This window comes from Asticcacaulis sp. AC460 (assembly GCF_000495795.1).
Classification (GTDB): Bacteria; Pseudomonadota; Alphaproteobacteria; order Caulobacterales; family Caulobacteraceae; genus Asticcacaulis.
In genome coordinates this window covers 57,672-107,379 of record NZ_AWGD01000023.1, presented here as the reverse complement: position 1 = coordinate 107,379, position 49,708 = coordinate 57,672, and the positions used below count along the sequence as shown (strand labels likewise).

Genomic DNA, 49,708 nt, shown 5'->3' with positions numbered 1-49,708 from the left:
TCGCGCAGCCGCGGTAACTCCGAAGGCTACGTCCAGTCCGACTTCGGTCAGGACGACGCGGGTATCACCCAGGACTTCGACCAGCCCGGATTTGTCGACTACGCGTCCGGCCTCCTGCCGAACGACCGTACGCACAAGTTCAAGCTGTGGGGCTACTATCAGTTCAATGAAAAGTTCTCGATGGGTACCCAAATCCAGGTATCCTCGCCGCGTTCGCTGAGCTGCTTCGGCTACCACCCGACCGATCCGTACGCCAACGCTTACGGCGCCGCCTCGCACTACTGCAACGACGGCGAACCGGCTCCGCGCGGCAAGGGCAACAAGACCGACTGGATCAAGCAAGTCGACATCTCGGCCCGTTACCGCATCGACACGCCGGTTGGTCAAACCACCCTGCGCGCTGACATCTTCAACCTGTTCAACGGTCACGGCGTCCAGAAGCGCAGCGAAATCGGTGAACTCAGCGCCGCCGGTGACTACAACTACAACTACGGTCACACCACTCAGTATCAAACCCCGCGCTTCGTGCGCCTGGGTGCGGACTGGGAATTCTAAACCAACCGGGAAACCGGTGAAGATGGCGGCGAAAGGGAAACCTTTCGCCGCTTTTTCTTTTTTGCCAGTATGTTACTGGTGAGACTGAAAATCGTGACACCCTGGGAAAGACTTTATGACCACTGCTTCCGCGCCGGATAATCGCGTGCTTCAGGCCATTGACCGTTTGAAAACTTTCGACCGGAGAGGCGCCGTCGCCTTGCTCAGGGAAGAATTCGCCAACGGCAGCCCGACCGGTGATCGCTGGCGCAGTATCGCGCGACTGAGCTTCACCATCGGCGAACTGAGTCTGTCGCATGAAGCTGCCCGCCGTTATGCCATGTCGCCCCCCCAGAGCCTAGATCGCACCATAAGCTACTTCCGTGAACTCATTCGTGACGGGCACGAGGAGACCGCGCTGAAGCAAATCGACGCCCTTCCGGTAAAGCTCAGGGAACACTCGTCCATCCTGCATCTTCTGGGCACCATCGCGACCCAGACCGGCGACTTCCGGCAGGCGGAAAGCCACTTTCGCCGCGCCTTGGCACAGACACCGCTGGCCCCGCAAAGCTGGTTTGCGCTGAGCGTCATCAAGACATTTTCCGCCGGAGATCCCGATATCAGCCTTATGGAAGCGCTGAAGCCGGACATGAAACAGGCTGAGCCCAAGTTGTACGCCCAGTTCGTCTACGCGCTGGCCAAGGCCTACGACGATACGGGCGATCGGGTGAAGGCTTACCAGCTTTATCAGGAAGGCGCAGAACCCATGCGTGCGGAGGAGGCGTTCGACCTCCAGGCCTGGAACAGGACGACGGATCAGTTGATCCGTGACTACCAGCCAGAGAAGTTCAAACTGCTCACGCCATCGGGGTGTGACAGCGAGCGCGTGACCTTTGTCAATGGCGCGCCGCGTTCCGGCACGACGCTGGTTGAGCAGATATTGGCAAGCCACTCGCAATTTCACGATGGTGCTGAACTGAATCTGTTGCGGGCGGCGCTGATCCCTGCCGGCGATTTCAGCCTCCTCGGCGCCTTGAACTACCAGTTGAGAAACCCGGATGACACCGACCCTTGGGGTGAGATAGGGCGCGACTACCTGGCCATGATCACGGAACGGTTCGGAAGCACCGGCCGCATCATCGACAAAACGCTCAATCACTCGCGCCTGATGGGCTTGCTTCTCCACACCTTGCCCAATGCCCGCGTCATATGGCTGCGGCGTAATCCGGCGGACTGCGCCTTATCGTGTTTCCGGACCTATTTTACCGCCTCGATTCCCTGGTCCTGGTCGGTTAGCGATATTGCCGCCTACATGAAATCGGAGGACAGGTTGCACACCCACTGGGCTTCGCTGTTCCCGGATCGGATTCTCACCGTTCCTTACGAAGAGCTGACGGCGGATCCGCGATCCTGGATCCCGCGTATACTTGCGCATGTCGGCGTGGATGCGGAACCGCAGGTTTTCGAACCGCACAAAAGCGAACGCTCCGTCATGACGGCCAGTGTTGCCCAGGTCAGAAATCCGATTTCAACGTCGCGCGTCGGCGCCTCCCAGGCCTACGCGCAGTTCCTGGAAGCCTTCCAGCGCGCCTATCAGACGGCATAAAAAAAGCCCGGTGTCGGAACACCGGGCTTTTTGTCTCTGACATCCTATAACCGGCTATTATTGCGCCGGCGCGGTCTCGTATGGCTGGGGCGCCATGACATTGGCGCCCTGTTCGCGCAGGCGCTGGTCGGCGACGCGGTCAATGACGGCTTCGGCCTTGGGGTCGCTCATCGCCCAGCCCAGGAAGGACAGGGTCTTCAGGCCGGTCAGGCTCATCTGGACGCTGTTGCTGACGCCACCGAACATCGACGTCTTGCCGGGGTAGGGGACCAGCCGCACCGGCGCCGAGGCATCGATCTTGGCCAGCGACTTGGCGGTATCGACGGCGGCGTAGAAACCACCGGCCTTGTCGACCAGACGATGCTCGACGGCCTGCGCGCCGGTCCAAACCCGGCCCCTGGCCAGTTCGCGCACCTTGTCTTCCGGCAGGTTACGGCCGGCGGCGACATGGGTGATGAAGCTGTTATAGATCTGGTCGATCCAGCTCGACAGGGCGGCGCGCTGAGTCGGGCTGAAGCCCTTGGCTTCGCTGAAGGCCTCGGTGTAGTCGCCGCCGACATGGATGTCCTTGACGTCTATGCCGAAGCGGCTCAGCGCGTCGCCGATGGCGAACTTGCCGCCGAAGACGCCGATCGAGCCGGTCAGGGTCGACGGATTGGCGACGATGGCCGAAGCGCCCGAGGCGATCCAGTAGCCGCCCGACGCAGCGTAATCACCCATGGACACCACCACCGGCTTGCCGGCTTCCTTGGCGTCCTTCATGGCTTCGGCGATCTGGGCCGACGCGGTATCCGATCCGCCCGGAGACGAAACGCGGAAGACGATCGCCTTGACCTTGGGATCCTTGATGGCGGCATAGAACGAGTCGGCAATGTCGTCCGACATCATCGTCTTCTGGCTGCCGAAACCACCACCGCTGCCCTTGCCGGTCATGATGGCGCCTTCGCCGTCGATCACGGCGATGACCTCGCCCTTGGTTTCGGGCGTCAGCGTACGGGCATAGTCATCCAGGGATACGATCTTGGCGTCGGTGCCCCGCTTCAGCGCGGCCTGCTCGGCGTCATGGACCTGACCCAGGTTTGTGATGAGGCCCAGCTCCAGCGCCTTCTCGGCGCCATAGGGCCCCGCTTCCAGCGTCGTCTGCAAGACAGTCTTGTCGAGGCGCCGGTCGGCGGCGATATTGCCGATCATCGACTGATAGATGCTGCCCATCCACGACAGGGCGGCTTCGCGGTGTTCCGGCGTAAAGTCGTTATAGAGATAGGGGTTGACCGCGTTCTTGAACTCGGCGCGCTGTTCGTACTGGGCGGTGACGCCGTACTTGTCGAAGGCGTCCTTGAAGAACATTTCCGAGGTCGAGATGCCGGTCACCTGGAAGGACGACCGCGGTTGCATCCACAATTCGCTGGCCGACGAGCCCAGCATGTAGGACGAAATCACCATGCCGCTGGGATACAGGCCCTGGCTGTGGGCGATCACCGGCTTGGAGGCGCGGCGGACATAGATGACCGCTTCGCGAATCTCTTCGGCGGCGGCGGGTGACATGCCGCCTTCGGGCAGGCGGATAAAGACAGCCTTGACCTTGGGATCATCGGCGGCGCGGTGCAGCGTGTTGACGACTTCCATGGTCGACAAGGTGCGCCCGGTCAGAAAATCGAACGGTCCTCCGGCCGCCTGATCGGTCATCTTCTGGCGCAGGTCCAGGGAAATGACGACATCGCCGCGCGTCTGGGGCGTCGCCGACGAGGCCAGCATGGTGATGAACAGAATCGGCAACCCGACCAGGACGATAATCATCCCGGCGATCACGGCCGACAAGGTAATCAGAAACTGCTTCATCTAAGACCCATCATCCCTCTGGACATCCCGGCCTCCAGCATAAACCTTAACGGCCGGAGGTCAAATGAAGAGGATGTTATAGTTAACGATTTGGCCAGGCTTGTGACGGCCTTGCACCATAGGGGGGCAAGATCGCACGGAATGGCTAAAATTTCGTGCGGCCGGGGTATTTTCCAGCCGCCGGTACCGTGTCGTGGGCGTATTTCGGATCGCCATGACAATGCGGGCAGGCAACGCCCTCGACATAGTCCGGGCTGACCTGGTCGTCGGGCGTAAGGGCATGGTCGCAATGCTTGCACAAAACGGCGGTTTTCGACGGCTGCAGGTCGTGATCGACAGCGATTCGCTCATCGAACACGAAGCACTCGCCCTGCCACAGCGACTGCTCGCGCGGCACATCCTCCAGATATTGCAGTATGCCGCCCTGCAGGTGGTAGACATCTTCGATGCCGTTATCGATCAGCCACGAGGTATATTTCTCGCAGCGGATGCCGCCGGTGCAAAAGGTCGCCACCCGCTTGCCCTGCAAGGCGTCCAGGTTATCGCGCGTCCATTGCGGAATGTGCTTGAAATTGGGGATTTTGGGGTCGATCGCGCCGGCAAAGGTGCCGAGATTGACCTCATAATCGTTGCGCGTATCGATGATGACGACGTCCTCGCCGCGGATCAGGTCGTTCCAGTCCTGCGGCGCGACATACTGGCCGAACCGCTTCATCGAAACCGGCTCGCCCAGCGAAATGGTCTCTTTCTTCAGCCGCACTCGCGCCTTGCCGAACGGCTGGAACTGCGCCTGCGATTCCTTCCACCGCACGGTCCCCCCGACGACATCGGCCTGCAGGTAGGCCATGAAGCTGTCGATAGCCTCGCGCGTTCCGGCAATCGTTGAATTGACGCCTTCGGAGGTGATCAGGATCGAGCCCTTGATCCCCAGTTCCAGAAGCCGGTCCAGCAGCGACTGGCGCAGGCTTTCGAACTGCGGGAAATCGAAGAAATGATAGAAGGCCGCGATGACAAACGGCGGCGGGGCAGGGCGCTCGAACATGGCCGCCACCTAGCACAAATCTACAGGTGCTGCCAGTCGCGGATGAAGGCCGCCTGGCCATGCCGCACGCCGGCCTCATCGACCACATTCCACAACACGGTATTGCGGATTTCAAACCGCCGTCCGGTGCTGGAGACGCGGACACCGGAATAGGTATCGACCCAGCCCTTGGCCAGGGCGGCCTGCAACAAGGCATTGCGATCGGATTGGATATCCGGGTTGGCTTCTGCGCTCAATCTTGACGGCAGGCGGGTGAAATCGGCCCAATCCATCTCCCATAGCTCCAGCGTCCGGGCATTGGCATAACGGAAGATCGGGTCAGTCTGCGTTCCATGCGACACAATGGCCTGGGGCGCATGCCACATGGCCCGGCTCAGGTCCTCGCCTGTGGCGATCGGCTGGCTGGTGTATTTGTGAAAGCTGAACGCCATCAACTGGTTGTAGGCCTGAACCTCAGGCGATTCATAGGGCAGCATGTCCGTCTTTCACGAAGGGCAACAGATGGGCCGGCGTAATCGATCCGGCGCCGCTTTGGAAGATCATATGCGGCAGATCCAGATTGACGAAAAAGACGCCGGTGCCGTCGGTTCCGGGCAGCAGAACGATCAGGGGAGGGGACATGCGCTGGTTATAACCGCTGGAAAAACTTTGGGGAAAAAATGCGCGACGGGGATTGCAAGTCGCAAAAGGTTGGGCTATCTCACCGCCTCTCGCGGGCGCAAGCCCTTGAGCCGGCTTTTTGCTGGGGAATGGTGTAATGGTAACACTGCGGTTTTTGGTACCGTCATTCTAGGTTCGAGTCCTAGTTCCCCAGCCAAATTTCGCCTTTGGCGAAATTTGTCGCCCGAAGCTCCCACCGGGAGCAAAGAGCGACCTCCCTCTCAGAAAACACTGAAGACGTCAGCAGTATAAATGACTTTTCCCTCCCGTTGAACGCGGAGCGGGTCGGCCTGCGCCGTGACGATAAGCGACAGCTCGTAAGACGGTGGGGATGGGGCCCGCAAGCGCTTCGCGGCTTAGAACCTTATTCAGTAAGCTTTATCACGCCGACTTCAGCGCCTGGATAAAGCGGTCACCGCGGTCCTTCAGGCTGTGAGCGACCTCGTCGATCTGGCGCGACGTCTTTTCGATGCTTTGCCCGGCCGAATGGGTCGAAGCGGTCAGCCCCGCCAAATGCTGCGACGCTTCGGCGGCGGTCTGGGCCTCGGAAGAGGCGCGGCGGACAACGTGCGACATTTCAGACGTCGTTCGGGCCTGCTCGTCCACCCGGCCGGAAACCGTCTGGGCGATATCGTGCAGTTGCTGAACGGCATGGATGATGTCGTGCAGGGTTTCGGCCGACCGGTCGGAGACGCGGCGGATATCGTCGACTCGTTGCGAGATGGTGGCGGTCGAATGCGAGGTTTGGGCGGCCAAAGCTTTGACTTCGGACGCCACGACGGCAAAGCCCTTGCCTGAATCGCCGGCCCGCGCCGCCTCGATGGTCGCGTTCAAAGCCAGAACATTGGTCTGAACGGCCAGGTCGTTGATCAGGGCGACGACCTCGGAGATCTGGTCGGCCGCCAGGGCCAGTTCGGTGACGATGGTCTCGGCGCTGCGGCCGGAATCATAGGCCCGGCGCGCCATCTCGGTTGACGCCTGCATGCGGCCGGTGATGTCTGAGATGGCGGTGTTGAGGATGTCGGCGGCCGACGACACCTGGTCGACATTGCCCGACACCACCTGGCTGGCCTCGGAACAGGCCTGGGTCTGGCGGTTCGTCTGGGCGGCACAGTCATTGAGGTGGCTGGAATCGCGGCCCAGCGTGCCGCTGGCCTCGGTCAGGTCGCGGATCGAGGTCTCGAAATCGGCGCTGAACTGCTGGCACAGGGCATCCAGCATCCGGGCCTTCTCCTGCGTCTTGCTGGCATTGGACTCGACGCTGGCGCGTTCGGCCTGGGCGCGATCGGCCAAAAGGTCGCTGAAGGCCTTGATCGAGCGGGCCATGTCGCCCAACTCGCCCTTGGCCTTGAGATTGACGTGGCTGAGATCGGCCTGGCCTCGCGCCAGTTCTGACAAAACATTGACCATGCTCTTCAACGGCCGCGAAATGACCAGGCGAACGCCGGCGATGGTCAGCCCGCACAGGACCAGGGCGATCACGATGGTCGCCCCCATCAGCGTGGCCGCACCGGAGGTTTCGCGCTGGGCCTGGGCGCGTTCGCGGGCGGAGTAGGCATCGATGGCCTCCGACACCGTCTCCATGGTGCCGATCAGTTCGTAATAGGCGGCATTGAACTCGCCCATATGTGGCATAGTATTTCAGATACTTACTGCTTTCGTACACGTCTGGCGACCCTCCATGCACAACTGAGCCTCTAAGTCCTAAAAGCAGCCTAATGCGCTTCTCGTCATAAATGTGCCCCACAATCGGCTCTACACCATCTATAATGGCTTGCGATGCTTTCTGATCGTCACCAAAGATGGCGTCTATCGCTTGAAACAATACACTGAATCGGTCTGCCGGCGGCAAAAACCAGGCCCGATAAAAATACTCCAGAGCCTTTATCTGTTTTCTGCTTTCACGTTCTTCAGCCGTAATTTTTTCGGCAAGAATCTGAAGCCAACGTTTATCGTCATTGGTGATAGGAATTTCAGTACCAATCGGTGGCGTACTTCCTCCACCTGAATGATACATCACTCCTTTTTCAAAGGTCACATGCCCCTCAACCACTTCACGCATCGTATGATCGAACCGTTCACCCGGATGGGGGAGTAAAGCGACAGCACCTAAAATTGCATTTTTCATTTTAACGGATATGGAATTACGAACAGAGTTAACGCCAAGCCAAGCGATCGGCTTTTCCTTTTGAACGCGCGAAATTAAATGAGAAGGCAAATGACTGTCGTTGAAGTTCTTCTGGGGTTCAATTTTGGGCTGAATCGCAGTCACCAGCCCATCTGGGGATGAAAAAAAGAAAGTTTCACATTGAAATTCTGATTCGACTCTAATGGTTGAAAGTGGAAAGGCGGCAAAAAAAGCTGCCGGGTTTAGCATGGAAGATATCGCGAACGCTTGAGCCAACCTTAACTTAGCACTGTCTGGCACTGTTGAAAAAGGCAAGCCTTTGTAAAAATTTTCCTCGTAGTTGCTTAATGGACCATAGTTGGCGGCAACGAACTTGAGGATTAAACTTTCTAGTTCGGCCAAAGGAATTTTTGTAAGGTAAGACGGACCAAATGATCGTAGGTATTTCGACGCCTCAAATGTTTCACGCTTTCTCAAAATTACGTTGTTCATTCCTGTCATTTGAGAACCATAGTCTTTTTCTTTTCCGGGTTCCCTAATGGAAAATGATCCAGCTAAAATTAGATTGATAGCATGGAGCGGATCGAATTTTGACATTGCCGACTTGTCTCCCAATATTATTGGCGTCCCTACACTACAGTTAGACCCAATCGCTGGGCCGGAGAAATTCGCTATTGCTTCTGACTGATGCTGACCGGATCCACAATTCAGATTCGTTTATCCAATATACTGTCCGTCTGGCACGATCTCGGGAACAGGAGCAATATTCCCGTCCGTTTGCAGGCCCGCCCAGTTGGATAGACTTAACCCGCCCAACCTTCACCTTCAGGCATATCCACCGGCGGCAGCAAATCCCGCGTCATGAACACCACATCCAGCCAGCGGCCAAACTTGAAGCCGGCGCGGGGCAGGGTGCCCGTCACCGTAAACCCGCAGGCGCGGTGAACCCCGATCGAGGCGCCGTTCTCGCCGTCACCGATGACGGCGATCATGGTGTACAGCCCCCGCGCAATACATAGCTCGATCAACCGGTTGAGCAGGGCCTTGCCCAGGCCCCGGCCAACCGCCACGGGCGCCAGATAGATGCTGTCTTCGATACCATACCGATAGCCCGGCCGTGTCCGGAACGGCGAGGCATAGGCATAACCCAGGATCCGGCCGTCTTCCTCGGCGAGGATGTAGGGCAATCCCATGCCTTTGAAGCTCCGGAACGACGCCAGCATCTCGTCCTGCGATGGCGGCTCCAGCGCAAACGTCCCCGTCCCATGCAACACATTGTGCGCATAGATGTCGGTGATGGCGCCGAAATCCGCCTCCGTTGCGTCGCGGATCATGCTTTCAGCCAGCCCTTGTCATGGGCCCAGATTGCGAAGGCATAATCAAACGCGATCTCCTTCAGGAAATCAAACCGTCCCGAAGCCCCGCCGTGACCGGCCTCCATATTGATCTTCAACAGCATCGGCGCGCCCGAAGTCGACTTTTCACGCAGCTTGGCGATCCACTTCATCGGCTCCCAATAGGTCACCCGCGGATCGCTCAACCCGCCCGTTGCCAATACCGGCGGATAGGGCTTGGCGTCGATATTGTCGTATGGCGAATACGACAGAATATAGTCATACGCCTGCTTGTCCTCCAGCGGATTGCCCCATTCCGGCCATTCCGGCGGGGTCAACGGCAACGACGTGTCGCTCATGGTGTTCAACACATCAACGAAGGGCACGGCGCCGATCACTCCGGCCCACAGGTCCGGCCGCATATTGGCGATGGCCCCCATCAGCATGCCGCCGGCCGACCCGCCATAGGCGACGACCTTGCCGCGCGTGCCGTAACCGGCATCGCACAGGCTTTCGCAGGCGGCGATAAAGTCGGTGAAGGTGTTCTTCTTCTTGTACTTGCGGCCGTCCAGGAACCAGCCATAGCCCTTTTCGGTGCCGCCGCGGATATGGGCGATCGCGTAGATCCAGCCGCGATTGACTAGGCTGAGCGAGCGGATCGAGAAGGTCGGATCCATCGGAATGCCATAGGAACCATAACCGTACAACAACAGCGGCGCCGATCCGTCCAGCTTGGTGCCGGCCTTCATCAGCACGGTCACCGGCACCTTTTCGCCGTCCGGCGCGGTCGCATACAGACGCCGCGCGGTATAGTCGGCCGGGTTGTGACCCGACGGAATGGTCTGGGTCTTCAACAGGACCTTCTCGCGCGTCTCCATATTGTAACCGAAGGTCTGGCTGGGCGTGGTCGGCGAGGTATAGCCGTAGCGGATGATGTCGGTGTCGTATTCGAACCCGATGCCGCCCCCCAGCGAATAGGCCTCCTCGTCGACCGAGATGGCGTGCTCGCTCAGGTCCGACTTGCGGGTGATCACGATGCGCGTATTGGCGTTTTCGCGCTCGGTGCGGATCATGTGGCGCTTGGTCACCTCGGCGCCGGTGACATAGACGCCCGGACGATGCGGCACGAACTCGACCCAGCTCGACCGCGTCGGCACGGCGGCCGTCGAACGCATCACCTTGAAGTCGATGGCGTCATCGGCATTGGTGTAGATGATGAAACGATCGTCCCAGTGATCGATATCGTATTTCAAACCGACGGTGCGCGGCTCGACGACCACGGGCAGGGCGGTGGGATCGCCAGACGGGATGATCCACGATTCGCTGGTCTCATGGTCGCCGGCGCCAATGACCACAAAGGCTTCGGAACTGACCATGCTGATATTGATGAAGAAGCCGTCGTCCTTTTCCTCGTAGATCAGCACATCCTCGCCGCCACGCGCCGGCCGGCGGAACACCTTGGCGGGACGGGAATTCTCATCGCGCCAGATCCAGTAGATATATTGCGAATCCTTGGAAAAGACGAAGCTGCCGTCGCTGGACGGGATGTTGCCCGGCAGGATTTCCCCCGTCTTCAGGTCGCGGACATGGATGGTGTAATATTCGGAGCCCTGGATATCCTCGCCCCAGGCGTACAACGCATGGTCCGGGCTGTGCTGGGCGCCGGACGTCTCGTAATAGTCGTGACCTTTTGCCCGCTCGTCCTCGTTCAGCAGGATATATTCCACGGCCTTGGTGGTCTCGATCGACGGCACGCCTTCCAGGAAAGCCGTGGTCGACCTCGGCCGGCGCGCCAGGATCGGGTGCTGGCCGCCCTTCTCATAGCGCGAATAATATTCCCACGGCCCGTCCGGCGACGGCACCGAGGCGTCGTCCTCCTTGATACGGCCCTTCATTTCCTCGAAAATGGTCGTCTGCAGGTCCTGGGTCGAGGCCAGCATGGCAGCGGAATAAGCGTTTTCCTCCGTCAGGGCGGCCTTGACGTCGGCCTTGATCAGGCTGGGGTCGCGCAGCACGGCCTGCCAGTTATCGTCCTTCATCCAGTGATAATCGTCGCTGCGTTTATAGCCCAACTGCTCGATTTCGAACGGCTTTTTGGCGGGGTGCGGCGCGGTGGGAAGAGCGGTCTTGGCTTGGGGAGTCACAGGGGCTGCGGCTTTCTGGCTGGCGGGGTCAGGTGTGGCGGCAAAGCCAAACCCGGCGACAAAACTGGTCGCCACGGAGGTGAAAATGACGCTTCGACGATTCAAAAGGCTTTTCATTAGGCCCATCACCTGACACATTAAGGTTAGTCGTAAGACGCGGCAAGGATTGACCCATTCCATATAAGCCGTCAAACAGCTTGTTGGGTCTGTAACGAAATTCCGCGGGGGAGAACGCGCCTCGATGTTTGTTGACCTTACGGTAGACCTGATCGAGGCCACTGTGCAGCTCGATCAGCCGATCAACGAAGCCAAACGCATGGTCGGTACGGGTTTCCTGGTGGAAGTCCCCCAACCCGGCGGCGCTGCGCCCCAGGTGGTCCTGGTCACCGCCGCCCACGTCTTCGAAAAGATGCCGGCGCCCGACGTCCGCGTCGGCTGGCGCTACCTCAACGCCCAGGGCACCTGGGTGTATGAACCGTCGACCATCAAGATCCGCACGGCCAATGGCCCGGCCTGGTACCAGCATCCGACCCAGGACATCGCCGTCATCCCGGTCCAGGCGCCGGCCACTTTCAAGGACCAGGCCATCCCCCAAGCCATGCTGGGCGACGAGACGACCTTCGTCACCGAAAAGGTCAAGGCCGGCGAGGAGATGATGACCTTGGGCTATCCCCATGGGCTGTCGGCCAATGTGGCGGGTTTCCCGATCCTGCGCGCTGGCAAGGTGGCGTCGTATCCGCTGTCGCCGTCGACCGCCTATCCGACCTTCCTGATCGACCTGACGGCGGTGCCGGGCAATTCCGGCGGTCCGGTTTTCATGACCACGGAAGGCCCCAAGGGAAAAACCTTCGTCGCCGGCGTGCTGATCAAGCAGGTCGAGGACGACAATCAACGTCTGGAACTGGGCGTGGTGGCCGATGCGATCTTCGTGCGTGAGACGATCGACATCATGCAAAGGGGACAGGCGACCGGCGCCTTGTCTCAGCCGCGTCTGACTCCGGGCCTGCCGGCGCCGGTCCAGACGCCGGGCGGTCCGACCACGGATACCAAGGACATGACGGACCGCAAGACCGACCCGGCCGGCCAGGCCGCCAAGCCGTCGGGCGCGACGAACTGAGCGTCTACCTGACCGCCACCACACCCGGTATCTGCGTCACCGCAGCGATAAACTCTTCGGCGTCGCCATTGAGCTGGGATTGGCTGGCCGGGAACAGGCCCTTACCCTTGTAGAAGGCCGCCGACACCGGCGCGCCGGCGCCGTAGCGCGTAATATTGACCTCGCGGTCCTCGTCGCGCAGCAGGATGACCAGATTCTCCGCCGAGCCCTGCGAATTGGCGATGCCCAGCTTTTCGGCGACGGCGAACTTGCGCACCTTTTCCGCAAACTCCGCCTCGGCCTGAGGCGCAACCGTCAACTTGACCGTCCGCACCGGCATGATGGTTTCCCGCCGCGGGTTGTTCAAGGTCACATAGACCACGCCACAGGCGGCGATAGCGGCTACCGCGATCAGGGTCTTCTTGAATCGGAACTTCATGCCGCCTCCTAGTCGAAGGAGAGACTTAGTCCTTCAAGTGGTGCAAATCCAGCCTTGATCGCGGCCAGATGCGCCGAGGCATGCGGCAGGACATGGGCGAAATAGACCTGCATCAGCTTGACCCGGTCCGCCAGCCACGCGGCATCACCCTCAGCCGTCTTTGCCGCCACGGCGCCCTTCAACAACAACCATCCGCCGACGACATCGCCCGAAAGTTGCAAATAGGTGGTCGCACCCGCCGCGACATCCAGAGGCGCCGCGCTCTTTTGCGCCAGCAGATGCTCGGTCGCCGCCATGAAGACGTCAACCGCGTCGACCAGCGTCCGAAACTCCGCTTCAAAACCGACACATCCAGTTTTTGCGAAGTGTACTATATCACCGGCCAGCTCCATCGCCGCCGTCCCGTCGGAGCCCAGTTTGCGCCCGACCAAGTCCGCCGCCTGAATCCCGTTGGTACCCTCATAGATCGGCGCGATCCGTGCGTCGCGGTAATATTGTGCCGCACCCGTCTCCTCGATAAAGCCCATGCCGCCGTGGACCTGAACCCCCAGTGACGCCACCTCGACCCCGACATCGGTCGACCACGCCTTGGCGATGGGTACCAGAAAATCCTCACGCCGCTTGGCTCTCAGACGTTCATTCTCGTCCTCTGCCACCTTCCCCTGGTCGATCGCCACCGCCGTCAGGAAGCAAATCGCCCGTGCCGCCTCGGTCTTGGCCTTCATTTTCGCCAGCATCAGCCGGACATCGGGATGGTCGTAGATGGCGGCGCCGTCCTGGCCGGTGATCAAAGACTTGCCCTGCCTGCGTTCCTTGGCGTAACTCACCGCCCGCTGCCAGGCCGCTTCTGCTACGCCAACACCTTGAAATCCAACGGCTAATCGCGCTGCGTTCATCATAGTGAACATGGCGGCCAGCCCACCATGCGGCGGCCCGATCAGTTCGCCCTGGGCGCCTTCGAAGGCCATGACGCAGGTCGGGGAGCCGTGGATCCCCAGCTTATGCTCCAACCCGACGCACTTGACGCTGTTGCGCGCGCCGGGCTGTCCGTCGCCGTCGACCAGGAATTTCGGGCATAAAAACAACGAGATACCGCGCGTCCCCTTCGGCGCGTCAGGCAGTCGCGCCAGCACTAGGTGAACGATATTGGCGGCGCCGTCATGCTCGCCCCAGGTGATGAAAATCTTCTGGCCGGTCAGGGCATAGGTGCCGTCGCCATTGGGCTCGGCCCGGGTGGTCAGCGCCGCCAGATCCGATCCCGCCTGGGGTTCGGTCAGGTTCATGGTGCCGGCCCACTCACCCGCGATAAGCTTCGGAAGATAAAGGTCTTTTTGCCCCTGTGTGCCATGGGCGTGGATGGCCTCGATGGCGCCCTGGCTCAGGGTCGGCAGCAACGTAAAGGCCATGTTGGCGCCGTTGAACATGTCGAAACAGGCCTGTTCCAGCGTCTTGGGCATGCCCTGTCCGCCATAGGCGGGATCGGCCGCCACGCCGTACCATCCGCCTTCCGCATAGGCGGAAATCGCCGCCAGGAAGCCCGGCGCCACCTCCACCCGGTCACCGTTCAGCTTCGAGCCGTTCAGATCTCCGCTACGGTTCAAAGGCGCCAGAACCTCGCCGGCCAACTGCGCCGCCGCGTCCAGCACGGCATCGCGTAGATCCGCATCGACATCGGGATAGGCCGCCGTGCCGTACAGCTTCGGCTGATCGACGATATGGTCGAGACAGAAGGCAATATCCTTGACGGCCGGGCGGTAGGTCATATGCGTTTCCCTTTTCGCAAAAGCCTAAACCGCGCCGCCGATCGTGGCAAGAATAATTTACGTGAACGTCAACTTGTGGAACTGAAATTGTTGTGATTACAGATGTTTCCAGATGACGCGCGGACCGCCTGTGCTATATGACTCACCTCCCAAAACCGCCGGAGACCTGGCCCATGTCCGACTCCCCGCTGACACCCGCGTCCTACAATGCCTACAGCCGCTGGCTGCACTGGATTATGGCCTTCCTGATCCTGTTCATGATCTTCCTGGGCTGGAGCCTGGAGGTCGAGGACACCCTGCGCCGGACGCGCTTCGACCTGCACAAGTCTGTCGGCATGCTGATCCTGCTCCTCAGCTTTGTGCGCATCGGCGTCCGCCTGGCCTACAAGGCGCCGCCGGAGCCGCCCATGCCGCCATGGCAGGCCCTGGCAGCCAAGGCTTTGCACATCGGGTTCTACGTTGTGATGATCGGCATGCCCCTGTCGGGCTGGCTGCTGGTCTCGACCAATATCCGGCCGATACCCTTCTTCGGTCTTTTCGACTGGCCGCATCTGCCGGTGCCGCAGACCAAGGCGCTGCATGAGTTTTTCGAGGAAGGCCACCACCTCATCGCCAAGCTGATCATCTATGGCATGGTGCCGCTGCACGTCCTGGCGGCGCTGAAGCATCAGTTCGTCGACAAGGATGAGGTCATCCAGCATATGGTGCCGGGCCTGACGCCCAAGCCGATCCTCAACTGGCGCTGGATCGTGCCGGTGGGCGTCATCGTCGCCGCCGTCATCCTGGGACGGTTCGCCTTGCTGGGCAAACCCGTCGAGAAGCAAGCGGCGCCGGTGCCTGCCGCCTCTGCGCTGCCGGCGGAATCCTCCGCCGTCGCTTCAGAAGCCTCCTCTTCTGAAGCCGTATCTTCAGCGGAAAAGGTCCCGACCTGGACGGTCGACAAGGCCAGCAGCTCGATCCGGTTTTCGACCAGCTTCGAGGGTGACGCCATCAACGGCAGCTTCGGCAGCTACACGGCGCGCATCGACTTCGATCCGGAGCAACTGGATGCCTCGCGCGTCAAGGTGACGATCGACCTGGCTTCGGCGACCACGGGCAACAGCGACTACGACGGCACCATGAAGGGGCCGGAATTCTTCAACGTTCCGGCATCGCCCAAGGCTGAGTTCGAAGCGAAATCCTTTACGCGCAAAGACACCACGCACTTCGTTGCCCACGGCACCCTGAAACTGCACGGCGTATCGAAGAAGCTGGACCTGCCCTTCACTCTGGCCATCAAAAACGGCGTCGCCGACATGGCGGCAACTGTTGATGTCGACCGGACCGCCTATGGCGTCGGCACCGGCGAATATGCCAGCACCGACCTGGTCCCCGCCAAGGTTCCCGTGACCGTCAAGCTAAAAGCCCGCGCCGGATGAGTGTTGAGGCCGCCATTGTGGCGTTGCGTAACGCAGACCTGATCCACCTGCCGACCGAAACGGTTTACGGCCTGGGGGCACGCGCCGACGATCCGGCCGCCGTAGTCAAGGTCTTCGAAGCCAAGGGGCGCCCGCGCTTTAACCCTTTGATCGTCCATGTCGGTTCGGTCGAAGCCGCCGCCTCTATCGGCGTGATGGATAACCGGGCCCACGCCCTGGCCGCTGCCTTCTGGCCCGGCCCTCTGACCCTGGTCGTGCCGGTCCGCGACACGTCTGCCGCCTGCGACCTGGCGCGGGCAGGGCTCGACAGTGTCGCCCTGCGCCTGCCGGCCCATCCCCTGGCGCTGCAGGTCTTGCGCGGCTTCGGTAGAGGCGTGGTGGCGCCGTCGGCCAACCGCTCCGGCCGGCCCAGTCCGACGACCCAGGCTGATGCGTTCGAAGAAACCGGCGCTTCGGTGGCCGTATCGCTGGACGGTGGTCCATGCCCGGTCGGTGTGGAATCCACGGTTGTCAGCCTGCTGGGCGAAGCGCGCTACCTGCGTGCCGGCGCTGTCACCCGCGCCCAGATCGAAGCCGTGATCGGCCCGCTGGCTGCGGACGAAGCCGAAGGCCACCGCTCACCGGGCCGCCTGAGCCTGCACTATGCGCCCGACGCGCCGGTGCACATCAATGTTGAAACGCCGCCTAAGGGGGCGGCCTATCTCGCTTTCGGTGCGACGGACTATTCTGGCCCGGTTATCCAGCTAAGCGTCACGCGCGACCTGGCCGAAGCCGCCGCCAACCTGTTCCGCAGCTTGCGCGAAGCCGACCGCCTTGAGCCGGCCTGCATCGCCATTGCGCCAATCCCCGAAGACGGCATAGGCGAAGCCATCAACGACCGCATCCGCCGCGCCGCCGGATTTATCGGCTAGGCCTCTTCCTTCTGCCGTGCATTGACGGCTTCCGGCTGGGGCCGGGTGAACACCCAATCGTCGCCGTTCGTCAGATCCGACCGGAACGCATAACCCGCCACCGTGAAATCCTTCAAACCTTCCAGTCGATCGATCCGCTGGTCGATCATGTACCGCGCCATCAGGCCGCGCGCCTTCTTGGCGAAGAAGGAAACAATCTTCGCCTCATTGCCCTTGATCTCGAGAAACCGCGGGCTGATCACCTTGGCTTTCAAGGCCTTGGTCAAGGCGGCGCGGGAATATTCCGTGCTGGCGAGATTGACGACCGGATCGCCGTCCAGTTCGGCTTTCAGCGATTTGGCAATGGTATCGCCCCAGAATGCGTACAGCGAATTGGCCCGGCCGGTCTTCAGTTGCGATCCCATCTCCAGCCGGTACGGTCGGATCAGGTCCAGCGGTTTCAAAACCCCATACAGCCCAGACAGGATACGCAGATGGTCCTGCGCAAAGGCGATACCGTCCGCGCCCAGGGTGCGCGCTTCCAGTCCGACATAGACGTCGCCATCGAACATGAACACCGCGCTCATCGCCTCCTGGTCTTCAAAGCCCTGAAAACGCTGGTAATTCAACTCACTCAGCGCCTTGGAGATATCCATCAGTTCGCCGATGGCCTTGGGCTTCAGCCGCTTCAGACTCTTCAGCAGCTTGGCGGTCGCCTCGGGAAAGCGCGGTTCGGTGCCGGCAGGCGCCCCTTCGTGCGGCGTGGTGTCGAGCGATTTGGCGGGAGAAATCAGGGTCAGCATGGGGAGGCCTTCGGCGCGCGGGATTCGGTCCCGCCCATGATAGGAAGCCTTGCCCGGTAACGCAATCATACCCTTTCCGGATTGTTAAGTTGTTCAATGGTCTGAGTTTTTCGCGTAACGGGCGTAATTTTGACGGCGCGTGTTTACCTTGGCCTAACAGGTGCGTGATAGGGTCATCGGTAACGAACGACACCGCCGGAGGATATGACGTATGTCATTAGGTACGGTCTTAGTGCTCGAAGATAGCCGCGTTCAGGCCCAACTGATCTCGAAGATGCTGACCGCCCTGGGCTGGTCGGCCGTAATGGCGTTCGACCACAAAACCGTCTACCAACTCCTGCGCAACAGCAATGTCGACCTGCTGCTGCTCGATGTCTATATCGAAGGCGGAAACACCCTTCTGCACCTTCCGGAAATCCGCGATCTGGCCCACGATATCCCCGTCGCCATCATGACGGCAGGCGGGGCAGGGGGCCAGGCGCTGAATGCCACCCTGAACGCCGCTCGCCGTGCCCAGGCCGACTTTGTCTTGCCCAAGCCCTTCACCCCGGCCGACCTGCGCGTCATCCTGGACGAAGCCTATCAGATGCGCCGCTCGCCGACCCCGCCGAAACATATCCTGGTCGTCGACGACTGTCGGGTGGTTCGCAAACTGACCACCTCGGCCCTGGCCGAGAAGGGCTATCGCATCAGCGAGGCCCGATCGATGGAAGAGGCGTTCGAGCGCATCGACATCGCCCATGTCGACGTCGTCATCACCGACATCTTCATGCCCGGCATGGGCGGGATCGAAGGCATCGGGATCATCAAGGCGACCTGGCCGGAAGTCTCGATCATCGCCATGTCGGCCGGTGTCGAGCAGAAGGTCGCCAATACCCAGGCCCTGTCGGCCGCCCAGCACATGGGCGCCCATGCCTTGTTGCCCAAGCCGTTCACCGCATCGGACCTGTGTTTCCTGGTCGACGCCGTTTTGACCGAACGCAGCCTTGCCGCCTGAAATCGGTTGCATTTGTGCATTTTGACATAAGTGTCAATAATAACAAGGTTTTACACGCGTTTTCAGCTTCTTAATGGTTTTGTTCGAAACTCATTAAAAGATAAGGGCCCAACAAGGGCTGAACATCGGTCTGAGGCCGGGAGGGGTTCCGGTCAAAGACAAGGGAGGCGCGTATGAATTTGGGCAGCGTGCTTATCCTGGATCAGAACCGGGAGCAGGCGCAGCGTATCTCGACGATGCTGGGCGCACAGAAGTGGACGTCGGTCCTCAGCTTCGATCAGCGCATGGCGATGAGACAGTTGAAGGCCAACCGTTTCCATCTGCTGTTATTCGACGCCTATACCGACGGCATTACGAAGCCCCAGGCCCTGGAGTGTCTGCGCTCGGAATCGCACGACGCGCCGCTTGCCCTGATGTCCGACCATGTGTCGAAGGGCCAGTTGATGAAGTCCGCGGCCGACGCGGCGCACATGGCCGGCGCCGATTTCGTCCTGCCCAAGCCGTTCAACCAGGACAAGCTCAAGACCCTGCTGGCTGACACCAACTCCTACCACCGCAAGCGGATGAAGGAACACCACATTCTGGTGGTCGAGGACGATCCTGAACTGCGCAGCGATGTCTGTCGCGTCCTGAAACAGGTCGGTTATAAGGTGTCGTGGGCGGCCAATATGGAGGACGCCTTCTTCGACCATAATCTCGGCATGGTCGATGTCGTGCTGACCGCGGTGCTGATCGCCGGCATTGGCGGGATCGAGGGCACAGCCCAGATCAAACGCGACTGGGAACATGTCCGCGTCGTTGCGGCTTCCGAAGGGGTCGACGACAAGATTACGGCGGTTCACGTCCTGGCGGCGGCCAAGGCCGCCGGCGCCGATGCACTTCTGCCCAAGCCCTATACGATGCGCGACATGCTGCTGGGCGTGGCCAGCGTCATTCGCGCCAAGGACGCGCCGGAAGAGGTCACGACCGCCGCCCAGGACGCCATCGACGCCATCTTCGCGCGCTAAGCTTTAAAACAGCACGTGCGGGTTCATGATCCGCTTGGGGTCCAGCGAGGCGCGCACCGCCTGCATCGCCGCTACGGCGACCGGATCCTTGTACAGCAAAGCTTCGCCGGTCTTCATCCGGCCCAAGCCGTGTTCGGCTGAGATCGAACCTTCATACTGGTGGACCAGGTCATGGACCACTTTGGAACCGGCATCGCGTAGACCGTTGAACTCGGCCGCATCCATGCCTTCCGGCGCGATGACATTGAAGTGGACATTACCGTCGCCGACATGGCCGAAGGCCACCAGTCGTGCGCCCGGCAGAAAGGCCTGCACCGCTGCGTCGCCCTCGACCATATACTCGGCCATGCGCGACAGCGGCACCGAGATATCGTGCTTCCACGCCGGACCTTCGGCTTTTTCCGCCGCCGAATGGTCCTCGCGCAGCCGCCAGAACTCGGCCGCCTGGGTCTCGTTCTGGGCGATGACCCCGTCCAGGATCAGCTCTTCCTCGAAGGCCGCGCCTAGAACCCGCTCCATGCTGGCGGCGGCGCCATCGGGATCGCCCGACGCCACCTCGATCAGGGCGTACCACGGATATTCGGCTTCCAACGGCTCGCGCGTGTCCGGAATATGCTTCAGCACCAGCGACAGGCCGTAGCGCCCCATCAACTCGAAGGCCTCGACCTGGCCGCCGGTTTCCTGCTTGGCGCGGACCAGCAGATCAATGGCTTTTTGGGCGCTCTCGAAGGCCACAATCGCCGTCGCGCGTGAATTCATGATCGGGAACAGCTTCAGCGACGCGGCGGTGATGATGCCCAATGTCCCTTCGGCGCCGATGAACAGCTGCTTCAGGTCGTAGCCGGTATTGTCCTTGCGCAACCGCTTCAGGCCGTGAAAAATCTCACCCGTCGGCAGCACGACTTCCAGGCCCGACACCAGGTCGCGCGTCACGCCGTAACGCAGCACCGCAGTGCCGCCGGCATTGGTCGATATGACCCCGCCGACCGTCGCCGTGCCTTCGGCCGCCAGCGACAGCGGGAAGTAACGTCCGGCGCCTTCGGCGATCTGCTGGGCCTCCAGAAGGGTCAGACCGCTCTCCAGCACCATGGTGTCGTCGGTCGGGGCGACGTCGCGCACCGTCTTCATGCGGTCCAGCGAGATCAGGACCTCGCCGAACGGGATCTGGCCACCAACCAGGCCCGTATTGCCGCCCTGCGGCGTGATGGCGACACCGGCGTCGAAACAGATCTTCACGACGGCAGCGACTTCCTCGGTCGTCTTGGGAAGGACCAGCAAGGGGGTATGGCCTTTCCACTTGCCGCGCCATTCCGTCAGCTTGGGATCGACACGCACGGCATCCTCGCTCCATCCAGCGTCACCGACCACGGCCTTGATGCGGGCAAGGACCTCAGGGGCGACAGCAGGCGTTTCAGCAGCGGGGACGGGCGTGGACATCGGCGGGACCTTGTTGGACTATGCCGCTGCGTTAAGCGAGAGAATCGGCAAGTGCAAGCCACAAAACCTAATTCTGACGGTCAGCCCACCTTAAACCAGGAAGGCTTAGTTCCCGTCCCCGCGGTGGGCGTGGTCTGCCGTCGAGGCAACGAAGTGTTGCTGATCCGCCGGGGCCGGCCGCCGCGCCAGGGCGAGTGGTCGATCCCTGGCGGCAAGATAATGCGGGGGGAAAGCCTGCACGCCGCCGCCCTGCGCGAACTGGCTGAAGAAACCGGTGTGGTTGCCACAATTAGCCATCTGGTTGAAGTCTACGAAATTATCGACTCCCGGTTTCACTATGTTTTGATCGACTATGCCGCCGACTGGATTTCCGGTGATCCGCGCCCTGGCGACGATGCCGATGAAGCCCGCTTCTTCTCGCTACAAGATGCTCTGCAAACCGTTGCACAGCCTGATCTTCGCGATGTCTTGCTTAAGACCTTTGGTTAAGAGCTGAACGCTTCCACAGAAGCCCTTTTACTCTCGTCACATTGCGACAAAACGGCCACAAACGCCGTTATATTTTTACACGCCGCACGCGAAATGGTTGCCAATTCATTAAAAAACGATTAAGAATTTCTTAACGGCGCATTTCGGCTGGGGGTAATTCCTGCACGGGCTTCGCCGCCGAGGTAAGTCCGCACCCGTACCGGCGTGAGGACCACCCCCAAAAAAGACCGGCAAAAAAGCCGGATGTGATGGTTTTGGTTAGTCTTTAAAGGAGTACCAGTATGAAGAAGTTGATCATCGCCGTTGCCGCCCTCGTTGCGGTTGCCGGCGCCGCTGCCGTTGCTACGCAGACAATGGCTGGCCCTCCGGGCGGCGTGTGCATGGGCCCTTATTGCCCCTAACGGCTACGCAGCCTAACGGTTGAGCAGCCTAACGGTTAAGCAGCCTAACGGTTAAGCAGGATGTCTCGACATCCTGCTTTTTATTTTACTCCGCTGCGCCACAGGGCCTCGCTTAAGCGAATACTAAGGTCTTTGTGGTGTATTCAGGCGCGTGAGCATCGGAGTGGGCATGACGCGCGCCATAATCGGGTTGAGATGCCCGGCAAATATATTCCGGAATATTGGTGCTGCCTTCATAGTCCTCTGGACTATGCTGTCATCCGGGACAGTTCTCGCCCAGCAGACGTCGCCCCAGGACAGCTTGCCGCCTTACCAGCAAAAGCTCGACAGTACCTATCACCTGTTGGCATCTACCCCATTTACTTACCATTCGGACGAAATAGAACGTTATGGTGCAGCGGCGCTTTCCCAATCGGGGAACCGTCGTTTGTATGCGTTGTGGCGCGTTCTTTACGTCTACAAAGACGTCTTGAACGAAGGGCAGTTCAACGCGTGGCATGCGCGGATTGTCAAAGAAGCGCGTAAAAGCAATGATAGTGATCTGGACCTGCTTGCCCGTTTGATGCTTCAGGTCTATCGAAATGAAACCAACGGTTTTTCGCTTATTTCTGAGCGCGAGTGGGCAGTCTATCTCGAAGCGCCAAATAGCGCGATTCGAAACATGGCGCTTTTAGAACGGGAGCGCCAGGCCCAGTTTCAACGGCAATGGGCTGAGGCGATTGACCTCGGCGAACGCCTGGTAATCGGACTGGACGGAGAGGGGGAGGCCGCGAACGGTTTGCACGCCGTTGCGCGGCAAGTGCTTGCCTACAACATGCTGAAGGTGGGTGACTACGACAGCTATGCCAATCATATGTATGCCGTTGCTCGACTGTCTGAAAATGGCTTTTTTCTTCAAAAGATGGCGCTGATTTATGACCTTGCCGTATTCGCGGCTTTGGACAACGATCTGGAATTGGCAAGAAAACTCCAGACGCTGTACTCGGCTGAGGTTGACAAACACAAGCTTGGCGCTCTGATTGAGCAAGACCAGCAACTGTGCGTCAGTATCGCGGAAAAAAGCGAAGATTATCGCGGCGTTATCAATTGCTTGCAGGATTGGCGTCCCCCGTCGGCGAAACTGGCGACGCCGCAGGATGCGATCAAACTGATGGCGCTTTCGGCCGCTTATGCTCATGTGAATGAAGTCGGAAAGGCAGAATTTTACTACGCGAAACTTGTCGAGATACCTCAGACGACATTTGCGCGTGGAAGTCTGTACGATTCCTATTATGAATCCCAACTGTATGCGGCCAAGGGCGACTACAGGACCGCGTTCCAGGACATGAATTCCTTCAACCTTTCGGCTCTGCGCCGGGCAGAAAAATATCGTGTTGCCTCTGTGCAGGACATGTACAAGGCGCTTCGCAAGGAACTGGACAGTAAGACCCAGGAAAGCCGTCTGCTGGTCAAGCAAGTTCAGATGCGGAATCTTTTGTTGGGGGCGGCGGGTCTGATTGCTGTCCTGCTGGCCGTTATCAGCGTCGGTGGCGCCTTCTGGGTCCTGCGCATGCGTCGTCTGCATCGCAACCTGAACGAAGCCCACGACCACGCCGAAGCCGCCAACGCCGCCAAGTCGCGCTTCCTGGCCGTGATGAGCCACGAACTGCGTACGCCGCTGAATGGCATGCTGGGCATGGCCCAGACCCTGAAAAAGGGTGATCTCAACGGCGCCCAGCGCGAGCAGGTCGACATCATGGTCGATTCCGGCGAAACCCTGCTGGCCCTGCTGAACGACGTGCTCGACATGTCGCGCATCGAAGCCGGCAAGGTTGAACTGGCGCCGACCCCGTCGACCATGAAGGACATGGTCGACCGCGTGGTCAATACCTACAACCCGCTGCTGGGTTCCAAGGACGTCGTCCTCAGCTATCACCTCGACGAGGGCGCCAACCGTACACTCTCCTTCGACGTGCTGCGCGTCTATCAGTGTCTGTCGAACCTGGTCTCCAACGCCGTCAAGTTTACCGAACTGGGCTCCGTCCGTATCAATGTTTCGGTGACCGAGGAAGGCGACGGCTATCAGGTCCGCTGCGAAGTCAGGGACACAGGCATCGGCATGAGCAAGGCTGTGATCGACAAGCTGTTCGAAGCCTACAGTCAGGCCGATGCCATGACCGTGCGCAAATATGGCGGCTCGGGCCTGGGTCTGTCGATCAGCCGCCGCCTGGCCGAACTGATGGGCGGCACGCTCAGCGTCACCAGCGACGAGACCAAGGGCTCGACCTTCGTCCTGACCTTCCATGCCGGCGCCGTCACCGAAGTCGCCAAGGCTGAGCCGATTTCGGCCTCGATTCTCGCGGAGGACGACGACACCTTGCCGGGTATGAGCATCCTGCTGGTTGACGACCACCCCATCAACCGCAAGGTCGCCCGTCTGTTCCTGGAACCTTTCGGCTTTGACATCACCGAAGCCGCCGACGGCCAGGAAGCCCTGGACCTCGACATGTCGCGCTTCGACCTGGTGCTGATGGACCTGAACATGCCGCGCATGGGCGGACTGGAAGCGACCCGGATCTACCGCGCGAACGAAGCCCCCGGCCGCCGTCTGCCGATCGTTGCCCTGACGGCGGATGCCATGAAGGACCAGATCGCCGCTTGCCACGCCGCCGGCATGGACGCCCACATCGCTAAGCCGATCGTCATGGACACTCTGATCGAAACGGTGACCCGCCTGTTGCACCTGGCCGACGAAGACGAAGCGCAGGCCGAAGTCGAAAGCGCCTAACTCACGGTGATTTGACGTTTCGTCAATTGCGCGGCCATACTGTCGCGACCATATAACAATAGTCCGAATCTGCGGACCATACGGGGGCTACATTATGGAAGCTTTTTCGATTTTCGGAGCCTTTACGCTCGTTCTATTTGTGCTGGCGATCGTCACCGTCTTCAGCATCATCAAGATCGTGCCGCAAGGCTATGAGTTTACCGTTGAAAAGTTCGGCCGCTACACGCGCACGCTCAAGCCCGGCATTTCGTTTCTGACGCCGTTCGTCGAGGCGGTCGGCCGCCGGGTCAACATGATGGAGCGCGTCGTCGATGTGCCGCAACAAGAGGTCATCACCAAGGACAATGTGGTCGTCAAGGTCGATGGCATCGTGTTCACACAGGTCATGGATGCCTCTCTTGCGGCCTATCGGGTCGACAATCTCGACAACGCTATTACCCAGTTGTCCATGACGAACCTGCGCACCGTCGTCGGTTCGATGGAACTGGACGAGGTCCTGTCTCAACGCGATTCGATCAATTCGCGCCTGCTTAATGTCATCGACCACGCCACCTCGCCGTGGGGCATGAAGGTCAACCGCATCGAGATCAAGGACCTGCGCCCGCCGCACGATATCACCGACTCGATGGCGCGGCAGATGAAGGCCGAACGCGAACGCCGCGCCGTAATCATCGAGGCCGAGGGCGAAAAGCAAGCCGCCATCACCCGCGCCGAAGGCAGCAAGCAGGCCGCCGTGCTGGAATCCGAAGGTCGCAAGGAAGCCGCCTTCCGCGACGCCGAGGCGCGCGAACGTTCCGCCGAGGCCGAGGCCCGCGCTACCGACATGGTGTCCCAGGCCATCGCCAAGGGTGACGTCAACGCCATCAATTACTTCGTTGCCCAGAAATATGTCGAAGCCTTCGGTAAGTTCGCCGACTCGCCCAACCAGAAGACCCTGATCCTGCCGGCCGAACTGGGCAGCTTGTCCGGCACCCTGGGTGGCGTGCTTGAACTGATCAAGTCGGTCAACAACACCCCGCCGGCGCCGCCGGCCCGCAAATAGGGGAGGGCACCATGACGGACGTCTTTCTCATCCCGCCTATGGGGTTGCAGGCCTTCTGGATCTGGCTGACCTTTGGCATCCTGCTGCTGGGTCTTGAGGTTTTTCTCGGCACGCAATGGCTGCTGTGGTCGGCCGCGGCTGCCGGCCTTGTGGCGGTGGTCTGCCTGACCAATCTGCCGTTCGGCCTGGTCACCCAGGTGATCGTTTTCGCCATCCTCAGCGTGGCCGGCGCCCTGTTGACCAGGAAGTTCATGAAGGTCCCGGGGCTTGGGCCCGACGTCAACGATCCGCACGTCCGCATGTTGGGCAAGGAGGCTGAGATCCTGAGCGGCTTCGCCTTGGTCGCAGGCGGCGAACGCACGGGCCGGGTGATGTTCGACGGCGTCGAATGGCCGGCCGTACTCCAGGACGAAGCCAGCGAAGCCCGGCTGATGGACAAGGACCGCGTCGTGATCGAACGCATCCACGAAGGGCGGCTGTACGTCAAGCCGGCAGGCTAGGCTTCCCTTACGGCAATTGGGTTTAGGCTTGCCAAGGCGGCAAATCGGGTTTCCAATATGGGCAACTATAAGGAAACGCCGCCATGCCGCACGACGATCAGGTTCGAACCCACGCCCATATCTCCGACGCGGAATGGCAGAAGCGGTGCGACCTGGCGGCGCTGTACCGCCTCGTGGCGTTGTTCGGCTGGGACGACCTGATCTTCACCCACATCTCGGCGCGCGTTCCGGCGAAGGACTCGCTGGTGAAACAACCGGACGGCAGCTACGCGCCCGCTGAAGTCGACCATTTCCTGATCAACCCCTACGGTACCTTCTTCGACGAGATGACGGCATCGGACCTGGTCAAGATCGACATTGACGGCAATGCGATCGGCGACAACAAGGCCATGATCAACCCCGCCGGCTTCACCATCCATAGCGCCATCCATTCGGCTCTGGGCGATGCCCATTTCGTTCTGCACCTGCATACCGACGCCATGACCGGCGTATCGGCGCAGAAGGAAGGCTTGTTGCCCCTGAGTCAGAACTCCCTGCTGCTGCGGCCGCAGATCGCCTATCACGACTATGAGGGCGTGGCGCTGGACCTGGAGGAGCGCGCGCGGATCGTCTCGGATATCGGCAGCAAACGCGTGCTGATCCTGCGCAACCACGGCACCCTGACCTGGGGCTCGACGGCGGCGGAAGCCTTTACCATCATGTATTTCCTGGAACAGGCCTGCCGCCAGCAGATTGCGGCCTTAAGCGCCGGCCGCGACAATCTGATTGAGGTCGGCCAGGACATCCAGGACAAGGTCGCGCCCCTGGCGATGGGGGTGGGCTTTGTTGGCATGCTGACCTGGCCGGGTCTGATCCGCAAGCTGAAGCGCGAAAACCCGGGTTACGATCAGTAAGATTTGAACCTTATTCCACCGACGCTGAAGCGCTCTCCGACGTTGCCGGCACAGGCTCAGGCCTTGGCGTGGTCTGGACTTTCAGATAGGCGATCAGATTGCGGCGATGTTCAGCATCGGCAATACCCTGAAAGCTCATCTTCGTGCCTTTCACCGTCGCCTGCGGTGCGGAGATAAAGGTATCCAGCGTGGCGAAATCCCACACCGTATCGTGCCCGGTCATAGCCTCTGTGAAGAGATAGCCGGGTTCGGTGCCCGACTTGCGGCCGAAGACGCCATACAGGTGCGGTCCGGTGAGGTTCGACTTATCGGCGGTGATGGTGTGACACGACCGGCACTTGGCGAACTGCTTTTCGCCGTCGGCCAGGTCAGCGGCATTGAACGGCGCCGGCATGGCGGCCAGCAGGGCGGCCTTTTCTGCCGGCGTATAGTCGACCGTCTGGGCCAGTTCGACCACAGCGCCATTGTCATTGTCGGCCTTGCGCCCGCAGGCGCTCAAAGCCAGAATCGCAAAACCCAGAACGACAACCTGCTTCATAGTATTCCCCATGGACTGGCGAACACTTAAGCCAGTCTCACGGCTTTGGCGACAGTGAAATCGGCACCAGGACGCATTGTTTGATGAAGAAGGTATCGCAGGACTCAGTGCTGTCCGGGGCCACTCCGTCGAGATCGCGCAGTTCGACAAGCTGAACCGGTGCGGCGACGCGGTAGACGATACCATAGGCTCGCTGCGGGTTCAGGTCCACGGCTTGCCATGTAACGCTCCCGCCTTCGCGAAGGGAGACCCAGATGTGCGCGCCGCAATCCAGCATGGGGCAATAGTCGACCGGAGTGCCGTCTTCAGTGGTGGCCACGACCAGATCTCCGGTCGCGGATTCTGATATGTAGCAGCTCATCCAGTAGCCGTCATAGCTCCAGTCGTCGATGCCGTCGCCGTTCAGGTCCGGGGTCCGGTTGATGGCGCCATCGTGCGACACCTTGGCGTCAACCGAGGCGCAGGCCGTCGTATTCGCGGCCATGACGGCCGCCATAGGTGGCGGGGGTGTGTCCGGCGATGCATCCCGAACCGTATCTATCGCCTGGGGCGCTACGCCGGTGCGGACCAGGTCCTTTTTGGTAAACCGCCACGATGCCCGCATGGCGAACTTGCCCAGACCGTCGTCGCGCCATTCGAAGCCCCAGGGACAGGCTTCGACGCCGGCCAGCCCGCAGGCGGAACCGTGAAAATCGGTTTCGATCCAGCCGAAATCCTTGCCGGGAATGCGGCGTACCTTGAATAGGCGGACCTGGTTGCGGAACGTCCGGACGTAGTGACCATTGTCATCGGGCGACCAGACTTCGATCATGCAGCCGCCTGTGCCGCACCATCCGGCGGGATATTCAGTCTTTTCGCTGTCGATCATCCAGTCCGGCGCCTTGGCGGGGGTGACATTGACCTTTTTCAGCAGACCGGTCCTTTGCCATTTCCGGATTTCCACCGCGGTCGGTTGCGGCGGGGGCGGGCCGCTGTTCTCGGGATCGCTGGCGTCGTAAGGCAGCCAGCCATCGGCGACGATGGCCTGGACGGCGTCGACAACCTCCGGCGGCACGTCCTGGGCGCGCGCCTGCGCTACGCCGACCGCCGCCAAAGCCGCCGCCAAGACCAAAGCCATCCGTTTCATGACACAACCCCTCCGGTTACGGCCATTCTACCGCTGCCGCGCATCGAATACCCGTTACAAATCCTGTTACAGCAGGTCGGGTTGCGCCTTTGGAATCTCAAAATCGAGCAGGGCGCGCTTCAACGGCAAACCGCCACCATATCCGGTCAGCGATCCGTTCTTGCCGATGACGCGATGGCACGGGATAATCAGCGCGATGGGGTTCTTGCCATTGGCGGCGCCGACGGCGCGCATGGCCTTTTCGTCGCCCGTTCGCCTTGCCAGTTCCTGATAATGGATGGTGGTGCCGAAGGGGATATCGCACAGCGCCTGCCACACCCTTTGCTGGAAGGGTGTGCCGCGTGGCCGCAAGACCAGATCAAAATCCCTGCGCGTGCTGGCGAAAAACTGGTCGACCTGCTCGAACACATGCGTCAACCGCCCGGGCGCAGGCAACGCCTTGGCGTCATGCGACCACAGATTGGCCATGACGCCGTTGAGGAATGTGAACTCCACCAAAGCGCCATCATCCTCGATGGTCGCGGCGGCGGTGCCGTAGGGTGTGTCCATCTGGTCGAAGTAAAGCATGGCAATATCGTGACAGGATTCGCTGCCAGAAAGAGTCAGGACCTAAAGCCACCGCTTCCGCTTGAACCACAGATACGGCACCACCGCGAACAGCAGCATCAGCACAATGGCGAAGGGCTGCCCCCAGCTCAGTTCGAACTCCGGCATGCTCTTGAAATTCATCCCGAAATAGCCGGCCACCAGCGACGGCGGCAGGAAAATCAGCGCCACCACCGAGAAGATCTTGGCAATCAGGTTCTGTTCGACATTGATCATGCCGAGGCTGGTTTCCAACTGGAACGTCATCTGGTTGTTCAAAAAGCCCGACTGATCGGCCAGAGACTTACAATCCTTGATCAGTCGGTTGGCGTCGCGGTTCAACTCGTCCTTGCCGTGGTTATGATCGTCGCGGAAATAGGTCAGCAGCCGCTCCAGGCTGTGAACGCTCTCATTGATCTTGGCATTGAGATCGGCCAGGTAGCCCAGCCGCTTCAGCACGCCGCGCATGAGGATCGACGGATCGCCGTGGCGGCTGTCGAAGGCTTGTTCGTTGAAGATGCGCTGCGACAGTTCGTCCATGCCCTTGATGACGTCCTTGTGGCGGACGGCGACGCGGGTGATCACCTCTTCCAGCAAGCCTTCCATGACGTCGGCGCTGGTTGGAAACCGCCTGGGATGCAGCAGCAGGTTCTCCGAAAAGTGCAGGAACGAGGTCGGATCGATCCGCCGGATGGTAATCAGGAATTCCGGCGTCAGGATAAAGGTCACCGGGCTGGTCCGCGGCGTGCCGCTTTCGACATCGCACAGCATGGCGGCCGTCATGTAGGAAATGCCGTCGCGCGTATACATCCGGTTCAGGGCGTGGTTGCGCCAGATCTCGTCCTGACGGGGCAGGGCGATGTTCAGATTCTGCGGGAGGTTGCGTTCTTCCTCTTCGGTCGGATTGACCAGGTCGATCCATACCGGCTCATCCGGAACATTGTGGGTGGCGTCGATCTGGGTTTCGGCAATCTTGCCCCCCGCACCGGCCGGAAGATGAAAAACCCTGATCATGTACGTGCCTCCGCCGAGACCATCCTAAGGCGAAGCGGTTGATTCCGGTTTAACGGCAGTGCCGCGACGTACTCGCTTTCAACGCGATTGTCCCTTTTTCGGATCGTCTTTTTAGTGTATCGTCATGCTTCGGAAGCACAAAGAAATCAGAGGATTGATTTACGGTGACTCCCACGAACCTTCCTCCGTCACCTGCGGAAACGGCTTTTTCCCATAGGCGCGCCTCCGCTATGGCGTGGTTGGTGGACATTGCTCGGCGCCTGTCGGAGACCCGCGATATGTCATCCCTGGCCCTGACCACCGCGGAGGCGGCCCGGGGGCTCCTGGGAGCTGCGGATTCAACCTTTATTCTTCGCGACGGCCACGAAGGTCATTGTGTTGAGCAAAGCGGTCCCCAAAAAATGTGGAAAGGGGTACGATTCCCGCTGGAGGGGACCGTGACAGGCAGCGTCATCCTAAGCGGCGTTGCCGACATTATCCCGGATATTCGTCAGGACAGCCGAATTCCCAGCAGCGCCTACGACCCCGCGGCTGTGCAAAGTATACTGGTCGTGCCGATCCGGCGGTCACAGCCGCTGGGCGCCATCGTCGTCAACTGGAATGAACGGCATCCAGCTGATGAGGATGACATCGCCATCCTTCATGCCCTGGCGGATATTACCTCGGTCGCCTGGGAAAATGTTCGCCTGTTGGAAGACCTTCAGGACAAGGTCAAGGGTCTGGAAGCGCAACGCGTGCGTATCGAGGCCCAGCATGAATCGCTGGAGGTATTCTCGCGCGCCCTGGCCCACGACCTGAAGGAACCGGTCCGCACGGTGCGCGCCTTTTCCGAACTGATCGCCAAGGGCGAAGATCCGCCCGAATTGCGCGATACCTATTTCGACCTGATCCACAAGGCCGCCGACCGTATGGCCATGCTGGTCGACACGGTGTTCCAATATACCCAACTCGACGACCGCAGCCGGCTGAACAAACGGGCCGTCGATATGGACGAAACGGTCAGGGCGGTCATCGGCAACCTGGCGCAATTGATCCGCGAGCGTGGCGCCGTGGTGACGGCCGGCGACCTGCCGACGGTGGACGCCCACGGCGCCCACATGATGCAACTGGTTCAGAACCTGGTCAGCAATGCCGTCCGCCATGGTCCGGTCGGCGTTGAGGTCCGCATCGAGGCGAAGGATTTAGGTGACCAGTGGCAGTTCAGCGTCAGCGACAACGGACCTGGCCTGGCGAGCAACGACGTCGAGCGCATCTTTCTGCCGTTCAAGCGCCTGAACCTGAACGAGGAGGGGGCGGGCCTGGGCCTGTCGATCTGCCGCAAGGTGATGGCGCTGCATGAGGGGCACATCTGGTGCGACTCCGGTTATACGGGCGGCGCGCGTTTTCTCTTTACCCTGCCGAAACCGGGCGCCGTGACGCCTGAAGTGACGGCCAATAACAACAGAGCGAGCTTGATGGAAACAACGGGACGACGCCTTGCCAATGTTTTGCTGGTCGACGACCGCGATGCCGACCTGGAACTGACGCGGGTGCTGCTCCAGGTCCGCGACCGGCTGCAGTTCAATCTGATCATGGCCAAGGGCGGCAAGGAGGCGCTGGACAAGCTGCGCCAGGCCGGCCGCGACCAGGAGCCGATCGACCTGCTGCTGCTGGACATCAACATGCCGGGCATGAGCGGGTTCGAAATGCTCGAAGAACTGCGCAAGGACAAATCCATCCCGCCGGTTGCTGTGGTCATGTGCAGCGGCTCGACCTATGAGGATGACCTGAAGCGGGCGGAGAGCCTGGGCGCGGCGGGCTATATGGTCAAGCCGCCGTCGCTTGACCAACTGAAGCCAATGCTGGCGGTTCTGCCGGACCTGCACCTCGACCAGGAAGGCCGCGACAACCGCCTGATGCACGCGGCTTAAACCTGGTTCCTTCTTACGCCGAACTTATCGGCTTGACCCAGAACCCCACCGCATTTTCATGCGCACCGGCCTAGCTTTCCGGCGAACCGGAGCGCAACCATGCCCAAATCCCATCTCACCGTGTGCCTGCTGGCCCTGACCCTGGCCGCCTGCGGTGAGGCCGCCAAACTGCCTTTCTCGGCCGGTGTCGGCTCCGATCCCCAAATCCCCAAACCTGCCAAGACAGCCTTTCCGACGGTCAAGATCGCGCCTGCCATCGGCTGGCCCGCCGGCACGACGCCCAAACCGGCCGCGGGCCTGACGGTGAAGGCCTTTGCCACCGGTCTCGACCATCCGCGCTGGCTGCATGTCCTGCCCAACGGCGATGTCCTGGTCGCCGAAAGCAATGCCCCGCCCAAGCCCGAAGACGGCAAGGGCATCAAGGGCACCATCATGAAGGTGGTAATGGGCAAGGCCGGCGCCGGCGTGCCCTCGGCCAACCGTATCACCCTGCTGCGCGACGCCGATGGCGACGGTGTTGCCGAGACCAAAACCACTTTCCTGTCCGGCCTGAATTCCCCTTTCGGAATGCAAGTGATTGGCGATGCGCTCTACATCGCCAACACCGACGCCATCGTCAAAGTCCCCTACACCGCGGGCGTCACCACCATCACCGCCACACCGCAGAAGGTGGCCGACTTGCCGGCGGGGCCGATCAACCACCACTGGACCAAGAACATTCTGGCCAGCCGCGACGGTAAGAAACTCTATGCCACCGTCGGCTCCAATTCGAACGTCGCCGAAAGCGGCATGGCAGTGGAGGCAAACCGCGCCGCCGTCCTGGAAATCGACCTGGTCACTGGTGCTACCCGGCTGTTCGCCTCGGGCCTGCGCAATCCCAACGGCCTGGCCTGGGAACCGCATTCGGGCGCGCTATGGACGGTGGTCAACGAACGCGACGAACTGGGCAGCGACCTCGTGCCGGACTATCTGACGTCAGTTAAGGACGGCGGCTTCTACGGCTGGCCCTATAGCTACTACGGCCAGCACATCGATACCCGCGTCGAGCCGCAAAATCCGGACCTGGTCGCCAGGGCTATCGTTCCCGACTACGCCCTGGGCACGCACGTGGCGCCGTTGGGCCTGGCCTTCTATACGGGGCCCCTGATTCCGCAGTACGCTGGCGGCGCCTTGATCGGCAGCCACGGCTCATGGAACCGCAACCCACGCAGCGGCTATGACGTGGTCTTCGTACCCTTCGGCGGAGGCCGTCCAGCGGGCCCGCCGCAAACCGTCCTCGACGGTTTCGTCAGCGCCGACGGCAAAGCCATGGGCCGTCCGGTCGGCGTCGAGGTTGACAAGACCGGCGCCATCCTTGTGGCGGACGACGTCGGCAATGTTATCTGGCGGGTAACGCCGGCCTCTTGATCTGGGCTGACGACCTCGTTATATCCGCATCGGGCTGTGGCGCTGCCGTCAAAACAATACGCTCCTCGGTGCAAGGCGTGCACTGACAGAGGAGCCGTATCATGACCTCCGATCCTTCAACTGAAAACCGCGCCGGCTACGACCGCTGGGCGCAACTCTACGACAGCTATCCCAACTCCACCGTCGCGACCGACGATCTGTACTTCCCACCGGTCTATGCCGATGTCTGCGACAGGAATGTCCTGGAAATCGGCTGCGGCACGGGCCGCCACACCGTCCGCCTGGCCGCTCAGGGTAACCGCGTCACGGCGCTGGACCTGTCGCCGGGCATGCTGGCTATCGCCCGAACCAAACTCGCAAATTTCGATACCGTCCGCCTGCTCGAAGCCGATATCCTGCAAACCGGCGACCTGGGCCGGTTCGACGCCGTCCTGACCGCCCTGGTGTTGGAACATATCTCAGACCTGCACCTGTTCTTCGCCCGCGTCGCCCATGCTGTCAAACCGGGCGGCCGCTTCTACATGTCGGAAATTCATCCCGATCGGATCGCTGGCGGAACGCAAGCGAATTTCACAGCGGCCGACGGCGAACATGTCCGCCTGGCCAGCTTCGCCCATACCGAAGCCGACATCCAGGCCGCCGCCTCAAAGGCCGGCCTTATCCTGATGCTACAACAGGACATCACCGGGGCTGAGGATCTTGTCCGCCTCAACCCCGACTGGACGCGTCACATTGGCCGGCGGATGATCCGTATCTGGGTGTTTGCCCGGCAGTAAGCCCGCGCGGATGTGATAGATGATGGCCTTGTCGCGGCGGGTCAGGTCCGCCGACAGGCTGTCATCCACGGAAACGGGCGCGGGCAGCGGGTTCATGAACACCCGCTCGCAGTAGCGCGCGCCCGGAGCCGCCACGGCCGTAACCCCGCGCCAGCAGGCGTCATAGGCAGCCACGTCGCAATAGGACCCAAAGTCCGACAGCGAGAAGGCATCGAACCGGCCTAGCCCGGACATGTCGGCCAGGCTGCCATCGACTATGGTCAGCCGATCGAGCCGCTCACGCACCACCGCCAAATTCTCCCGCCGCAGATGGACGGGCAGGGCGTCCGGATGATGTCGGCCCCGGAAGATCAGCCACGCAAAGTCGCTGTCACGGAAAAAGAAACGCCCTGCCGCATCACGAAAGGCGCCGGTCAGCCGCTCCGCGCACCCCTCTGCGTCCGGCAGGAAGGCGCCGCCGGGCTCGCCGATGACATGCTGCCAGAAGAAGCGGCCACTCAGCGTCCGCACGGCGCCCCGCCATAGCCCGTCGTCGAAATGCCGCCGCCAGATATCCGCCTGGTCCTCCAAGGTCCGCGCCGCAAACAACTCATCGATATGGCGGCCACGGATCAGTCCGGTCCCGAAGGCGCCGAAACGCAGCACCTTCTCCCACCGCCCGGCATACCATACGCCACCCCTGATCACACCGGGCCGTGCGTCCCAGAAGGCGGGATCGCCCAGGGCCGGCCGTACCTTGCGATACAAGGCCATCCGGTCGCCGCCGGTCAGCCCCAGAAAGGCGTACAGCTCATCCGCCTCCAAAACCCGCAACGCCGCCACCTTCAGCGCCAAGAGCTGGTTCTGCGCCGGATTGATATCCAGCGCCACCACCTCGGCGGCCTCCGACATCAGCAGGTCAAGCGGCCGCGTCCCGCTGGCCGTCAGGCACAATACCCGGTCGCCGCCGCGAATCCGCAGCGCGCGCAGTTCGGTCTCACCGTCCTCATTGGACGAGGTGAAGTTCAGGCTGGTGAAAAAGCTCATACCAGCATGTCCGGCATGCGGGCGGGCGCGACCGGGCTGTCGCCGCGCAACAGCGCATCGATGCCGGCGCGCAGAACGTCCTGGGGGGCGATATAGCTGGGCGTGCGGCCGAAGGCGGCGCGGTTGGCCGAGACGGCATTCAGGATCGTCTTGTCCTCGGAGATGATGCGCTGGAACAGGACCTGCATCATGGCGACTTTGGCGCGCGTCAGCCACGACTGCCCGGCCAGGGCCATGACACCGAAGGCGCGGATCTGGCCGGTCTCGGCCGGCGTCAGGTGAAAGCGCGTGCCGAAAACCAGCCGGCCGTTCTGGCGGTATTCGACCTCGGTGATGTTGGGGGCGCGGAAGCGATCGGTGATGTGATATCCGCCCTGGCCCATGAACTTGCCCATAAATCCATCCGGTGTCGCCACCGGGGGATAGTGGGCCTCGATCCAGTCCGGCCCGGTGACGATGGCCGGCGTGACCGGCCGCCGGCCCTCCGTCGCACGCAGGTAGCCGCCGTGCACCACGGAGGTGTGGGTCGTGTCGAGGATGTTCTCGGCAAAATCGGCGATCGTCGTCGCCACTTCACCGGTCATGACCACGGCCGTGCCGCCCGGAACCAGCGGCGTAACCGGCAACGCCAGGCCCTCGGCCTTGCGGCCCAGGAAAAGGAAGCCGTCGCCTTCCGCCGCCATGACCGGAGCGATAAACGCCGGCGCCGGGCAGGCCAGGGCCGGCATATGGCTGCAACGGCCGTCACGCTCGAAGCGCCAGCCGTGATAGGGGCAGGCGATGGCGCCGTTCTCGACCCGTCCCAGCGACAGCGGCGCACCGCGGTGGGGACAGATATCGGGCAGGGCGCCGATCCGGTCACCGTCCCGCCACAGGACATGCGCCACGCCATCGAACATGACCCTCAACGGCTTGTCTCTCAACGCGCTCGACAGAGCTACGGCGTACCATCCAGGCCGCAGTTCCGCCCGCATAGGCCAGGTCTTGCGGTCGTCCATCTGCATCCCCCATCAAATTTGAACAATGTTCAATATGATGCAGGCGCAGCCGGAATGCAAGCGGTTTTGCGCCTGACGGGTTTACTGGACGCGGTAATTCTCCTCGGCGCTTTCGCCGTTCACCCGCTCCTCGACGCCGTCGATATAGACGCGGACCTCTATTTGGCCGTCGGCAAGCTCACTGGTCTCGACCTTGTTGACGACGGCCGGTGCGCCGTAATGCGCCCGCAGTTCTGGATCGTTAATGCGGTGCTCGGGCAGGGGCGGAGCGGCAAAGGTGAAACCGTCTGAGGCATAGACCTCTTCACCGGTGTTCTGGTCGATCAGGCGATAAACATACTGGGGCATGGGAAATCTCCTCTGAATCCACATGCCGTCATCGCCGATAAGAAATCCATTCGGGCTGATCCAGATCAAATCCCTAGCAAAAATCACAAACATAAATATATGCACATATAAAGATATCTTTATATGATTGTTGACGGCGTGGAAAACCTGATCTACCGTGACGTCATCCTGTTCATCCCGGGAGTCACCCCTGCGGATAAGCCGTGACCCATGTGGGCGCGGTAACGCCGCCGCACGCCCCAATCCAAAGGAACCGCCGTGTCATCTCATCTGCCTGTCGCCACCCTGGGCACGCCCCGCATCGGCGCCAAACGCGAGCTGAAATTCGCCCTCGAAAGCTACTGGTCGGGCAAAACCGGCCAGCCGGAACTGCTGCAGACCGCCGCCACCTTGCGCGCCGCCAACTGGGCACGGCAAAAGGCCCGCGGCGTCGATATCATCCCGTCGAACGACTTTTCGCTCTACGACCATGTCCTGGACACCAGCCTGATGGTCGGCGCCATCCCGGCGACCTATGGTGAGACCCCGGACCTTGATACCTATTTCGCCATGGCGCGCGGATCCCAGACCGCCCACATCTGTACGCACGGTCACGTCCACCATCACGGTCCCGGCGTCCCGGCCCAGGAGATGACCAAGTGGTTCGACACCAACTACCATTGCATGGTGCCGGAATTCACCCCGGACCAGGCCTTCCGCTTGACCGCCTTCAAGCCGCTGGAGGAATTCCTCGAAGCCAAACGCCTGGGCTATCATACCCGCCCGGTCCTGGTCGGCCCTGTCACCTTCCTGCGCCTGGGTAAGTCCCAGACGGCCGGCTTCAACCCGCTGAGCCTGATCGATCGCCTGATCCCGGTCTATGCCGATCTTTTGTGCCGCCTGCGCGACGCCGACGCCGACTGGGTCCAGATCGACGAACCGGTCCTGGCGCTCGACCACGACGACACCACGGCGCAGGCCCTGCACACCGCCTATGCCGCTTTCGCCGAACAAGTTCCTGGCCTCAACCTCCTGGTCGCCGGCTATTTCGGCGGTCTGGAGGACAATCTCGACCTCGCCCTGTCGCTTCCCGTGGCCGGCCTGCACCTCGACCTGGTCCGCGCCCCGCAACAACTGGACACCGTCATCGCCAAGGCACCCGCCGACCTGACCCTGTCCCTGGGCATCATCGACGGCCGCAACATCTGGCGCGCCGATCTGGCCGCCATCCTCGACGGCCTGGAGCCGGTCATCGCGCGCGGCAAGCTGCAACTCGCCCCCTCATGCTCCCTGCTGCACGTCCCGATCGACCTCGACCTGGAAGACAAACTCGACCTCGACCTCAAATCCTGGCTGGCCTTCTCGCTGCAGAAGATGGACGAACTGAAGACCCTCAGCCTCGCCCTGACCGAGGGCCGCGGCGCCGTCCGTGCCGAACTGGCCGCCGCCACCTCGGCCGCCGAAGCCCGTCGGTGGTCGCGCAAGGTCAACGACCCGGCCGTCCAGATCCGGGCCAATGCCGTCATACCCGCCCACAGCCGCCGCAAAAGCCCGTTCCCCGACCGCGCCCGCCTCCAGCATAACGACTTCAAGCTGCCGGCCTTTCCGACCACCACTATCGGCTCCTTTCCGCAAACCGCCGAGGTCCGCCACGCCCGTTCGGCCTTCACCAAAGGCGACCTGACCGCCGCCCAATACGACGCCTTCCTGAAAACCGAGACCGAACGCGCCATTCGCTGGCAGGAGGAGATCGGCCTCGACGTCCTGGTCCACGGCGAGTTCGAGCGCAACGACATGGTCCAATACTTTGGAGAGCAGTTGTCGGGCTTCGCGTTTACCCGCCATGCCTGGGTCCAGTCCTATGGCTCGCGCTATGTCCGCCCGCCGGTCCTGTTCGGCGACGTCGCCCGTCCCCAGTCCATGACGGTCGAATGGTGGCGCTACGCCCAGTCCCTCACTGACAAGCCTGTCAAGGGTATGCTGACCGGCCCGGTGACCATCCTCAACTGGTCGTTCGTCCGCGACGACCTGCCGCGGGCCACCGTCTGCCGCCAGATTGCCCTGGCCATCCGCGATGAGGTCGCCGACCTGGAATTCGCCGGCGCCCGCATGATCCAGATCGACGAAGCCGCCCTGCGCGAAGGCCTGCCCCTTCGCCGCGGCGACTGGGACACCTACCTCACCTGGGCAGTCGAGGCCTTCCGCCTGTCGGCATCGGGCGTTGCCGACACCACCCAGATCCACACCCACATGTGCTATTCCGAATTCAACGACATCCTGGAGGCCATCGCCGCCATGGACGCTGACGTCATCTCAATCGAAACCTCGCGTTCGAAGATGGAACTTCTGGACGCCTTCACGGCCGGCAATTACCCGGCCGAAATCGGACCCGGCGTCTACGACATCCATTCGCCGCGCGTGCCGGAAGTCTCGGAAATGGTCCACCTGCTGTCTCTGGCGCGGCAACGGCTGGACGACGGCCAGATCTGGATCAACCCCGACTGCGGCCTGAAAACGCGTGGCTGGGCTGAAGTCCGTCCCGCCCTGGTCAACATGGTGGCGGCGGCGAACCAGCTTCGAGGCCGTTTCGACTGCGTATAATGCAACAGTAGTTTGGCTTGCCCCTTTCTTGCCCACCCCGTTTACGGGGAGGGTGGCGCGAAGCGCCGGGCGGGGCTCTTTCTTAAGAACTAAAATCAGCACTGCTGCCTGAGATAACGCCGGTCTGGCGAAGCCGCGTGCCACCCGCGCCCGGCTTCGCTACGGTGTCCGCTCACCGAAGCGTCATTCCGCGAAGATAGCCCTGTCATGCTATCAGTGACCGCCTTCCGCCGACGGAGCCTGCTATGACCAGCGTCCTGAACATCGAGAACGAAACCCGCGTTAATACCTACACCACGGGTGACCAGACAAACTGCGTCGTGACCCGATTGAGCAACGGCGGCTATGTCGTGGTCTGGGAAAGCTACGCCCAGGACGGCGACGGCGGCGGCATCTATTTTCAGCGTTACGACGCAAATGGCGTGGCTCTGGGATCGGAAACCCGCGCCAACAGCGTGACGGCCGGGGCCCAGTCTGATCCGGCCGTCGTGGCCATGGCGGGGGGCGGCTTCGTGATTACCTGGTCCAGCTTCGGCCAGGACGACCCCAATTTCGGCGTCCAGGCCCGGATATACAGCACCACCGGTTCCGCAGCGGGCACCGAATTCCTCGTCAACACGACCACCGCCAACACTCAGTACAGCCCTGACCTGGCCGCGCTCAGCGACGGCGGTTTTGTCGCCGTCTGGCAGAGCACCTTGCAGGATGGTGACGGCATCGGCGTCTATGCCCAACGCTACTCGGCCAATGGCCTGACCCTGGGGGGCGAAACCCGGATCAACACCTTTACGACGGGCGACCAATCCCACGCCAGGGCGACCGGCCTGACCGGAGGCGGCTACGTCGTCACCTGGACCAGCGACGGCCAGGACGGTTCCGGCGACGGCGTCTATGCCCGGGTCTATACCGGTGGGGGGGCGGCCGTAACCGCCGAGTTCCGCGTCAATACCCGGACGACCGACAGCCAGGCCCAGCCGGATGTCGCGGCGCTGGAAGCCGGCGGCTTCGTCGTCGTCTGGACCAGCAACCTCCAGGATGGCTCCTCTTACGGCGTCTATTGCCGGCTGTACAATGCCGATGGCACCGCCGCGGGTTCGGAGGCGCGGGTCAACACCTATGTCACCGGAACCCAGAACGTGCCGGCCGTCACCGCCCTGACCGACGGCGGCTATGTCGTTGCCTGGCAAAGCGGTCAGGACGGCGATGCCGCCGGGGTCTATGCCCAGCGCTATGACGCCCAGGGACGCGCGATCGGGCCGGAGCTGCAGGTCAACACCTATATTATCGGCGGCCAGACCGCTCCCGACGTGGTGGCGCTCGACGACGGCGGCTTTGCCGTGACCTGGCTCAGTCCCGCCCAGGACGGATCCGGCTTCGGAATCTACCGCAAGGAATTTTCCGCCGCCGCCAGCCTGACCGGCACCCAGCTTCTGTATGGCACGGCCGACGCCGACACTCTCGATGGCGGCAGCGGCGCCGACAAGATGTACGGCGGCTTCGGCGACGACCTCTACATCGTCAATTCGACCTCCGACCTGGTCAGCGAGCGTTCTAGCCAGGGCGACGACGAGGTCCGGTCGTCCGTCACCTGGACCCTGGGCAGCTATGTCGAGAACCTGACCCTGACCGGGGCGGCCGGCCTCACCGGCACCGGCAATACGCTGGACAACATAATCACCGGCAATGCCGGCAACAATTACTTGAACGGCGCCGCCGGCGACGACCAGATCAACGGTGGCACCGGCCACGACCAGATCTTCGGCGGCGACGGCGAAGACTACCTCGAAGGTCACACCGGCAACGATACCCTGCGTGGCCAGGACGGTCATGACGACCTGTTCGGCGGCGACGGCAGCGACAGCCTGGACGGCGGCGTCGGTCACGACAACATCGATGGCGGATCCGGCCACGACACCCTGTTCGGCGACGAGGGCGACGACCTGCTAGACGGCGGCACCGGCAATGATGTACTGCGCTTTTCCGCCGGTTACAACTATGCCGATGGCGGCTCGGGCACCGACACCATGTCGGCCGAGCTGTACGAATACGCCGTCGTCGCCAGCCTGGCTGACGAGAACATGTACGACGCCCTGGGCAACAGCATGGCGCTGTACGGCATCGAACACCTGAGGGGTTCGGCCTTCGGCGACGACCTCGTCGGCAATGCTGCCAGCAACCAGCTCGATGGCGGCCTCGGCGCTGACACCCTGGCGGGCCTGGGCGGCAACGACACTTACCTGGTCGACCATGTCGGCGACAGCGTCTGGGAAGCGGCCGGGCAGGGGACCGACCTGGTCCGCGCGTGGGTCAGCTTCAGTCTCGAGGGGACGCAGGTCGAAAACCTCATCTTGCAAGGTACCGGCCACCTGGTCGGCATCGGCAACGGCCTGAACAACCAACTGACGGGCAATACCGGCGACAACCGGCTGGACGGCGGCAGCGGTAACGACACCCTGTCCGGTGGCGCCGGTAATGACACCTATGTCGTCGACACCTTGTCCGATATCATTATCGAAGGTGCGACCACCGGCGTCGACGAAGTCCGTTCCGACATCAGTTATGTCCTGGGCGCCAACCTGGAAAACCTCATCCTGGTCGGTGTCCTCGCGACGTCGGGGACGGGCAATGCCGCCAACAACGTCATCACCGGCTTCAGCCAGGCCAATAGCCTGGATGGCGGCGGCGGCGACGACACTCTGATCGGCGGCGCCGGCAACGACACCTACGACATCGACTCGGAACTCGACAGCGTCGTCGAGTTGCTTAACCAGGGGATCGACACGGTCCGCGTCGCCTTCGCGGGCTATCAACTGGCCGACAATGTCGAGAACCTGATCCTGACCGCGCCGTCGGGTAACGCTGTCGGCAACCCGCTCGACAACGTCATCACCGGCAGCGAAGGCAACAACTTCCTGAACGGCCATTTCGGCGTCGACACCCTGATCGGCGGCCTGGGTGACGACAGCTACCGAGTCGATGAGGCGGGTGAGGTCGTGACCGAACTGAACGGCCAGGGTAATGACATCATCTTCACCCACATCAGCTTTTCGCTGGCCGGGACCTATGTCGAGACCCTGACGATTACCGGCATCTACGACGTCAGCGCTACGGGCAACGGCGAGGCCAACAGCCTGAACGGCGCCACCGGCAACAACGTCCTGGATGGCGGCGGCGGCGCAGACACCATGAACGGCGGGCAGGGCAACGACACCTTCTATGTCGACCATATCGGCGACAACGTCATCGAGGCGGCGGGCGAGGGAACGGACCAGGTGTTTTCCTCGGTCACCTACAGCCTGGTCGGCCGCAACGCCGAACACCTGACCCTGACCGGCAACGCCATCATCAGCGCTGCCGGCAATGGCCTGGGCAACCAACTGACGGGCAACAGCGCCGGCAACACCCTGAACGGCGGTGGCGGTAACGACACCCTGACGGGCGGCTTGGGCGCCGACTACTTCCAGTTCGGCGCGGCCTTCCGCGCCGACACGGTGACCGACTTCAACTCGGGTCAGGGCGACAAGATCCAGCTGGTCGGCCTGGGCAGCTATACGGTCACCCAGGTGGGCGCGAATGTGACGGTCGATTTCGGCGGCGGCAACATCATTACCGTCCTGACGTCTACGGCGGCGGACGTCTCCGCCAACATAATTTGAGGACGAGACCTGCCCTGACTCAAAAAAAAGGCGCCTGCCGCCTCTGGACATTCCGAACCTGTCTCGGCATAAGCGCGGTTCGTGAAATTTCACGCCTGGCCGGCTTAGCTCAGTTGGTAGAGCAGTTGTTTTGTAAACATCAGGTCACGGGTTCGAATCCTGTAGCCGGCACCACCGCCATTTCACCGCCGAACCCATGAGTGTCTTGAGTTTTGTTTGCTGACGCAAACCGGGGTTCGAATCCTGTAGCCGGCACCATTTTCCCAAATAAAGCTTGCCCATATGGGCTCAAGAAAATACAGGTCACGCCCGGTCCAACCTCTGTAAGATCAAGGCGAGGGGGGCCCAAGAACCGTTCTTTGACCCCTTGACCCCGATCTTGAAAAGGTTAAGAGCCAGCCATGTCTCGCATCCTCATCACCTCCGCGCTCCCCTATATCAACGGCATCAAGCACCTCGGCAACCTCGCCGGCTCGATGCTGCCGGCCGACGTCTACGCCCGGTTCATGCGCGCCCGCGGTCATGAGGTGCTCTATATCTGCGCCACCGACGAACACGGCACCCCCGCCGAACTCGCCGCCGCCAAGGCCGGCCAGGACGTCCGCACCTATTGCGACGAACAGCACCTGATCCAGAAGAGCGCCGGTGAGGCGTTCGGCCTGTCCTACGACTGGTTCGGCCGCTCGTCGTCGCCGCAGAACCGTCAACTCACCCAGATGTTCTGCGAAGCCCTCGACAGCAACGGCCTGATCGAAGAGCGCGTCGACAAGATGGTCTTCTCCATCGACGACGGCCGCTTCCTGCCCGACCGCTATGTTGAAGGCACCTGTCCCCACTGCGGCTACGAAAAGGCCCGCGGCGACCAGTGCGACAATTGCGGCCGTCTGCTCGACCCGACCGACCTGAAAAACCCCTATTCCGCCGTCTCGGGCTCGACCAACCTGGAAGTCCGCGACACCCGCCACCTCTACCTGCTGCAAACCAAGGTCGAGGAACAACTGCGTGCCTGGATCGCCAGCCATGACAACTGGCCGCACCTGGCCAGGTCCATCGCCAACAAGCACCTCGACGAAGGCCTGATCGACCGCGGCATCACCCGCGACCTTGCCTGGGGCGTGCCGGTGACCAAGGACGGCGCAGCCCGCCCGGGCTTCGAAAACAAGGTCTTCTACGTCTGGTTCGATGCGCCCATCGAATATATCGCCGCCACCCGCGAATTCTTCGACGCCCAGAACGATCCGGACGGCTGGCAGAAGTGGTGGCGCCTCGACCAGGGCGCCGACGACGTGACCTATGTCGAATTCATGGGCAAGGACAATGTCGCCTTCCACACGGTGAGCTTCCCGGCCACCATCCTGGGCTCGGGCGAACCATGGAAGATGGTCGACACCCTGAAGGCCTTCAACTGGCTCAACTGGTACGGCGGCAAGTTCTCGACCTCGATGAACCGCGGCGTCTTTATGGACCAGGCCCTGGAACTTCTGCCGGCCGACTACTGGCGCTGGTATCTGATCGCCAATTCGCCGGAAAGCTCGGACAGTTCCTTCACTTGGGAACAGTTCCAGGCGACGATCAACAAGGACCTCAACGACGTCCTCGGCAACTTCGTCAATCGCATCACCAAATTCACCGAAGGCAAGCTGGGCGGCACGGTCCCGGAAGGCGGCGAGGCCGGTCCTATCGAGGAAAAGCTTTACGCTGACGTCGCGGAACAACTGGCTGAAGCCACCGAAGCTCTGGAAACCATGGAGATGCGCAAGGCCGCCCAAGCCGTCCGTCGCATCTGGGTGCTGGGCAACGAGTATCTGCAGGAAGCCGCCCCCTGGACGGCGATCAAGACCGACCCGGCCCGCGCGGGTGTCATCGTCCGCCATGCCCTGAACCTGGTCCGCCTGAACGCTGCCCTGGCCCAGCCCTTCATGCCGTTCTCGGCCGGAAAGATCGCCGCGACGGTCGGCGCCACCTTGCCGCTGGCCTGGCCGTCGGCGGACATCCGAGCTGAACTGGACACCCTCCCCACCGGTCAGGCTGTCGCCGCCGGCGAAATCCTGTTCAGCAAGGTTGAAGACGAAAAGGTCGCCGAATGGACAGCCCGCTTCGGCGGCGCGGAAGCTTAAATTCCCTCTCCCCGTTTACGGGGAGAGGACGAGAGCCGAGCGAAGCGTGGGCGATCGGGTGAGGGGCTTTACGATCGATACTGGCTCTCTAACCTAAACCAGATACTTCTTAAACCACCCCACCGTCCGTCCCCAAGCCAGATCCGCCGCGGCCTTGTTGTACCTGGCCTCGGAAGTGTCGTTGTTGAAGGCGTGCTGGACGCCCTCATACACTTCGATATCGAACGTCTTGCCCGCCGCCGTCAAAGCCGCCCGATAAGCCTCGATGCCGGCATTGATGCGTTCATCCTGGCCGGCATAGTGAAGCAGCAACGCTGCCTTGATCCCCGGCACATCCTCCAAAGGCGGCTGAGCACCGTAATAGGCGACCCCGGCCTTCAGCTTCGCCGACTTCGTGGCGAACCGGTTGACCAGCCCGCCGCCCCAGCAGAAGCCGACCGCGCCTGTGGTCTGGCGCGCAAAACCCTGGCTCTCCAGCCATTCCAGACTGGCCTCGGCATTGGCGACATTCTGGGCCGGATCCAGTTGCCCGATCAGGTTGCGCGCCTCGTCCTCATTCGCAGGCGTTCCGCCCTTGGGCGACAGGAAGTCCGGCGCCAGGGCGACAAATCCCTCTAACGCAATCCGCCGCGCCACGTCTCGGGTATGGGCGTTCAAACCGCGATTCTCATGGATGACGATCACACCGGGCAAGGCGGCCGAAATCGTCGCCGGCCGCGCCACATAGCCCTTGAGGCCGCCATAACTGACATCCGTACCCGTGATACGCGCGTCATCCTCGGGCACGATGGCCGCCTTGGCCGGGCTGGCGGCCAGCAGCGGCGCCACGGCTACGGCCACAGCCGCCGATCCGCACAGGGCCGTCAAACGCTCCATAAAGGCGCGCCGATCGGGATTGCGGGGGGTAAAATCGTCATAGGCGTCGATCATGGCCTGGGTGATGACGGGTTTCTCGGACATGGTGACCTCCTGGGCTGGTACGACTTTAACGTGGCGGCTGCCCCGGACCGTCGCTTTACCATATCGGCAATCGTAAGTTTACGCGCCGATCCGCCTATGCTTATCTCTCAACCTCATTTCCAAGGGAGGCCTTCATGTCCATTACGGAAACGCTTTTCAGCGCCCAGGGGCGCATCCGCCGCCGCGACTACTGGCTTTGGAGCATAGGCATGAGCCTGGTGTGCAGTGTCGGCATAGGTGTGTTCGGTGGCGCAACCGGTGCCTTCGGCGCCATGGAGCGGGGTGAGTTTCCTCCCCTCTTCGGATTGGTCTACACCGTTTGCGTGATCGTCCTGACCTGGATCAGCGTCTGCCTGATCGCCAAGCGCTGGCACGACCGCGACAAGTCGGGCTGGATGTATCTCATTCTGTTCATTCCGATCATTGGTGGCCTGTGGACCCTGATCGAGTGTGGTTTCCTGGATGGTACGCAAGGGCCCAATCGCTATGGTCCGTCCCCCAAGGGCATCAACGATCAGCCTGGCGTGTTCTGATCACGGACTGTCATTCCCCATTTCGCGTTGCCCCTCATGTGAGGACATACGCTGTTTTGTGGCGAAATATTTACCAACCCGCGCCGACGATCACGGTACAGTGTAATTCGCGCCATTCGGGAAAATGTCACCGCATGGTAGTCTCCCCGATGACGAGTCGACACAGGCTCGCATCAGAAACAGGGAGGCTACCATGCGTATCACCGACATTCTGCTGAGCCCCAATGGCCGCATCACCCGTCTCGGCTTCTGGGGCGCGTGGCTGGCCGTCACGTTTATCATCGCCATTGCCGCGGTCGGCCTGACGACCCTGGCCGAATTCAGCGCGCAGAAGGGCGGCTTCCAGCCGCCGGTCCTGGGTGACGGAGATGTCGGCCGTTTTGCCTGGATCGGCCTGATCCTGGCCGTGCCAGTCGCCTGGATGGCTTTCTGCGTCCTGATCAAGCGCTGGCACGACCGTGGCCGGTCGGGCTGGTGGCTGCTGGTGCCGGTGATCGGCCAGATCTTGGCCCTGATCGAATGCGGCTTTCTCGAAGGCAACCGCAGCGGCAACAAATACGGTCCGTCACCCGCGCGCGGCCGCTACGACCGCCCCTTGCAATTCGGCGACGAAATCCCTGAGGATATGGCGTAAGGCGCTAAGCTTAATGTGAGAAGTGCTTCACGTCTTCGGGCGAGATATCCATGATGTCCGGCACGATCTTGTTGTACTCGGCGACCTTCTTAGTATCGACCACGATATCGCGATGGCCTTCCCATATCATGTTCAGCGCCACATAAAGGATGACTGCCAGGCCGATAAAGCCGATCCAGCGGTGCTTGTGTAGCAGCTTGGCGATGAAGTGCGACGCAACGCCCATCAGGGCAATGGCCAGGACCAGGCCGATGACCAGCACTTCGGTGTGGTGACGCGCCGCACCGGCGACGGCCAGCACATTGTCCAGCGACATCGACAGGTCGGCGATCAGAATCTGGACGACGGCGGCCCCCAGCGTCTTCTGCTTCCTGGCCTTGGCCGGCGCATCGACTGCGCTGGCGGCCTGCTCCTCGGCGTGATGTTCGTGCAGTTCGCGCCACATCTTCCATGCCACCCACAGCAGGAGCAGGCCGCCGGCAAATAACAGGCCGACGATGAGCAGCAACTGCGCGGTGATCAGCACGAAGCCGATGCGCATCACCACGGCGCCGATCAGGCCGTACATGATGGCGCGCTTGCGCAGCTCCGGCGCGAGCCCGGCCGCGGCCAGGCCGACGGCCACGGCATTATCTCCCGCCATGACCAGGTCGATGAACACGACCTGCAAAAGCGCCGCCGCCTGCGACAGCAACTGCGGGTCATTCAGGAACGCGGGCAGGGATTTGTGCAGGAACTCGGACAAAAACTCGGGCATGGGGCACCGGAATTAAGGTTAAGCTCCAGTCCTAACCGTCAATCCGACCCCTTGTCCATAGTCAAGTCGTACGCGCCAGGGCCTCATAAAGCGAAATCGAAGCCGCGTGGCTGACATTGAGGCTCTCGAACCCGCCGGGCATCGGGATGCGGGCCAGGTGGTCGCAATGTTCGGCGACCAGCCGCCGCAGACCCTCGCCTTCGGACCCCAGCACCAGGACCAGCTTTTTCAGGGATCCACCCCAACCTTGTTGCTCCAGAAGTGTATGCAGGTTGAACTCGCCTTCGCCGGCCAGGCCGACGCTGACATAGCCGTTCTCACCCAACACTTCCAGGGAACGCGAAAGGTTGGTCACCCGCGAAAACGGCACCATGTCGACGGCGCCGGCGGCGGTCTTGGCCAATACGCCCTGCAGCGGCGGCGAGTGGCGGTCCTGCATGACCAGGCCCGTAACGCCGAAAGCCGCTGCCGAGCGGAAAATCGCGCCGATATTCTGCGGGTCGGTGACCTGGTCCAGCATCAGGATGACGCCGTCGCCCGATTCCATGAGCGCTTCGAGCGGTTCGCCCTCCAGCACCGGACCATGCAGGGCGATTCCCTGGTGGACGGCGCCCTGGGGCAACATACGGGCGATATCCGGCCCCAACAGGGTCGAAATCTTCAGTCCGGACCGTTTCAGCAGGGCAGGGGCGATGGTTTGCGCCCGGTCCTCGCTCAGGAAAAGCTTTAGCGGCCCGGGTCTGTTCACATTTTTGAGCGCGGCCTCGACCGCATGGACGCCCCAAAGCCAGCCATCGTCATTGACCTTAGATTTTTGAAAAGACTGAGGTTTTGGCGAATTTTCGGCCTGGCGCGGACGCTGCGTTTCGGGCGGGCGGGGCCGTCCGGAGAATTTTTCTGGCCGGTTTTTGCTTTTCGGGCGTTTCGGGTCGTTGCGTTCGCGATTTGATGACACTATAAGACGCGCTCCGATTTGAGGCCTGATGACGATGGCTTTTGATCCGGCTTGGTCTTTAAGCGGCTAAAGTCTGTGAATCAAAAAGTTTTTTTCATTTTTAGGCTTGAGCTTTTCATCAGGTTCGAGTTTAAGGCGTCCGGTTCTTTGTGAGTGCATGGGGGAATGTCCCGAGCGGCAAAGGGGGGGGACTGTAAATCCCCTGCGTAAGCTTCGCAGGTTCGAGTCCTGCTTCCCCCACCATCACTCACGAAACACTGGTCCCGCGCTTCAAATCGCAATGCGGGTATAGCACAATGGTAGTGCAGCAGCCTTCCAAGCTGAGGATGTCGGTTCGATCCCGTCTACCCGCTCCAACTCATCACGTCTCCGGGCTGCCGTAAACTTGGGAAATTTCCCGGCGCGCCAGGTGGAAAACCGGGATGGGTCCGTTTTTGTGAGCCGTCAGGCGGACTTGCCCAGTGTGGCCAGGCGTTTCAGTCCATCCATGAAGTTATCGACGTCTATGCCATCCAATACGGCAGTGACCCGGCCCGTATGCTCGATCTGCAGGTCCAGC

The 49,708-nt window shown here is 61.6% G+C and carries 42 protein-coding genes, 4 tRNA genes and 1 pseudogene (1 of these 47 running past the window's edge); 24 read left to right on the top strand and 23 right to left on the bottom strand.

The genetic code is table 11. The features are described 5' to 3' along the window. Positions 1-555, top strand: a pseudogene (locus tag ABAC460_RS50175) (TonB-dependent receptor); the annotation flags it as partial. A gap of 115 nt (positions 556-670) precedes the next feature. Beyond that, complete coding sequence (locus ABAC460_RS38195) at positions 671-2,140, top strand: tetratricopeptide repeat-containing sulfotransferase family protein (protein WP_023454003.1); 1,470 nt, start codon at positions 671-673, stop codon at positions 2,138-2,140. 57 nt (positions 2,141-2,197) lie between these two features. On the opposite strand, the gene sppA is transcribed toward ABAC460_RS38195, so the two are convergent. The 4 genes from sppA to ABAC460_RS49725 form a co-directional block, all read right to left on the bottom strand. Beyond that, positions 2,198-3,979 (bottom strand): signal peptide peptidase SppA, encoded by a 1,782-nt coding sequence (gene sppA, locus ABAC460_RS38190; protein WP_023454002.1) that lies wholly within the window; start codon positions 3,977-3,979, stop codon positions 2,198-2,200. Between the two features lie 145 nt (positions 3,980-4,124). After that, the gene (trhO, locus tag ABAC460_RS38185) at positions 4,125-5,021 is read right to left on the bottom strand and encodes an oxygen-dependent tRNA uridine(34) hydroxylase TrhO (protein WP_023454001.1); all 897 of its coding nucleotides are present in this window, start codon (positions 5,019-5,021) and stop codon (positions 4,125-4,127) included. A 20-nt stretch (positions 5,022-5,041) separates the two neighbouring features. Beyond that, positions 5,042-5,497, bottom strand: coding sequence for an MEKHLA domain-containing protein (locus ABAC460_RS38180; protein ID WP_023454000.1), 456 nt, complete (start codon positions 5,495-5,497; stop codon positions 5,042-5,044). Next, positions 5,484-5,642: a hypothetical protein gene (locus ABAC460_RS49725; protein WP_023453999.1), complete on the bottom strand. Its 159-nt coding sequence runs from the start codon at positions 5,640-5,642 to the stop codon at positions 5,484-5,486. The genes ABAC460_RS38180 and ABAC460_RS49725 overlap by 14 nt, the downstream gene beginning before the upstream one ends. Before the next feature lie 122 nt (positions 5,643-5,764). Here ABAC460_RS49725 and ABAC460_RS38175 point away from each other — a divergent pair. Next, positions 5,765-5,838 (top strand) — tRNA-Gln (locus ABAC460_RS38175). Positions 5,839-6,062: 224 nt separating this feature from the next. Here the strand turns inward: ABAC460_RS38175 and ABAC460_RS38170 are convergent. From ABAC460_RS38170 to ABAC460_RS38160, 3 genes are all read right to left on the bottom strand, one after another. Beyond that, positions 6,063-7,316, bottom strand: coding sequence for a methyl-accepting chemotaxis protein (locus ABAC460_RS38170; RefSeq protein ID WP_081716565.1), 1,254 nt, complete (start codon positions 7,314-7,316; stop codon positions 6,063-6,065). A 1,296-nt stretch (positions 7,317-8,612) separates the two neighbouring features. Continuing rightward, positions 8,613-9,143: a GNAT family N-acetyltransferase gene (locus ABAC460_RS38165; protein ID WP_023453997.1), complete on the bottom strand. Its 531-nt coding sequence runs from the start codon at positions 9,141-9,143 to the stop codon at positions 8,613-8,615. Beyond that, on the bottom strand, positions 9,140-11,404 hold the full coding sequence (locus ABAC460_RS38160; protein ID WP_023453996.1) for a S9 family peptidase: 2,265 nt from the start codon (positions 11,402-11,404) through the stop codon (positions 9,140-9,142). The genes ABAC460_RS38165 and ABAC460_RS38160 overlap by 4 nt, the downstream gene beginning before the upstream one ends. Positions 11,405-11,528: 124 nt before the next feature. Here ABAC460_RS38160 and ABAC460_RS38155 point away from each other — a divergent pair, with 124 nt between their 5' ends. Next, positions 11,529-12,404, top strand: coding sequence for a S1 family peptidase (locus ABAC460_RS38155; RefSeq protein WP_023453995.1), 876 nt, complete (start codon positions 11,529-11,531; stop codon positions 12,402-12,404). Positions 12,405-12,408: 4 nt separating this feature from the next. Here the strand turns inward: ABAC460_RS38155 and ABAC460_RS38150 are convergent, their stop codons facing one another. Both ABAC460_RS38150 and ABAC460_RS38145 read right to left on the bottom strand, forming a co-directional pair. Beyond that, entirely contained in the window at positions 12,409-12,822 is a 414-nt protein-coding gene (locus ABAC460_RS38150; RefSeq protein ID WP_023453994.1) for a hypothetical protein, read from the bottom strand. Positions 12,823-12,830: 8 nt separating this feature from the next. Further along, positions 12,831-14,585 (bottom strand): acyl-CoA dehydrogenase, encoded by a 1,755-nt coding sequence (locus tag ABAC460_RS38145; RefSeq protein WP_023453993.1) that lies wholly within the window; start codon positions 14,583-14,585, stop codon positions 12,831-12,833. Between the two features lie 173 nt (positions 14,586-14,758). Between ABAC460_RS38145 and ABAC460_RS38140 the strand changes: the two genes are divergently transcribed. Together ABAC460_RS38140 and ABAC460_RS38135 are read left to right on the top strand one after the other, a co-directional pair. Then, positions 14,759-16,003, top strand: coding sequence for a YceI family protein (locus ABAC460_RS38140; protein WP_023453992.1), 1,245 nt, complete (start codon positions 14,759-14,761; stop codon positions 16,001-16,003). After that, positions 16,000-16,914: an L-threonylcarbamoyladenylate synthase gene (locus tag ABAC460_RS38135; protein WP_023453991.1), complete on the top strand. Its 915-nt coding sequence runs from the start codon at positions 16,000-16,002 to the stop codon at positions 16,912-16,914. Before ABAC460_RS38140 ends, ABAC460_RS38135 begins: the two co-directional genes overlap by 4 nt. Here ABAC460_RS38135 and yaaA read toward each other — a convergent pair. After that, positions 16,911-17,696, bottom strand: coding sequence for a peroxide stress protein YaaA (gene yaaA / locus ABAC460_RS38130; RefSeq protein WP_031236947.1), 786 nt, complete (start codon positions 17,694-17,696; stop codon positions 16,911-16,913). The two genes, ABAC460_RS38135 and yaaA, sit on opposite strands and share 4 nt — an antisense overlap. Before the next feature lie 211 nt (positions 17,697-17,907). Here yaaA and ABAC460_RS38125 point away from each other — a divergent pair, with 211 nt between their 5' ends. Both ABAC460_RS38125 and ABAC460_RS38120 read left to right on the top strand, forming a co-directional pair. Continuing rightward, complete coding sequence (locus ABAC460_RS38125; protein WP_031236945.1) at positions 17,908-18,693, top strand: response regulator; 786 nt, start codon at positions 17,908-17,910, stop codon at positions 18,691-18,693. A 173-nt stretch (positions 18,694-18,866) separates the two neighbouring features. Continuing rightward, positions 18,867-19,700: a response regulator gene (locus ABAC460_RS38120; protein ID WP_023453988.1), complete on the top strand. Its 834-nt coding sequence runs from the start codon at positions 18,867-18,869 to the stop codon at positions 19,698-19,700. Between the two features lie 3 nt (positions 19,701-19,703). Here the strand turns inward: ABAC460_RS38120 and ABAC460_RS38115 are convergent, their stop codons facing one another. Continuing rightward, positions 19,704-21,137 carry an FAD-binding oxidoreductase gene (locus tag ABAC460_RS38115; protein WP_023453987.1) on the bottom strand — a complete coding sequence of 478 codons (1,434 nt, stop codon included), beginning with the start codon at positions 21,135-21,137 and terminating at the stop codon, positions 19,704-19,706. 51 nt (positions 21,138-21,188) lie between these two features. Between ABAC460_RS38115 and ABAC460_RS38110 the strand changes: the two genes are divergently transcribed. Beyond that, positions 21,189-21,626, top strand: coding sequence for an NUDIX hydrolase (locus ABAC460_RS38110; protein ID WP_052012763.1), 438 nt, complete (start codon positions 21,189-21,191; stop codon positions 21,624-21,626). A gap of 1,071 nt (positions 21,627-22,697) precedes the next feature. Here ABAC460_RS38110 and ABAC460_RS50815 read toward each other — a convergent pair. Beyond that, positions 22,698-23,612, bottom strand: coding sequence for a hypothetical protein (locus ABAC460_RS50815; protein ID WP_235075812.1), 915 nt, complete (start codon positions 23,610-23,612; stop codon positions 22,698-22,700). Here ABAC460_RS50815 and ABAC460_RS50810 point away from each other — a divergent pair. The 4 genes from ABAC460_RS50810 to ABAC460_RS38090 all read left to right on the top strand — a co-directional run bounded on the left by ABAC460_RS50810 (position 23,577) and on the right by ABAC460_RS38090 (position 27,229). Next, positions 23,577-24,794: an ATP-binding protein gene (locus ABAC460_RS50810; protein WP_235075811.1), complete on the top strand. Its 1,218-nt coding sequence runs from the start codon at positions 23,577-23,579 to the stop codon at positions 24,792-24,794. The two genes, ABAC460_RS50815 and ABAC460_RS50810, sit on opposite strands and share 36 nt — an antisense overlap. Before the next feature lie 94 nt (positions 24,795-24,888). Next, a complete protein-coding gene (locus tag ABAC460_RS38100; protein WP_023453983.1) occupies positions 24,889-25,836 on the top strand; it encodes an SPFH domain-containing protein in 948 nt (315 codons plus the stop codon). Between the two features lie 11 nt (positions 25,837-25,847). Further along, positions 25,848-26,336 (top strand): NfeD family protein, encoded by a 489-nt coding sequence (locus tag ABAC460_RS38095; RefSeq protein WP_023453982.1) that lies wholly within the window; start codon positions 25,848-25,850, stop codon positions 26,334-26,336. An 83-nt stretch (positions 26,337-26,419) separates the two neighbouring features. Further along, complete coding sequence (locus ABAC460_RS38090; RefSeq protein ID WP_023453981.1) at positions 26,420-27,229, top strand: class II aldolase/adducin family protein; 810 nt, start codon at positions 26,420-26,422, stop codon at positions 27,227-27,229. A gap of 10 nt (positions 27,230-27,239) precedes the next feature. Here the strand turns inward: ABAC460_RS38090 and ABAC460_RS38085 are convergent, their stop codons facing one another. The 4 genes from ABAC460_RS38085 to ABAC460_RS38070 all read right to left on the bottom strand — a co-directional run bounded on the left by ABAC460_RS38085 (position 27,240) and on the right by ABAC460_RS38070 (position 30,492). Next, a complete protein-coding gene (locus ABAC460_RS38085) occupies positions 27,240-27,767 on the bottom strand; it encodes a c-type cytochrome (protein ID WP_023453980.1) in 528 nt (175 codons plus the stop codon). Between the two features lie 37 nt (positions 27,768-27,804). Beyond that, the gene (locus ABAC460_RS38080) at positions 27,805-28,893 is read right to left on the bottom strand and encodes a hypothetical protein (RefSeq protein ID WP_023453979.1); all 1,089 of its coding nucleotides are present in this window, start codon (positions 28,891-28,893) and stop codon (positions 27,805-27,807) included. 66 nt (positions 28,894-28,959) lie between these two features. After that, a complete protein-coding gene (locus ABAC460_RS38075; protein WP_023453978.1) occupies positions 28,960-29,460 on the bottom strand; it encodes a methylated-DNA--[protein]-cysteine S-methyltransferase in 501 nt (166 codons plus the stop codon). A gap of 42 nt (positions 29,461-29,502) precedes the next feature. Continuing rightward, positions 29,503-30,492 (bottom strand): magnesium transporter CorA family protein, encoded by a 990-nt coding sequence (locus ABAC460_RS38070; RefSeq protein WP_023453977.1) that lies wholly within the window; start codon positions 30,490-30,492, stop codon positions 29,503-29,505. Between the two features lie 230 nt (positions 30,493-30,722). Between ABAC460_RS38070 and ABAC460_RS38065 the strand changes: the two genes are divergently transcribed. From ABAC460_RS38065 to ABAC460_RS49015, 3 genes are all read left to right on the top strand, one after another. Next, on the top strand, positions 30,723-32,402 hold the full coding sequence (locus tag ABAC460_RS38065; RefSeq protein ID WP_081716564.1) for an ATP-binding protein: 1,680 nt from the start codon (positions 30,723-30,725) through the stop codon (positions 32,400-32,402). 99 nt (positions 32,403-32,501) lie between these two features. Further along, complete coding sequence (locus ABAC460_RS38060) at positions 32,502-33,809, top strand: PQQ-dependent sugar dehydrogenase (protein WP_023453975.1); 1,308 nt, start codon at positions 32,502-32,504, stop codon at positions 33,807-33,809. 101 nt (positions 33,810-33,910) lie between these two features. Then, a complete protein-coding gene (locus ABAC460_RS49015) occupies positions 33,911-34,585 on the top strand; it encodes a class I SAM-dependent DNA methyltransferase (RefSeq protein WP_081716563.1) in 675 nt (224 codons plus the stop codon). On the opposite strand, the gene ABAC460_RS38050 is transcribed toward ABAC460_RS49015, so the two are convergent. The 3 genes from ABAC460_RS38050 to ABAC460_RS38045 all read right to left on the bottom strand — a co-directional run bounded on the left by ABAC460_RS38050 (position 34,478) and on the right by ABAC460_RS38045 (position 36,957). Further along, positions 34,478-35,611 carry a DUF3419 family protein gene (locus ABAC460_RS38050; protein ID WP_023453972.1) on the bottom strand — a complete coding sequence of 378 codons (1,134 nt, stop codon included), beginning with the start codon at positions 35,609-35,611 and terminating at the stop codon, positions 34,478-34,480. The genes ABAC460_RS49015 and ABAC460_RS38050 overlap by 108 nt on opposite strands. Beyond that, positions 35,608-36,609, bottom strand: a complete 1,002-nt coding sequence (locus ABAC460_RS0124700; RefSeq protein ID WP_162150329.1) for a Rieske 2Fe-2S domain-containing protein — start codon at positions 36,607-36,609, stop codon at positions 35,608-35,610. Before ABAC460_RS0124700 ends, ABAC460_RS38050 begins: the two co-directional genes overlap by 4 nt. A gap of 81 nt (positions 36,610-36,690) precedes the next feature. Continuing rightward, positions 36,691-36,957: a hypothetical protein gene (locus ABAC460_RS38045; RefSeq protein WP_023453970.1), complete on the bottom strand. Its 267-nt coding sequence runs from the start codon at positions 36,955-36,957 to the stop codon at positions 36,691-36,693. A gap of 258 nt (positions 36,958-37,215) precedes the next feature. Between ABAC460_RS38045 and metE the strand changes: the two genes are divergently transcribed. The 4 genes from metE (at position 37,216) to metG (ending at position 45,310) form a co-directional block, all read left to right on the top strand. Continuing rightward, a complete protein-coding gene (gene metE / locus ABAC460_RS38040) occupies positions 37,216-39,537 on the top strand; it encodes a 5-methyltetrahydropteroyltriglutamate--homocysteine S-methyltransferase (protein ID WP_023453969.1) in 2,322 nt (773 codons plus the stop codon). Between the two features lie 245 nt (positions 39,538-39,782). Further along, positions 39,783-43,193, top strand: coding sequence for a calcium-binding protein (locus ABAC460_RS48365; protein WP_023453968.1), 3,411 nt, complete (start codon positions 39,783-39,785; stop codon positions 43,191-43,193). A 98-nt stretch (positions 43,194-43,291) separates the two neighbouring features. Beyond that, positions 43,292-43,367, top strand: a tRNA-Thr gene (locus tag ABAC460_RS38035). A gap of 227 nt (positions 43,368-43,594) precedes the next feature. Beyond that, the gene (metG, locus tag ABAC460_RS38030) at positions 43,595-45,310 is read left to right on the top strand and encodes a methionine--tRNA ligase (RefSeq protein WP_023453967.1); all 1,716 of its coding nucleotides are present in this window, start codon (positions 43,595-43,597) and stop codon (positions 45,308-45,310) included. A gap of 93 nt (positions 45,311-45,403) precedes the next feature. Here metG and ABAC460_RS38025 read toward each other — a convergent pair whose 3' ends face one another. Next, complete coding sequence (locus ABAC460_RS38025) at positions 45,404-46,270, bottom strand: dienelactone hydrolase family protein (protein ID WP_023453966.1); 867 nt, start codon at positions 46,268-46,270, stop codon at positions 45,404-45,406. Between the two features lie 134 nt (positions 46,271-46,404). On the opposite strand from ABAC460_RS38025, the gene ABAC460_RS38020 reads away from it, so the two are divergent. Together ABAC460_RS38020 and ABAC460_RS38015 are read left to right on the top strand one after the other, a co-directional pair. Beyond that, positions 46,405-46,803, top strand: a complete 399-nt coding sequence (locus ABAC460_RS38020; protein ID WP_023453965.1) for a DUF805 domain-containing protein — start codon at positions 46,405-46,407, stop codon at positions 46,801-46,803. A 193-nt stretch (positions 46,804-46,996) separates the two neighbouring features. Continuing rightward, a complete protein-coding gene (locus ABAC460_RS38015; RefSeq protein WP_023453964.1) occupies positions 46,997-47,437 on the top strand; it encodes a DUF805 domain-containing protein in 441 nt (146 codons plus the stop codon). A gap of 10 nt (positions 47,438-47,447) precedes the next feature. On the opposite strand, the gene ABAC460_RS38010 is transcribed toward ABAC460_RS38015, so the two are convergent. Together ABAC460_RS38010 and rlmB are read right to left on the bottom strand one after the other, a co-directional pair. Then, positions 47,448-48,194, bottom strand: a complete 747-nt coding sequence (locus ABAC460_RS38010; protein WP_023453963.1) for a YjbE family putative metal transport protein — start codon at positions 48,192-48,194, stop codon at positions 47,448-47,450. Between the two features lie 61 nt (positions 48,195-48,255). Beyond that, positions 48,256-49,149 (bottom strand): 23S rRNA (guanosine(2251)-2'-O)-methyltransferase RlmB, encoded by an 894-nt coding sequence (gene rlmB, locus ABAC460_RS38005; RefSeq protein ID WP_023453962.1) that lies wholly within the window; start codon positions 49,147-49,149, stop codon positions 48,256-48,258. Positions 49,150-49,308: 159 nt separating this feature from the next. Between rlmB and ABAC460_RS38000 the strand changes: the two genes are divergently transcribed. Together ABAC460_RS38000 and ABAC460_RS37995 are read left to right on the top strand one after the other, a co-directional pair. Next, positions 49,309-49,392 (top strand) — tRNA-Tyr (locus tag ABAC460_RS38000). A gap of 39 nt (positions 49,393-49,431) precedes the next feature. After that, positions 49,432-49,505 (top strand) — tRNA-Gly (locus tag ABAC460_RS37995). A gap of 88 nt (positions 49,506-49,593) precedes the next feature. Here ABAC460_RS37995 and ABAC460_RS37990 read toward each other — a convergent pair. After that, a protein-coding gene (locus ABAC460_RS37990) for a MarR family winged helix-turn-helix transcriptional regulator (protein ID WP_023453961.1) crosses the window boundary here: on the bottom strand, positions 49,594-49,708 show its end. The gene runs 365 nt beyond the window's last position; the window shows 115 of its 480 coding nt (coding positions 366-480); its start codon lies off the right edge, out of view — the gene reads right to left on this strand; it ends in the stop codon at positions 49,594-49,596.

Coding starts and splice junctions, on each gene's coding strand:
- ABAC460_RS38195 (WP_023454003.1), top strand. CDS start 671: ATGACCACTGCTTCCGCGCCGGATAATCGCGTGCTTCAGGCCATTGAC.
- sppA (WP_023454002.1), bottom strand. CDS start 3,979: ATGAAGCAGTTTCTGATTACCTTGTCGGCCGTGATCGCCGGGATGATT.
- trhO (WP_023454001.1), bottom strand. CDS start 5,021: ATGTTCGAGCGCCCTGCCCCGCCGCCGTTTGTCATCGCGGCCTTCTAT.
- ABAC460_RS38180 (WP_023454000.1), bottom strand. CDS start 5,497: ATGCTGCCCTATGAATCGCCTGAGGTTCAGGCCTACAACCAGTTGATG.
- ABAC460_RS49725 (WP_023453999.1), bottom strand. CDS start 5,642: ATGTCCCCTCCCCTGATCGTTCTGCTGCCCGGAACCGACGGCACCGGC.
- ABAC460_RS38170 (WP_081716565.1), bottom strand. CDS start 7,316: ATGCCACATATGGGCGAGTTCAATGCCGCCTATTACGAACTGATCGGC.
- ABAC460_RS38165 (WP_023453997.1), bottom strand. CDS start 9,143: ATGATCCGCGACGCAACGGAGGCGGATTTCGGCGCCATCACCGACATC.
- ABAC460_RS38160 (WP_023453996.1), bottom strand. CDS start 11,404: ATGAAAAGCCTTTTGAATCGTCGAAGCGTCATTTTCACCTCCGTGGCG.
- ABAC460_RS38155 (WP_023453995.1), top strand. CDS start 11,529: ATGTTTGTTGACCTTACGGTAGACCTGATCGAGGCCACTGTGCAGCTC.
- ABAC460_RS38150 (WP_023453994.1), bottom strand. CDS start 12,822: ATGAAGTTCCGATTCAAGAAGACCCTGATCGCGGTAGCCGCTATCGCC.
- ABAC460_RS38145 (WP_023453993.1), bottom strand. CDS start 14,585: ATGACCTACCGCCCGGCCGTCAAGGATATTGCCTTCTGTCTCGACCAT.
- ABAC460_RS38140 (WP_023453992.1), top strand. CDS start 14,759: ATGTCCGACTCCCCGCTGACACCCGCGTCCTACAATGCCTACAGCCGC.
- ABAC460_RS38135 (WP_023453991.1), top strand. CDS start 16,000: ATGAGTGTTGAGGCCGCCATTGTGGCGTTGCGTAACGCAGACCTGATC.
- yaaA (WP_031236947.1), bottom strand. CDS start 17,696: ATGCTGACCCTGATTTCTCCCGCCAAATCGCTCGACACCACGCCGCAC.
- ABAC460_RS38125 (WP_031236945.1), top strand. CDS start 17,908: ATGTCATTAGGTACGGTCTTAGTGCTCGAAGATAGCCGCGTTCAGGCC.
- ABAC460_RS38120 (WP_023453988.1), top strand. CDS start 18,867: ATGAATTTGGGCAGCGTGCTTATCCTGGATCAGAACCGGGAGCAGGCG.
- ABAC460_RS38115 (WP_023453987.1), bottom strand. CDS start 21,137: ATGTCCACGCCCGTCCCCGCTGCTGAAACGCCTGCTGTCGCCCCTGAG.
- ABAC460_RS50810 (WP_235075811.1), top strand. CDS start 23,577: ATGCGTCGTCTGCATCGCAACCTGAACGAAGCCCACGACCACGCCGAA.
- ABAC460_RS38100 (WP_023453983.1), top strand. CDS start 24,889: ATGGAAGCTTTTTCGATTTTCGGAGCCTTTACGCTCGTTCTATTTGTG.
- ABAC460_RS38095 (WP_023453982.1), top strand. CDS start 25,848: ATGACGGACGTCTTTCTCATCCCGCCTATGGGGTTGCAGGCCTTCTGG.
- ABAC460_RS38090 (WP_023453981.1), top strand. CDS start 26,420: ATGCCGCACGACGATCAGGTTCGAACCCACGCCCATATCTCCGACGCG.
- ABAC460_RS38085 (WP_023453980.1), bottom strand. CDS start 27,767: ATGAAGCAGGTTGTCGTTCTGGGTTTTGCGATTCTGGCTTTGAGCGCC.
- ABAC460_RS38080 (WP_023453979.1), bottom strand. CDS start 28,893: ATGAAACGGATGGCTTTGGTCTTGGCGGCGGCTTTGGCGGCGGTCGGC.
- ABAC460_RS38075 (WP_023453978.1), bottom strand. CDS start 29,460: ATGCTTTACTTCGACCAGATGGACACACCCTACGGCACCGCCGCCGCG.
- ABAC460_RS38070 (WP_023453977.1), bottom strand. CDS start 30,492: ATGATCAGGGTTTTTCATCTTCCGGCCGGTGCGGGGGGCAAGATTGCC.
- ABAC460_RS38065 (WP_081716564.1), top strand. CDS start 30,723: ATGGCGTGGTTGGTGGACATTGCTCGGCGCCTGTCGGAGACCCGCGAT.
- ABAC460_RS38060 (WP_023453975.1), top strand. CDS start 32,502: ATGCCCAAATCCCATCTCACCGTGTGCCTGCTGGCCCTGACCCTGGCC.
- ABAC460_RS49015 (WP_081716563.1), top strand. CDS start 33,911: ATGACCTCCGATCCTTCAACTGAAAACCGCGCCGGCTACGACCGCTGG.
- ABAC460_RS38050 (WP_023453972.1), bottom strand. CDS start 35,611: ATGAGCTTTTTCACCAGCCTGAACTTCACCTCGTCCAATGAGGACGGT.
- ABAC460_RS0124700 (WP_162150329.1), bottom strand. CDS start 36,609: ATGGACGACCGCAAGACCTGGCCTATGCGGGCGGAACTGCGGCCTGGA.
- ABAC460_RS38045 (WP_023453970.1), bottom strand. CDS start 36,957: ATGCCCCAGTATGTTTATCGCCTGATCGACCAGAACACCGGTGAAGAG.
- ABAC460_RS48365 (WP_023453968.1), top strand. CDS start 39,783: ATGACCAGCGTCCTGAACATCGAGAACGAAACCCGCGTTAATACCTAC.
- metG (WP_023453967.1), top strand. CDS start 43,595: ATGTCTCGCATCCTCATCACCTCCGCGCTCCCCTATATCAACGGCATC.
- ABAC460_RS38025 (WP_023453966.1), bottom strand. CDS start 46,270: ATGTCCGAGAAACCCGTCATCACCCAGGCCATGATCGACGCCTATGAC.
- ABAC460_RS38020 (WP_023453965.1), top strand. CDS start 46,405: ATGTCCATTACGGAAACGCTTTTCAGCGCCCAGGGGCGCATCCGCCGC.
- ABAC460_RS38015 (WP_023453964.1), top strand. CDS start 46,997: ATGCGTATCACCGACATTCTGCTGAGCCCCAATGGCCGCATCACCCGT.
- ABAC460_RS38010 (WP_023453963.1), bottom strand. CDS start 48,194: ATGCCCGAGTTTTTGTCCGAGTTCCTGCACAAATCCCTGCCCGCGTTC.